52 protein-coding genes and 1 pseudogene (2 of these 53 cut by a window edge) are annotated in these 57671 nt (G+C 71.5%); 10 read left to right on the top strand and 43 right to left on the bottom strand.

Annotated elements, in window-relative coordinates; translation table 11 throughout:
- The 5 genes from ACZ6BB_RS29635 to rpsB all read right to left on the bottom strand — a co-directional run.
- Positions 1-1112, bottom strand: the 5' portion of a protein-coding gene (locus ACZ6BB_RS29635; RefSeq protein WP_471618206.1) for a phosphatidate cytidylyltransferase. Its footprint begins 16 nt before the window's first position; only the first 1112 of its 1128 coding nucleotides appear in the window; it begins with the start codon at positions 1110-1112; the stop codon falls past the left edge of the window.
- A complete protein-coding gene (gene frr, locus ACZ6BB_RS29640) occupies positions 1112-1669 on the bottom strand; it encodes a ribosome recycling factor (protein WP_033526942.1) in 558 nt (185 codons plus the stop codon). The genes ACZ6BB_RS29635 and frr overlap by 1 nt, the downstream gene beginning before the upstream one ends.
- 155 nt (positions 1670-1824) lie before the next feature.
- Positions 1825-2586: a UMP kinase gene (gene pyrH, locus ACZ6BB_RS29645; RefSeq protein ID WP_013000392.1), complete on the bottom strand. Its 762-nt coding sequence runs from the start codon at positions 2584-2586 to the stop codon at positions 1825-1827.
- Positions 2587-2781: 195 nt separating this feature from the next.
- A complete protein-coding gene (gene tsf / locus ACZ6BB_RS29650) occupies positions 2782-3618 on the bottom strand; it encodes a translation elongation factor Ts (protein WP_471618207.1) in 837 nt (278 codons plus the stop codon).
- Positions 3619-3777: 159 nt separating this feature from the next.
- On the bottom strand, positions 3778-4701 hold the full coding sequence (gene rpsB, locus ACZ6BB_RS29655; RefSeq protein WP_471618208.1) for a 30S ribosomal protein S2: 924 nt from the start codon (positions 4699-4701) through the stop codon (positions 3778-3780).
- Positions 4702-4984: 283 nt separating this feature from the next.
- Between rpsB and ACZ6BB_RS29660 the strand changes: the two genes are divergently transcribed.
- Complete coding sequence (locus tag ACZ6BB_RS29660) at positions 4985-5593, top strand: peptidoglycan DD-metalloendopeptidase family protein (RefSeq protein WP_471618209.1); 609 nt, start codon at positions 4985-4987, stop codon at positions 5591-5593.
- A gap of 375 nt (positions 5594-5968) precedes the next feature.
- Here ACZ6BB_RS29660 and ACZ6BB_RS29665 read toward each other — a convergent pair whose 3' ends face one another.
- From ACZ6BB_RS29665 to proS, 18 genes are all read right to left on the bottom strand, one after another.
- Entirely contained in the window at positions 5969-6526 is a 558-nt protein-coding gene (locus ACZ6BB_RS29665) for a TetR/AcrR family transcriptional regulator (protein WP_471618319.1), read from the bottom strand.
- A gap of 174 nt (positions 6527-6700) precedes the next feature.
- Positions 6701-7537 (bottom strand): RNA polymerase sigma factor WhiG, encoded by an 837-nt coding sequence (gene whiG / locus ACZ6BB_RS29670; RefSeq protein WP_471618210.1) that lies wholly within the window; start codon positions 7535-7537, stop codon positions 6701-6703.
- A gap of 273 nt (positions 7538-7810) precedes the next feature.
- Complete coding sequence (gene dprA, locus ACZ6BB_RS29675; protein ID WP_471618211.1) at positions 7811-8968, bottom strand: DNA-processing protein DprA; 1158 nt, start codon at positions 8966-8968, stop codon at positions 7811-7813.
- 34 nt (positions 8969-9002) lie between these two features.
- Complete coding sequence (locus ACZ6BB_RS29680; RefSeq protein ID WP_471618212.1) at positions 9003-10625, bottom strand: YifB family Mg chelatase-like AAA ATPase; 1623 nt, start codon at positions 10623-10625, stop codon at positions 9003-9005.
- Entirely contained in the window at positions 10625-10990 is a 366-nt protein-coding gene (locus tag ACZ6BB_RS29685; RefSeq protein ID WP_471618213.1) for a YraN family protein, read from the bottom strand. The genes ACZ6BB_RS29680 and ACZ6BB_RS29685 overlap by 1 nt, the downstream gene beginning before the upstream one ends.
- A gap of 271 nt (positions 10991-11261) precedes the next feature.
- Entirely contained in the window at positions 11262-11570 is a 309-nt protein-coding gene (locus ACZ6BB_RS29690; protein ID WP_005311352.1) for a DUF2469 domain-containing protein, read from the bottom strand.
- Between the two features lie 56 nt (positions 11571-11626).
- On the bottom strand, positions 11627-12142 hold the full coding sequence (locus ACZ6BB_RS29695) for an NUDIX hydrolase (RefSeq protein WP_275455886.1): 516 nt from the start codon (positions 12140-12142) through the stop codon (positions 11627-11629).
- Entirely contained in the window at positions 12132-12878 is a 747-nt protein-coding gene (gene lepB, locus ACZ6BB_RS29700; RefSeq protein WP_471618214.1) for a signal peptidase I, read from the bottom strand. The genes ACZ6BB_RS29695 and lepB (ACZ6BB_RS29700) overlap by 11 nt, the downstream gene beginning before the upstream one ends.
- A 78-nt stretch (positions 12879-12956) precedes the next feature.
- Positions 12957-13847, bottom strand: a complete 891-nt coding sequence (gene lepB / locus ACZ6BB_RS29705) for a signal peptidase I (RefSeq protein WP_471618215.1) — start codon at positions 13845-13847, stop codon at positions 12957-12959.
- Positions 13813-14943, bottom strand: coding sequence for a signal peptidase I (gene lepB / locus ACZ6BB_RS29710; RefSeq protein WP_471618216.1), 1131 nt, complete (start codon positions 14941-14943; stop codon positions 13813-13815). The genes lepB (ACZ6BB_RS29705) and lepB (ACZ6BB_RS29710) overlap by 35 nt, the downstream gene beginning before the upstream one ends.
- Entirely contained in the window at positions 14936-15664 is a 729-nt protein-coding gene (gene lepB / locus ACZ6BB_RS29715) for a signal peptidase I (RefSeq protein WP_471618217.1), read from the bottom strand. The genes lepB (ACZ6BB_RS29710) and lepB (ACZ6BB_RS29715) overlap by 8 nt, the downstream gene beginning before the upstream one ends.
- Positions 15665-15721: 57 nt before the next feature.
- Positions 15722-16072 carry a 50S ribosomal protein L19 gene (gene rplS, locus ACZ6BB_RS29720; protein ID WP_013000407.1) on the bottom strand — a complete coding sequence of 117 codons (351 nt, stop codon included), beginning with the start codon at positions 16070-16072 and terminating at the stop codon, positions 15722-15724.
- A gap of 132 nt (positions 16073-16204) precedes the next feature.
- Positions 16205-17038: a tRNA (guanosine(37)-N1)-methyltransferase TrmD gene (trmD, locus tag ACZ6BB_RS29725; RefSeq protein WP_471618218.1), complete on the bottom strand. Its 834-nt coding sequence runs from the start codon at positions 17036-17038 to the stop codon at positions 16205-16207.
- Entirely contained in the window at positions 17038-17634 is a 597-nt protein-coding gene (gene rimM / locus ACZ6BB_RS29730) for a ribosome maturation factor RimM (RefSeq protein WP_471618219.1), read from the bottom strand. The genes trmD and rimM overlap by 1 nt, the downstream gene beginning before the upstream one ends.
- 84 nt (positions 17635-17718) lie before the next feature.
- Entirely contained in the window at positions 17719-17958 is a 240-nt protein-coding gene (locus tag ACZ6BB_RS29735) for an RNA-binding protein (protein WP_033526925.1), read from the bottom strand.
- Positions 17959-17960: 2 nt separating this feature from the next.
- Positions 17961-18380 carry a 30S ribosomal protein S16 gene (gene rpsP, locus ACZ6BB_RS29740; RefSeq protein ID WP_471618220.1) on the bottom strand — a complete coding sequence of 140 codons (420 nt, stop codon included), beginning with the start codon at positions 18378-18380 and terminating at the stop codon, positions 17961-17963.
- 379 nt (positions 18381-18759) lie between these two features.
- A complete protein-coding gene (locus ACZ6BB_RS29745; protein WP_013000412.1) occupies positions 18760-19356 on the bottom strand; it encodes a hypothetical protein in 597 nt (198 codons plus the stop codon).
- 260 nt (positions 19357-19616) lie between these two features.
- Positions 19617-21032, bottom strand: coding sequence for a proline--tRNA ligase (gene proS / locus ACZ6BB_RS29750; RefSeq protein ID WP_471618221.1), 1416 nt, complete (start codon positions 21030-21032; stop codon positions 19617-19619).
- 304 nt (positions 21033-21336) lie between these two features.
- On the opposite strand from proS, the gene ACZ6BB_RS29755 reads away from it, so the two are divergent.
- A complete protein-coding gene (locus ACZ6BB_RS29755; protein ID WP_471618222.1) occupies positions 21337-22095 on the top strand; it encodes an SAM-dependent methyltransferase in 759 nt (252 codons plus the stop codon).
- Positions 22096-22374: 279 nt separating this feature from the next.
- Here ACZ6BB_RS29755 and ffh read toward each other — a convergent pair whose 3' ends face one another.
- From ffh to nsdA, 5 genes are all read right to left on the bottom strand, one after another.
- Positions 22375-23925, bottom strand: a complete 1551-nt coding sequence (ffh, locus tag ACZ6BB_RS29760; RefSeq protein ID WP_471618223.1) for a signal recognition particle protein — start codon at positions 23923-23925, stop codon at positions 22375-22377.
- Positions 23926-24076: 151 nt separating this feature from the next.
- The gene (locus tag ACZ6BB_RS29765) at positions 24077-26527 is read right to left on the bottom strand and encodes a [protein-PII] uridylyltransferase (protein ID WP_471618224.1); all 2451 of its coding nucleotides are present in this window, start codon (positions 26525-26527) and stop codon (positions 24077-24079) included.
- Between the two features lie 26 nt (positions 26528-26553).
- Positions 26554-26892: a P-II family nitrogen regulator gene (locus ACZ6BB_RS29770; protein WP_003997576.1), complete on the bottom strand. Its 339-nt coding sequence runs from the start codon at positions 26890-26892 to the stop codon at positions 26554-26556.
- The gene (locus tag ACZ6BB_RS29775; protein WP_471618320.1) at positions 26889-28133 is read right to left on the bottom strand and encodes an ammonium transporter; all 1245 of its coding nucleotides are present in this window, start codon (positions 28131-28133) and stop codon (positions 26889-26891) included. The genes ACZ6BB_RS29770 and ACZ6BB_RS29775 overlap by 4 nt, the downstream gene beginning before the upstream one ends.
- 431 nt (positions 28134-28564) lie before the next feature.
- Positions 28565-30040, bottom strand: coding sequence for a transcriptional repressor NsdA (nsdA, locus tag ACZ6BB_RS29780; RefSeq protein ID WP_471618225.1), 1476 nt, complete (start codon positions 30038-30040; stop codon positions 28565-28567).
- 426 nt (positions 30041-30466) lie between these two features.
- Between nsdA and ACZ6BB_RS29785 the strand changes: the two genes are divergently transcribed.
- A complete protein-coding gene (locus tag ACZ6BB_RS29785; protein ID WP_471618226.1) occupies positions 30467-31123 on the top strand; it encodes a bifunctional DNA primase/polymerase in 657 nt (218 codons plus the stop codon).
- A gap of 106 nt (positions 31124-31229) precedes the next feature.
- Here ACZ6BB_RS29785 and ftsY read toward each other — a convergent pair whose 3' ends face one another.
- A complete protein-coding gene (ftsY, locus tag ACZ6BB_RS29790) occupies positions 31230-32429 on the bottom strand; it encodes a signal recognition particle-docking protein FtsY (protein WP_471618227.1) in 1200 nt (399 codons plus the stop codon).
- 134 nt (positions 32430-32563) lie between these two features.
- On the opposite strand from ftsY, the gene ACZ6BB_RS29795 reads away from it, so the two are divergent.
- Positions 32564-33535, top strand: a complete 972-nt coding sequence (locus tag ACZ6BB_RS29795; RefSeq protein ID WP_471618228.1) for an LLM class flavin-dependent oxidoreductase — start codon at positions 32564-32566, stop codon at positions 33533-33535.
- A 174-nt stretch (positions 33536-33709) separates the two neighbouring features.
- Entirely contained in the window at positions 33710-33961 is a 252-nt protein-coding gene (locus ACZ6BB_RS29800) for a hypothetical protein (protein ID WP_471618229.1), read from the top strand.
- Between the two features lie 116 nt (positions 33962-34077).
- On the opposite strand, the gene ACZ6BB_RS29805 is transcribed toward ACZ6BB_RS29800, so the two are convergent.
- The 4 genes from ACZ6BB_RS29805 to ACZ6BB_RS29820 all read right to left on the bottom strand — a co-directional run bounded on the left by ACZ6BB_RS29805 (position 34078) and on the right by ACZ6BB_RS29820 (position 40467).
- Entirely contained in the window at positions 34078-35496 is a 1419-nt protein-coding gene (locus ACZ6BB_RS29805; RefSeq protein WP_471618230.1) for a sugar porter family MFS transporter, read from the bottom strand.
- A gap of 212 nt (positions 35497-35708) precedes the next feature.
- Entirely contained in the window at positions 35709-39341 is a 3633-nt protein-coding gene (gene smc, locus ACZ6BB_RS29810) for a chromosome segregation protein SMC (RefSeq protein ID WP_471618231.1), read from the bottom strand.
- Positions 39342-39583: 242 nt separating this feature from the next.
- Positions 39584-39784: a hypothetical protein gene (locus ACZ6BB_RS29815; protein ID WP_005479841.1), complete on the bottom strand. Its 201-nt coding sequence runs from the start codon at positions 39782-39784 to the stop codon at positions 39584-39586.
- A 401-nt stretch (positions 39785-40185) separates the two neighbouring features.
- Positions 40186-40467, bottom strand: a complete 282-nt coding sequence (locus ACZ6BB_RS29820) for an acylphosphatase (protein WP_013000425.1) — start codon at positions 40465-40467, stop codon at positions 40186-40188.
- Positions 40468-40656: 189 nt separating this feature from the next.
- Between ACZ6BB_RS29820 and ACZ6BB_RS29825 the strand changes: the two genes are divergently transcribed.
- Together ACZ6BB_RS29825 and ACZ6BB_RS29830 are read left to right on the top strand one after the other, a co-directional pair.
- On the top strand, positions 40657-41655 hold the full coding sequence (locus ACZ6BB_RS29825) for a CAP domain-containing protein (RefSeq protein ID WP_471618232.1): 999 nt from the start codon (positions 40657-40659) through the stop codon (positions 41653-41655).
- A gap of 79 nt (positions 41656-41734) precedes the next feature.
- Entirely contained in the window at positions 41735-42175 is a 441-nt protein-coding gene (locus ACZ6BB_RS29830; RefSeq protein ID WP_471618233.1) for a winged helix-turn-helix transcriptional regulator, read from the top strand.
- On the opposite strand, the gene mutM is transcribed toward ACZ6BB_RS29830, so the two are convergent.
- From mutM to recG, 8 genes and pseudogenes are all read right to left on the bottom strand, one after another.
- Positions 42148-43008 carry a bifunctional DNA-formamidopyrimidine glycosylase/DNA-(apurinic or apyrimidinic site) lyase gene (gene mutM, locus ACZ6BB_RS29835; protein WP_471618234.1) on the bottom strand — a complete coding sequence of 287 codons (861 nt, stop codon included), beginning with the start codon at positions 43006-43008 and terminating at the stop codon, positions 42148-42150. The genes ACZ6BB_RS29830 and mutM overlap by 28 nt on opposite strands.
- Positions 43009-43208: 200 nt before the next feature.
- Positions 43209-44021 carry a ribonuclease III gene (gene rnc, locus ACZ6BB_RS29840; RefSeq protein WP_471618235.1) on the bottom strand — a complete coding sequence of 271 codons (813 nt, stop codon included), beginning with the start codon at positions 44019-44021 and terminating at the stop codon, positions 43209-43211.
- 19 nt (positions 44022-44040) lie between these two features.
- Positions 44041-44214, bottom strand: a complete 174-nt coding sequence (gene rpmF, locus ACZ6BB_RS29845) for a 50S ribosomal protein L32 (RefSeq protein ID WP_007493396.1) — start codon at positions 44212-44214, stop codon at positions 44041-44043.
- A gap of 2 nt (positions 44215-44216) precedes the next feature.
- Positions 44217-44861, bottom strand: a complete 645-nt coding sequence (locus ACZ6BB_RS29850; RefSeq protein WP_471618236.1) for a YceD family protein — start codon at positions 44859-44861, stop codon at positions 44217-44219.
- Between the two features lie 153 nt (positions 44862-45014).
- Positions 45015-46088 carry a cell division initiation protein gene (locus ACZ6BB_RS29855; RefSeq protein WP_471618321.1) on the bottom strand — a complete coding sequence of 358 codons (1074 nt, stop codon included), beginning with the start codon at positions 46086-46088 and terminating at the stop codon, positions 45015-45017.
- 89 nt (positions 46089-46177) lie between these two features.
- Positions 46178-46657, bottom strand: coding sequence for a pantetheine-phosphate adenylyltransferase (gene coaD, locus ACZ6BB_RS29860; protein WP_013000432.1), 480 nt, complete (start codon positions 46655-46657; stop codon positions 46178-46180).
- A gap of 26 nt (positions 46658-46683) precedes the next feature.
- Positions 46684-47274, bottom strand: a pseudogene (gene rsmD, locus ACZ6BB_RS29865) (16S rRNA (guanine(966)-N(2))-methyltransferase RsmD); the annotation flags it as partial.
- 190 nt (positions 47275-47464) lie between these two features.
- Entirely contained in the window at positions 47465-49702 is a 2238-nt protein-coding gene (recG, locus tag ACZ6BB_RS29870) for an ATP-dependent DNA helicase RecG (RefSeq protein ID WP_471618237.1), read from the bottom strand.
- Between the two features lie 195 nt (positions 49703-49897).
- Here recG and ACZ6BB_RS29875 point away from each other — a divergent pair, with 195 nt between their 5' ends.
- Positions 49898-51751 (top strand): HSP90 family protein, encoded by a 1854-nt coding sequence (locus ACZ6BB_RS29875; RefSeq protein WP_471618238.1) that lies wholly within the window; start codon positions 49898-49900, stop codon positions 51749-51751.
- An 8-nt stretch (positions 51752-51759) separates the two neighbouring features.
- Positions 51760-54693, top strand: coding sequence for a tetratricopeptide repeat protein (locus tag ACZ6BB_RS29880; protein WP_471618322.1), 2934 nt, complete (start codon positions 51760-51762; stop codon positions 54691-54693).
- Positions 54694-54792: 99 nt separating this feature from the next.
- On the opposite strand, the gene ACZ6BB_RS29885 is transcribed toward ACZ6BB_RS29880, so the two are convergent.
- Positions 54793-56475 carry a DAK2 domain-containing protein gene (locus ACZ6BB_RS29885; protein ID WP_471618239.1) on the bottom strand — a complete coding sequence of 561 codons (1683 nt, stop codon included), beginning with the start codon at positions 56473-56475 and terminating at the stop codon, positions 54793-54795.
- A gap of 301 nt (positions 56476-56776) precedes the next feature.
- Here ACZ6BB_RS29885 and rpmB point away from each other — a divergent pair, with 301 nt between their 5' ends.
- The gene (rpmB, locus tag ACZ6BB_RS29890) at positions 56777-56962 is read left to right on the top strand and encodes a 50S ribosomal protein L28 (protein ID WP_013000438.1); all 186 of its coding nucleotides are present in this window, start codon (positions 56777-56779) and stop codon (positions 56960-56962) included.
- A 143-nt stretch (positions 56963-57105) separates the two neighbouring features.
- On the opposite strand, the gene thiD is transcribed toward rpmB, so the two are convergent.
- On the bottom strand, positions 57106-57671 hold the 3' portion of the coding sequence (thiD, locus tag ACZ6BB_RS29895; protein WP_471618240.1) for a bifunctional hydroxymethylpyrimidine kinase/phosphomethylpyrimidine kinase. It continues 256 nt past the right edge of the window; the window shows 566 of its 822 coding nt (coding positions 257-822); its start codon lies beyond the right edge, outside the window; it ends in the stop codon at positions 57106-57108.

The raw sequence follows: 57671 nt of genomic DNA on the forward strand, positions 1-57671 counted from the left end.
AACAGCACCAGCAGCAGCCACACCACCGGAGCCGTCGGCAGGAGGGAGTCAAGGCGGTCCATGATGCCGCCGTGGCCCGGCAGCAGCGTGCCCATGTCCTTGATGCCGAGGTCCCGCTTGATCATGGACTCGCCGAGGTCGCCCAGCGTGGCGCTGGCCGCGACGGCGAGGCCGAGGAGCAGGCCCTGCCACCAGGCTCCGCCGTCGATGACGAACTCCATGAGCAGCGCGCCCGCCACCATCGCGAAGGCGACGGCGCCGAGCAGCCCCTCGCGGGTCTTGCCGGGGCTGATGCGCGGCGCCAGCTTGTGCGTGCCGAAGCGCCAGCCGACGGCGTACGCGCCCGTGTCGCTGACGACGGTCAGCAGCAGGAACACCATGACCCGCTGCGCCCCGTCGTCGGCCGTGAGCATGAGCGCGACGAACGTGGCCAGGAACGGCACGTAGAAGGCAGCGAAGACCCCTGCCGTGACGTCCTTGAGGTAGTTCTCCGGCGGCTCCGTCATCCGCCAGACGAGGACGGCGAGCGCGGTGAGCGCCATGGCCACCCAGGCGCCCTCGGGCCCGCGGACGTACCCGGCGACGACCATGGCGGCCCCGCCGACCGCGAGCGGCACGAGGGGCGCCTTGATGCCCTTGCGTTCCTGCAGACGTGAGGTGAGCTCCCACAGCCCCACCACGACGGCGACCGTTACCACGCCGACGAAGGCCGCCTTGACGATGAACAGCGACGCGACGATGACCACGCCGAGGCCGACGCCGACTCCTATGGCGGCGCCCAGGTCTCGGCCCGCGCTCTTCTTCGGCGGGGCGGGCTGCGGGGCGTCGGGCATGGGCTCCGGCTTCTGCGGCGCCTCCCCGTAGGGGTGCGCCGACGGCGTCTCGTCACGGAACGGGGGGCCGGCCTGCCGAGCCGCCCCCCGGTCGTCGTCCTGGTTCCCGCCCTGCGCGGGTACGTCGGGCACGATGGGCATGGGCTGAGTCTGCATCGGATGCCGGCTCTCGGCCGCATCGTACGGGGGACCCGCCGGGGCATGCCCCTGGACAGGTCCCCGGTCGGTCGGCGCCCAGTACCCGGCTTGTGGCGGCGCTCCCCAGGAAGAGTCGTTCATCAGACCTCGAGGAGCTCCGCTTCCTTGTGCTTGAGCAGCTCGTCCACCTGGGCGACGTACTTCGCCGTGGTGTCGTCGAGCTCCTTCTCCGCACGACGGCCCTCGTCCTCGCCGACCTCGCCGTCCTTGACGAGCTTGTCGATCGCGTCCTTGGCCTTGCGCCGGACCGAGCGGATGGACACCTTGGAGTCCTCCGCCTTGCTCTTGGCGACCTTGATGTACTCGCGGCGGCGCTCCTCGGTCAGCTCGGGGAACACCACCCGGATGATGTTGCCGTCGTTGCTCGGGTTGACGCCGAGGTCGGAGTCGCGGATCGCCTGTTCGATGTTGCGCAGAGCGGTCTTGTCGAACGGGGTCACCACGGCCATGCGCGGCTCCGGCACCGAGAACGAGGCCAGCTGGTTGATCGGCGTCAGCGCACCGTAGTAGTCGGCCACGATCTTGTTGAACATCGCCGGGTGCGCACGACCGGTGCGGATCGCGGCGAAGTCGTCCTTGGCGACGACGACGGCCTTCTCCATCTTCTCCTCGGCCTCGAGGAGGGTCTCTTCGATCACCACTTGCTCCTGCGTGTCTTGAGTAGGCCCGGCAGCTGTACTTGGTCTGGTCGGCGGCCGGCTGCGTCGCGTCTTGTTCCTGCACGGTTCCCGACCGGCAGGACATTGTCCATCCCCCGGTCAGGCTCCGCCCCCCGGGCAGGGGAAGGACCCGGTCAGGCCCGGCTTCCCTGATCACCCACGAGAGTGCCGATCTTCTCACCCTTGACGGCCCGCGCGATATTGCCCTCCTTGAGAAGCTCGAACACGAGGATCGGGAGCTTGTTGTCTCGGCAGAGCGTGATCGCGGTGGCGTCGGCGACCTTCAGTTCGCGGGTGATGACCTCGCCGTAGCCGAGGGAGTCGAACTTGACCGCGTCCGGGTTGGTCTTGGGGTCGGAGTCGTAGACCCCGTCCACGCCGTTCTTGCCCATCAGCAGCGCCTCGGCGTCGATCTCCAGGGCGCGCTGAGCGGCGGTGGTGTCGGTGGAGAAGTAGGGCATGCCCATACCGGCGCCGAAGATGACCACACGGCCCTTCTCCAGGTGGCGCACGGCGCGCAGCGGGATGTACGGCTCGGCGACCTGGCCCATGGTGATGGCGGTCTGGACGCGGCTGTCGATGCCCTCCTTCTCCAGGAAGTCCTGGAGGGCGAGGCAGTTCATGACCGTGCCGAGCATGCCCATGTAGTCGGAGCGGGCCCGGTCCATGCCGCGCTGCTGCAGTTCGGCGCCGCGGAAGAAGTTTCCGCCGCCGATCACGACCGCGATCTCCGCGCCGTCGCGGACGACGGCCGCGATCTCACGGGCGATCGCGTGCACCACGTCGGGGTCGACGCCGAGGCCACCGCCCCCGGAGAACGCCTCTCCGGACAGCTTCAGCATGAACCGTCCGCGGTCCGCTTTGCGTACGTCGCTCTTCTCGGGCTTGGTGGTCATGGAGATCTCGCCTCTTCACGTGTCGCACATACGAAGAAGGCCACTGCCGGTGGGGTGGTGTTCGCATCCCATGCTCGGCAATGGCCTCCTCGTCAGATCTGCTGTCGTCCGTATCGCGTCACGCGCGCACGGGGCGGCGTACGCGAACGACTGCACTCGACCCTATCGGGGCCGGGTGCCCGTCGCGCAACGGACTCAGATGCCGACCTTGATGCGCGTGAAGCGCTTCAGGGTGACACCGGCCTCGTCCAGGACCTTCTGGACCGACTTCTTGTTGTCCAGCGCGTACGGCTGGCCGAGCAGCGTGGCGTCCTTGAAGAAGCCGTTGAGGCGACCCTCGACGATCTTCGGCAGGGCGGCCTCGGGCTTGCCCTCGGCGCGGGTGGTCTCCTCGGCGACGCGGCGCTCGGACTCGACGACCTCGGCCGGCACGTCCTCCTTGGAGAGGTACTTCGGCGCGAAGGCGGCGATGTGCTGGGCGACACCCTTGGCGACGGCGGCGTCGGCCTTGTCCAGCTCGACCAGGACACCGATCTGCGGGGGCAGGTCGGGCATGGTGCGGTGCATGTAGGCGAAGACGAAACCGTCGGCGTACTGCGCGAAGCGGTCGAGGACGATCTTCTCGCCGAGGTTGGCGTTGGCCTCGTCGACGTACGCCTGGACGGTCTTGCCGGCCTCGATCTCGGAGGCGAGCAGGGTCTCCAGGTCGGCCGGGGAGGTCTTGGCGACGTGCTCGGCGATCGCGGAGGCGGCGGCCTGGAACTTCTCGCCCTTGGCGACGAAGTCCGTCTCGCACTTCAGCTCGACCAGGACACCGGAGGTGTTGTCGTCGGCGATGAGGGAGACCACGGCGCCGTTCTCGGCGGAGCGGCCCTCGCGCTTGGCGACGCCCTTCTGGCCCTTGATGCGCAGAGCCTCGACGGCCTTGTCGACGCTGCCATCGGCCTCGTCCAGGGCCTTCTTGCAGTCCATCATGCCGGCGCCGGTGAGCTCACGGAGCTTCTTGACGTCGGCGGCGGTGTAGTTCGCCATGATCTGTGAATCTCTTCTCGGAGTTCGAAGTCTCGAAGTCGGCGTCCGCCGCCGCTCGTAGGGCGGGCGCCCGCCGAAGATCTACGGGCTGTGGGTGAACGGCGGGTGGCGCGCTCGGCGCCACCCGCCGTCGTCCCTACAGCGCTACGACCGTGAAGGTCAGGCCTGCTCGGCGTCCGCGGCGGGAGCCTCGGCGGCGGCCGGGGCCTCCTCGGCGGCGGGAGCCTCGGCGGCGGCCTCGGCCGGAGCCTCGGCAGGGGCCTCGGCGGCAGCCGGAGCCTCAGCAGCGGCCGGAGCCTCGTCGGCCTTCTTCTCGCCCTCGAGCAGGTCGCGCTCCCACGCGGCCAGCGGCTCGGCGGCGGCCTTGTCGCCCTTGCCCTCGGTGGCGACCCGGGAGCGGGAGATGAGGCCCTCGGCGACCGCGTCGGCGATCACACGGGTGAGCAGCGTGACGGAGCGGATCGCGTCGTCGTTGCCCGGGATCTTGTAGTCGACCTCGTCGGGGTCGCAGTTGGTGTCGAGGATGGCGACGACCGGGATGTTGAGCTTCCGGGCCTCGCCGACCGCGATGTGCTCCTTCTTGGTGTCCACGATCCAGACGGCGCTGGGCACCTTCTGCATCTCGCGGATACCACCGAGGGTCTTCTCCAGCTTGGCCTTCTCGCGCGAGAGCACGAGAAGCTCCTTCTTGGTGAGACCCGACGCGGCGACGTCCTCGAAGTCGATCTGCTCGAGCTCCTTGAGGCGCTGCAGACGCTTGTAGACGGTCGAGAAGTTGGTGAGCATGCCGCCCAGCCAGCGCTGGTTGACGTAGGGCATGCCGACGCGGGTCGCCTGCTCGGCGATCGCCTCCTGCGCCTGCTTCTTCGTGCCGACGAACATGACCGTGCCGCCGTGGGCGACGGTCTCCTTGACGAACTCGTAGGCGCGGTCGATGTACGACAGCGACTGGAGCAGGTCGATGATGTAGATGCCGTTGCGCTCGGTGAAGATGAAGCGCTTCATCTTCGGGTTCCAGCGACGGGTCTGGTGACCGAAGTGGACGCCGCTCTCCAGCAGCTCCCGCATCGTGACGACGGCCATGGCCGTTCTCCTTGATTTGCTCGGTTGTGCCGCGGGAACCGGACGGCTCCCGCGCCTGACGCCCGCGTTGCGCCGTTGCCACGAAGGACCGAGGGGCGCTGATACGGACCGTCCGACGAATCTGACGGACCTCGTACCGGGGCGTGCGAAGTCGACCCGGTGACCCGGATCGCCACCAGAAGTGTACGGGACCCGCGAGGCCCCGGGTGACGCCGATATCCACAACCGGCCGGTACTCCACAGATCCCGGCCATGATCACCCGCCGCACGGGACGCTTCCCCCATGTCCGACGAGATGACCCACGAGACGACCCGCGCGCGAACGGTCTTCCGGCCCACGCGTGTGTGGGCCGCCCTGCTGCTGTGTCTGACGACGGCCCTCCTGGCCACGGCCTGGACGACGGCACCGCGCGCCGCCCCGGCGCCGCCGGTTCCCGGGGAGTCCGTCCCCGTGGTCGGCCGCGCCTGGCCGGTGGGCCTGCGCCCCCCGGTGGTCCGCGCCTGGGAGCCGCCGCCCACCCCCTACGCGCGGGGCCATCGAGGCGTCGACCTGTCCGCCCCGACGGGCTCCCCGGTCCGGGCGGTGGCGGCGGGCCGCGTCGCATTCGCGGGGCGGGTGGCGGGCCGGGGCGTCGTCACGGTCGAACTGACCGGCACCGGCGACCCGCCTCTGCGCACGACCTACGAACCGGTCCTGACCGCGGTGAGGAAGGGCGACGAGGTGACCGCGGGCGCCCTCCTCGGGACCCTGGAACCGGCTCCCTCCCACTGCCCGACGGCCTGCCTCCACTGGGGCCTGCGCAGAGGCGAGACCTACCTGGACCCCTTGTCACTGCTGCCACCGTGGCTGCTGCGCCGGGGCCCGTCCCGCCTCCTGCCGGTGTCCCGGTAGGGCCGCCCTGCCGCCGTCTCCAGAGGCGCGCGGTCGGTGACGGCGGGACAGCGGGACGCGAGACGGCGGGACGGCAGGGCCTGTAACCGCCCTCGGCTCCAGGGATCCGTGCGCCGCCATACCCGCGAAGCACGCGCACCGCCGCCCATGGCTACGGGAAGCGATGCGCCACGCCCGACTGCCCGGTGCTGCCCGACTGCCCGGTGCTGCCAGACCGCCCGACCGCCCAACGATCATGGCCGCCGAAGCGGGCGCACAGGCGGGCGCCGACCGGCCAGGCGGCACCCCGCAGACGCCGCCCCCGCGAACCGATCGCCCGCGGCGCCCGACGCGATGGTCGGGTCGGCGCCGGAGGGCGCGCCGCACCACGGGGGTTCAGCCCCGCACACCCCGCAGAGCCATCCCCACGGCCGCCTCGGTGATCGCGGAGGGGTCCTCGGCAGCCCCCAGTTCGATACGCCGCACAGCCGCGTCCACGACCCCCTGCAACAGCATCGCGGCCAGCCGGGGCTCCTGCTGCCCGAGCGCCGCCAGCGCCTCCACGATCATCGCGACGAGCCCGCCGTGCGCGGCCCGGATCTTCTCCCGTGCCCCGGCGTCCAGTTCGCTCGCCGAGATCGCGACCACCGCGCGGTGCCGCCGGTCCCCGACCAGCTCCAACTGCTTGCGGACGTACGCCTCGACCTTGCCCTCGGGCCGCTCGACCGCGGCCATCGCCGCCTCGACCTCCGCCGCCCAGACGGGAAAGTCTGCCTCGCACAGTTCCTCGACCACGGCGGCCCGTGACCGGAAGTACTCGTACACGGACGACCGCGCCAGTCCCGTGCGCTCGGCGAGCGCCGGGAACGTCAGCGCTTCCGTCCCGCCCTCGGACAGCAGGCAGCGCGCCGCGTCCAGCAGGGCGGCTCGCTGCATCGACCGGTGCTCGGCCACGGAGGCCGCTCGAATCCTTGGCACATCGACCACTCTACGGACGGACCGCCGCGCACGGGAGTGTCTTCCCCCGGCCCGGCCCGCCGCGGTACCGGCCACCCCCACCCGCGGCTGCGGGCCGCCGGCATCGGCCGGCGGTGGCGGGCCGGCGGTGGCGGGCCGGGCCCGCCCGGGTCAACGGCCGAAACTCGCCAGCTTCGCCCTCAGCTGCAGCACCGACTTCGTGTGGATCTGGCTCACCCGGCTCTCGGTGACCCCCAGCACGTTCCCGATCTCGGCGAGGGTGAGTCCCTCGTAGTAGTACAGCGTGACGACGGTCTTCTCCCGCTCCGGCAGCGTGTTGATGGCCCGTGCCAGGAAGCGGCGCAGCTCGCGGTCCTCGGCGACCTCGACCGGGTTGTCCGCGGCGGTGTCCTCCAGCGTGTCCATCAGGCTCAGCCGGTCACCGCCCTCGCCCCCGGCATGCAGCAGCTCCTCCAGCGCCACCACGTTGGCCAGCGACAACTGACTGAACACCGAGTGCAGTTCGTCGACCGCGATCCCCATCTCGGCGGCGACCTCCCCCTCGCTCGGGGTGCGTCTGAGCCGGGACTCCAGAGTGGCGTAGGCCCGCTCGACGTTGCGCGCCTTCTGCCGCACCGACCGCGGGATCCAGTCCAGCGCGCGCAGCTCGTCGATCATGGCGCCACGGATCCGGGTGATCGCGTACGTCTCGAACTTGATCTCTCGGTCGATGTCGAACTTCTCGATCGCGTCGATGAGCCCGAAGACCCCGGAGGAGACGAAGTCGGCCTGCTCGACGTTGGCCGGCAGCCCGACGCTCACCCGTCCCGCGACGTACTTCACCAGCGGCGAGTAGTGCAGGATCAACTGCTCGCGCAGCCGCTCGTCGCCGCTCGTCTTGTACGTCCGCCACAGCTCGTCGAGTGTCGAGGGGGCGGGCGGGCGCACGGTGCCGCGAGCGGCGGCGGGTACCGCCGCCCGGTCAGACCCGGAGGTGTGCTGGGGCATTCGTCGCCTTGTGCCGTTCTGCCGTGAACTGGGGATGTCTGGGTGAGCTGTCGGTCCGATGCCGAGTTGCCTGTCCTGAGTCGGAATCCTCGTGAGCGTAGCGTGACTGGGGAGTCGCAGTGTGCGAAGGACGGGTGATCACCGATGCGCAGATACGTTTTGCTGGACGACGTGCCGAGCCCGGGCGATCGCGCTGCGTGACCGGAGAGGCCCGCCAACTGCCGGAAACCGCAAGGCTGTCGGCGTTCCCCCGGACGGCCGAACCCCCCTCGGTCAACTCCGCCTCCGATCCGGTGAGACGGAGATCATCGCCTGGCGTGTCAACTTCCAGCCGTCGCCGTGTCGTTCGACGTATCCGAGTGCGCGGAGTTCGTACAGTCTCCCGACCGTGTCGTCCACGGTCGTGCCCGCGTCCCGGGCGATCTCGTCGGCGGCAGCGGGACCTCGTCCCGGCAGTGCGGCGAGCACCTGCCGCGCGCCGGGTTCCAGCAGGTCCCGGGGGAGCACGGGCCCCCGCCGGTCGGGCGCCAGCTCTCCCATGTCACCCACCAGCTCGACGACTTCGGCGGCGTCGGACACGAGCACCGCGTCGCTCCTCAGCAGTTCGTGCACTCCTGTGGACAGGGCCGAGGTCGCGGGGCCCGGCACCCCCATCGTGAACCGGCCCAACCGCTGCGCCGCCCGCGCCGTGACCAGGGCACCGCTGCGACAGGCCGCCTCCACCACCACGGTCCCCCGGGTGAGGGCGGCGATGACGCGATTGCGCAGGATGAACCGGCTCGGCGTCGGATGTGCACCCGGCGGCAACTCCCCCACCACCAGGCCCTGTTCGGCGATCCTGGTGATCAGCTGCACATGCCCCCTGGGGTAGGGCCGGTCCACCCCGCAGGCCAGCACGGCGACCGTCGCACCGCCGGCCCCGAGCGCCCCTCGGTGCGCGGCCCCGTCCACGCCGTACGCGCCGCCGGACACCACCACCCACCCGCGCTCGGCCAGCCCGGCCCCCAGCGCGGCCGCCATGTGGGCCCCGTACTCCGTACACGCCCGCGCCCCGACCACGGCCACGGACCGCAGCGCCCACATCCGCACATGGGCCCTGCCCCGCACCCACAGCCCCACGGGACGCCCGTCCCCGAGGTCGTCGAGCTGGCCGGGCCACTCGGCGTCCCCGGGCACGAGGAACCGGACTCCGCACTCCCGCGCGGTGACCAGGTCCCCCTCGGGGTCGGCGCGGCCGGAGCGGGCGCACAGTCCCGCCCACCGCTTCTCCGAGGCGTCCGGCAGCGGTCGCCCGCCGGCCGAGATCCTGCGGGCCACCTCACTCGCCCCGAACTCCCGCAGCCATCGCCCACCGAGTTCGTCCCCGGGTTCGAGGACGCGGGCCAGGAAGGCCCGGTCGCGCCGCTCGGCGTCCGACGCGCCCATGCTCATGACTCCCCCGCCGACGAGGCCCGCTGCGCGGCCCTCATGCCAGTGCCCCGATCGCCATCGGCACACCGCGCGGGACTCCGGTGCGCAGTTGCAGGGCCAGGTTGACGTCCGTCGCGTCCGGGCGGTCGTGGCCGACGAGGTCGGCGACGGTCCAGGCGACACGGAGCACCCGGTCCAGGCCCCGCGCGGTCAGCACCCCACGCTCCAGGCAGCGCTCGGCCTCGTCCATCGCGCCCGGGGTGGCGTGCCACCGGCTGCGCAGTTCACGCCCCGGTACCTCGCTGTTCGTGCGCCAGGGCGTCCCGAGCAGACGTGCGGCCGCCCGTTCCCTGGCCGCGCGCACGCGATCGGCCACGGTCGCCGTCGACTCGCCCCGGGCCCCGCGTCGCGTGAGTTCGGACCGGGTGACCCGGTCGATCTCGACCCGCAGGTCGACCCGGTCCAACAGCGGGCCGGAGAGCCGTGCCTGGTAGCGGCGGATCGACGCGGGCGGACACTCGCACAGGTCGTCCGTCTTGGAGAAGCGGCCACAGGGACAGGGGTTCGCGGCCAGGACCATCAGGAACTTCGCCGGGAAGCGGACCACTCCGGCGCTCCGTGCGATCACGACCTGCCCCGCCTCCAGCGGCTGGCGCAGGGCGTCCAGGGCCTGGCTGCCGAACTCGGGGGTCTCGTCGAGGAAGAGGACGCCACGGTGGGCCAGGGAGACCGCACCCGGCCGTGCGATGCCCTGGCCACCACCCACGAGGGCCTGCATCGTGGCCGAGTGGTGCGGGGCGCAGTACGGCGCCACGTCCACCAGCGGCTTCCCCACCGGCAGCAGACCGGCGATCGAGTGGACGGCCGTGACCTCCAGCGACTCCGCCCTGGCCAGCTTGGGCAGGATCGCCGGCAGGCGCTCGGCGAGCATCGTCTTGCCCGCGCCCGGCGGGCCCTCCAGGAAGAGGTGGTGCCCGCCCGCCGCCGACACCTCCACGGCGGTCCGCGCCGCGAGCTGGCCGACGACGTCGGCAAGGTCATGGCCCAGGTCCTGCTGCGCGGCTCCCGTGGTGTGCATCCCGGTGGCAGCCCCGGTGCCGGGCAGCCGGAGGCCCGCCAGGAGGGGGTCCGGGCGGCCCTCGTCGGGTTCCTCGTCCGGCACCGGCTCGTCCGCCAGCACGGCGATCAGCTGCCGCAGGGTGCGCACGCCCAGGACCGAGACGCCGGGCACCAGCGAGGCTTCCGGGGCGGCGCACTCCGGCACCACCACCTGCTCGTATCCGGCCTCGGCGGCGGCCAGCACGGCGGGCAGGATGCCCCGGACCGGCCTGACCCGGCCGTCGAGCCCCAGCTCTCCGATCATCACGATGTCGGAGAGCACCCGCGGGTCGATCCGCTCGGAGGCTCCGAGGACCGCGCAGGCGACGGCGAGGTCGAACCCGCTGCCGGCCTTCGGGACGGAGGCGGGACTGAGTCCCACCGTCAGCTTCTTCTGCGGCCACTCGGCGCCCGAGTTGACCACCGCGGCCCTGACCCGGTCCCTGCTCTCCGTCAGGCTCTTGTCCGGCAGCCCCACCAGCGTGAAGGCCGCCACGCCCGGTTCCAGGTCGGCCTGCACCTCGACGACGACGCCCTCGACCCCCACGAGGGCCACGGAGCAGGTGCGGGCGAATCCCATCACGCCACCCCCCGCACGTGTTCCACGACGGCGGCGCCGCGGTCGGGGAGGACGACACCGACGACGTCGATGCGGACGCCGCCCGGTGGGCTCCCTCCGTGCTCCTGGAGCCAGCGTTCGGCGAGGCCGCGCAGCCGGCGCGCCTTGGCGGCCGTGACGGCCGCCATCGGGTGCTCGAAGGGGCCGGCCCTGCGGGTCTTCACCTCGCAGACGACCAGCGCGTCCCCGTCGCGGGCCACGATGTCGATCTCACCGGTCCTGCCGCAGCGCCAGTTGCGCTCCAGGACCGTCATCCCGGCCTCGGCCAGCCGCCGCGCGGCCAGCTCCTCGCCGTACCTGCCGAGTGCACCCCGTGCCCTGTTCATGTCGGCACCACCTCCGGCGCCAACACTGAGGGCAGCTCAGCCCGCTAGTTGATCTTGGTGGACAGACGACCGATTGTGGATAACTCCATCACCCACACGAATGACGACCCCCGCCTCCGTGCCACATCTCGACCACCGCGCCGCAGAGCCGTCGTCGCCCCGCAGACCCGTCGCCCCGCAGACCACCGCCCACGGACCGCCACCGACGTACCCGAAGCCGCCGGCCCGTCGCCCCGCCGACCGTCCCACAGGCCGCCACCCCGAGCACCCATCAGCTGCCCGGCAGCTCCAGATCGCTCTTGTTCAGCTCCTCGATGTTCACGTCCTTGAACGTGAGCACGCGTACCTGCTTCACGAACCGGGCCGGCCGGTACATGTCCCACACCCAGGCGTCCGCCATCGACACCTCGAAGAACACCTCACCCTGGACCGAGTGCACCTGCATCTCGTAGTCATTGGTCAGGTAGAAACGCCGCTCGGTCTCGATCACGTATTTGAACAGACCGACGACATCGCGGTACTCCCGGTAGAGCTTCAGCTCCATCTCGGTCTCGTACTTCTCGAGGTCCTCGGCGCTCATGGCATGTTCCCCTTCAGCCGTGCGATCCCACCATTGTGCGCCAGTCCCGCGAGCCTCTAGACGATTTCGGTGTCGAGGACCACGGGTCTGGCCGGGGGACCCTCGTCGAGCAGTGTGCGAAGCAGTTCGGCGAGTCTGGTCGGGTACACCGTCTCATGCGCCCGGGCCAGTTCCCCGCACGTCCACCAGCGCGCTCCGGCGACACTGCGTCGTTCCAGCTCCGTGAGGCCCGCGTCGAGGGGCACCACCGGGCGCGTATCGGTGGTCCTGGCCAGGTAGTACCACTCGTCCTGGTCCCAGCGCCGTCCGGCGAAGGGGAAGGAGCACCGGCGCCGCCAGAGCACGGGCCCCAGCTCCACGTCCGTGATCCCGGTCTCCTCCACGAGTTCCCGCAGAGCGGCCTCCTCGCGGGTCTCCGTGCCCTCCACGCCGCCACCGGGCGTGAACCACCAGTCGTCGGCCGGATCGTCCGGCTCGTGCCCGTGCAGCAGCAGGATGCGCTCCCGGGGGTCCAGCAGGATCACCCGGGCCACCCGGCGCAGCCCGCCCTCGTACGTGTCCTCAGCCGACAACGGCCGGCTCCGACTGCGCCTGGCGGCGGCGGCCGCCGAGCCGCTTGGCGACGGGCCCGTAGGCCCCGCCGCCCAGGACCAGCGCCATACCCACCACCAGCGCGGCGGTGATCAGCCGCAGCGGGCCGGGAGAGGAGAGCGCGCCGAGCTTCTCGAAGCCCGTGGGGCGGGCCAGCATGCCCTCCATGGGCCACACGACGGCGTCCACGCGCGCGTCCACATGGTCGCGCGGCACGGTGCCGTTGCCGGCCTCCGTGAGGTGGGCGGTGGAGTCCAGGGAGCCGCTGCGCTCGTCGCCGAGGAGGAACAGCCGGCCCTTGGGGACGGCGATCTCGGGGATGCCGGTCAGCTCGGCGTCCTCGCCCGGGGGCAGATAGCCCTCGTCGATCTTCTTGCCGTTGACGGTCAGCTTGCCGTCGGTGCAGCAGGCGACCGTGTCCCCGCCGACCGCGACGACCCGCTTGACCATGGGGGTGTTGCCCCAGGTCTCCTGTCGGAAGACGACCACGTCTCCGCGCTTGATCTCGGCGCCGTCCACCCGCTCGGCGAGGATGCGGTCCCCGGAGGTGATGGTGGGAGACATGGAGTCGGTGGGCACGGTGTAGGGCGCGTAGAGGATCGCTCCCCAGACGAAGCCGCCCATGAAGAGCACACAGCCGAGGGCCACGGCCAGTCCCGACAGCTTGCTGCCGAGCCGTCCGTGGCCCTCGTCCGTACGACGTGCCGTCCCGCTCATCCCAGTGCTCCCAGGTCGGAGAATCGACCGTCCGGGCCCCTCGCGGGCCGTGGAAGATCGGCGATCTGGGACGGCACCCTACCCGGCGGTACCCGTGCCGGTAACCCTCGGGCTTTCGGTGGCCAGAAGGCGGCGCCGGCGCCACAGCACCAGCGGCACCGCGCCCGCGAGGCCCAGCGCGCCGGGAGCGGCGGCGCTCAGGTTCTGGTCGAAGGTGTCGGGGACCGGCAGCGTGGACCAGCGGGTGGGCGGCCAGGCGACCACGATGGCGCGGCCCACGACCTGACTCACGGGGACCATGCCCTTGTTGCTGTCGTTCTGGTGGTAGCGGGAGTCCAGCGAGTTCTGCCGGTGGTCACCCATGACCCAGATTTTGCCCTCGGGTACCTTCACCTTGAACTGGCCGCCGGTGTCGTCGACGGTGCAGGGGGTGTTGCCCGGGTACACGTAGGGCTCGTTGAGCGCCTTGCCGTTGACCTTGAGCGGGCCCGTGCCGTTGCACTCGACCGTGTCGCCGGCGACGCCGATGACCCGCTTGATGAGGTCCTTCTCCTCGGCGGACGGCATCAGGCCGATCCAGCCGAGGACGCGCTGCACGGCGTTGGGCTCCAGGGTGGGCTCGCCGTTCAGCCAGCCGTCCGGGTCGTGGAAGACGACGACCTCACCCCGCTCGGGCTCGGAGCCGAACCACGGGGTGAGCTTGTCGACCAGGACCCGGTCGCCCTCCTGCAGCGTGTTCTGCATCGAGTCGGACGGGATGGAGAACGCCTGCACCAGGAAGGTCTTGATCAGCAGGGCGAGCACCAGGGCGATGCCGACCAGGATCGGCAGTTCCTTCCAGAAGGAACGCTGCTTCTTCCTGGGCCTCGCCGGCTGGTCTCCGTCGTCGGCCGAGGTGCGGGCGCCTTCTCCGCCGTCCGCCGCGCCCGGGGAGTCATTCCCGGCGTCGGCGGAACCCTCGGAATTCACGGCGCCCTCCACGTTCTCCGCGGCCGGGGAAGCCGCCTCGTCGGATCGCTCCGGCCGATCCTCGGAACCACCGTGTCCGGACCGTGCGCCGACCGCCAAATCCCCCACATCCACTCCTCACTCCGTACCGCCGCCCGCGCCACAGCCGGTGCAGGCCCACCACTCCCATAACGAGCGGGAGTTCCGCAGGGGTCGGGAGAGGGATCGATCCGTTTCGATCCGCGGACGCCACCCTATGCGAAGCGCCGAGGGCGGTGGTCGATGCGCCCGGCACGGCGGAGAACGTGTCCGGCTCCTCCAACTGGCCCCAGTGGCCCACCGGCCAGGCGATGACCACGGCACGGCCCACGACGGCGTCCTGGGGGACCGTACCGCCGAACTGCGCCGTTTTCGAATCGTCGTTCTGGTGCGCGCGCGAGTCCGCGGAGTTCTCCCGGTGGTCGCCCATCACCCACAGACGGCCCTGGGGCACGGTGACCTGGAACTGCTGCGTCGAGGGCTGGTTGCCGGGGTGGATGTAGGCCGTCTCGTCCAGCGGCATCCCGTTGACGGTGACGCGCCCCTGGGTGTCGCAGCACTTGACGGTGTCGCCGCCGACCGCGACGACCCGCTTGATCAGGTCCTGCTCGTCGTCGGACGGAAGGAGGCCGATGAACTGCAGGCCCTCCTTTATCTGTTTGATGACGACGGGGTCCTCGCCGGCGGCCGTCGTCTGCTCGTCCTCCAGCCAGCCGCCCGGGTCCTTGAAGACGACGACGTCGCCGCGGGTGGGCTCGGAGCCGAACCAGGGCGTGAGCTTGTCGACCAGGACGCGGTCGCCGATCTGGATCGTCTGCTCCATGGACCCCGACGGGATCACGAACGCCTGGACGAGGAAGGTCTTGAGGACCAGGGCTATGAGGACGGCGACCCCGACGAGGAGCGGGATCTCCTTGACCGCGGAACGACGCCTGCGCCGCTTGATCTTGCGGGCGAGCCTGCGCCGCTCGACCCGGCTCGGCCGGGCGGCCCCGCCGGACCGCCGCAGGCCGGTGGGCAGCAGGTTCTCGGCGGCGGTGCTGGGAGCGGCACCGCGCGGCCTGCCGCGGTTACCCATGCGCACCGCCGGCGGCCGGGACCCGGGCGTAGGCGTCCGGACGGTCCAGACGCGCCCGGTGACCGGCGGGCCAGGCGATCCAGTCGGCCCTGCCGATCACGGAGTCGAGGGGGACCATGCCGCCGCCGGGCGCCCCCAGACGGTCGCGGGAGTCACTGGAGTCACTGCGGTGGTCGCCGAGGAGGAACAGTCTGCCCTCGGGGACGACCACGTCGAAGGGCACGTTCGACGGACTGTCGCCCGGGTACAGAAACGACGACTCGTCGACCCACCGGCCGTTCACCTCAAGCCTCCCCTCCTGGTCGCAGCAGACCACCCGGTCTCCCCCCACGCCGACAACGCGCTTGACGTAGTCGGCGTTCCCGAAATAGCCGGTGCCGTCGAACACGACGACGTCACCGCGCTGCGGATCAGATCCGAAACGGTACGCCAACTTATTTACGAGAACGCGGTCCCCGATCCTCAATGAGTCGGCCATGGAGCTGCTGGGAATCTGGAACGGCTGCATCACGAAGTTGCTGAACAGCGCCAGAAAAAGCAGGCAGATCAGCACGGTCAGGGTGTATCCCCCACCTGGTACCCACGCGGTGGCCCGGTCCACCCACGCGAAACGCGACCGCTCCTCACGCCCTCCTGTGCCGGAGATCTCCTCGGAGACCTCGTCGCCGGAAGGGCGGGGGGAACGGTCGCGCTCCATGTGCTGCCGTGCTTCGGTGTCCATCGGGGCCAGATCGTATCCGGCCCCGCTGTGACGACCTTGTGTGACTCGTGCGCGCGATCAGTTGTCGCGCTTCTCCTTGATCTTCGCGGCCTTGCCGCGCAGCTCGCGCAGGTAGTACAGCTTCGCGCGACGCACGTCACCACGGGTGACGAGCTCGATCTTCTCGACGATCGGGGTGTGCACCGGGAAGGTGCGCTCGACGCCGACGGAGAACGAGACCTTGCGGACCGTGAAGGTCTCACGGACACCGGCGCCCTGGCGACGGATCACCACGCCCTTGAACTGCTGCACACGGGAGCGGTTGCCCTCGATGACGCGCACGTGGACGTTGACGGTGTCACCCGGGCGGAAGGCCGGGATGTCGCTGCGCAGCGACGCGGAGTCGACGGAGTCGAGCAGGTGAGACATTTCGTCTGCTTTCTTCGCCCATGCCACAGGTCATAGGCGGGAGCTAGGTTTCGTGAGGATGCTGTCCGTGTCGGGGCGGGCGTCGTGTCCCCCTGCGGCAGGGGCGCGCGCCGGACGACGCACAACAGGGGCCTATTGTTCCACGCCGTCGGGCCGCCGCCAAAATCGGCCGTGCGGCTCCCCCGCCGGATCCGGGGCCCAGCCCAGGATGGAGAGCATCTCGCGGTCCTTCTTGTCGAAGGCCTTGGGGTCGCAACGCTCGATCAGGTCGGGCCGGTTGGCCGCCGTACGCTTCAGGGCCTCGTCGCGTCGCCAGCGCGCGATCTTGCCGTGGTGGCCGCTGAGCAGCACCTCGGGGATGTCGCGACCGCGCCACTCGGGGGGCTTCGTGTAGACCGGCCCCTCCAGGAGGTTGGCCATGGCACCGGGCGCGAAGGAGTCGTCCCGGTGGGACTCGGCGTTGCCGAGGACGCCGGGCAGCAGACGCGCCACGGCCTCGGTGACGACGAGCACGGCCGCTTCGCCGCCGGCGAGCACGTAGTCGCCGATGGACACCTCGTACACGGGCATCCGGGTCGCGTACTCGTCGATCACGCGCCGGTCGATGCCCTCGTAGCGCGCCGGCGTGAAGACCAGCCAGGGGCGCTCGGAGAGTTCGACGGCGAGCGCCTGGTCGAACGGGCGGCCGCTGGGGGTGGGGACGATGAGCGCGGGCTCACGGGCCCCGGCCTCGTAGCCGTCGACGAGGACCGAGTCCAGGGCCTCGCCCCAGGGGTCGGTCTTCATGACCATGCCGGGGCCGCCGCCGTAGGGAGTGTCGTCGACCGTGTTGTGCCGGTCGTACGTCCATGCCCTCAGGTCGTGGACGTGCACATCGAGCTGCCCACGCGCGCGTGCCTTGCCGACGAGCGAGACGTTCAGGGGTTCGAGGTACCCGGGGAAGATCGTGACGACGTCGAGCCGCATCAGATCTCGTCCCCGGCCGGTCCGGCGGAGTCCGCGGCCCCGTCCGTGGCGGACTGCTCGGCGTCCCGGGCGGACGCGATCTCCGCCCGGTCGTCGATCAGTCCCGGCGGCGGGTCGATGACCGCCCGCTGTTCGGTCAGGTCGATCTCGGTGACGATGCTCTCCACGAACGGGATCATCACCTCGCTGCCGTCCGGCCGCTCGACGATGAAGAGGTCCTGGGAGGGCAGGTGCGAGATCTCCGTGATCCGGCCGACCTCGACCCCGTCCCGGGTGACCACGTCCAGGTCCATCAACTGGTGGTCGTAGTACTCGTCCTCTTCCTCGGGCAGCTCCTCCGGGTCCACCTCCGCGATCAGCAGGGTGTTGCGGAGGGCCTCGGCGGCGGTGCGGTCGCGGACGCCCTCGAAGCGCAGAAGCAGCCGGCCGCTGTGGACCCGGCCGGTCTCGATGGTGAGCGGGCCCGTCGAGGCGGGGTCCGTGAGCAGGACGGCACCGGGGCCGAGCCGGAGTTCCGGCTCGTCGGTGCGAACCTCGACGGTGACCTCGCCCTTGATGCCGTGGGCGCGGCCGATCCGTGCGACTACGAGCTGCACTGTGCTTGATCTCCTGTCATACGACTACGGGCCGGGGACGGCCCAGTGGCCCTCCCCGGCCCGAGCCGGTGCTGCGAATGTTCGTCAGCGGACGTGATCCACGTCGACCAGGTCGACACGGACACCGCGGCCGCCGATGGCACCCACGACGGTACGCAGGGCGCGGGCGGTACGGCCGTTACGGCCGATCACCTTGCCGAGGTCGTCGGGGTGGACCCGGACCTCGAGTACGCGCCCGCGGCGCAGGTTGCGGGAAGCGACCTGCACGTCGTCGGGGTAGTCGACGATGCCCTTGACGAGGTGCTCGAGAGCCTCCTCGAGCATGCTCAGGCCTCGGTCGACTCGGACTCGGCGGCGGCCTCGTCCTTCTTGTCGGCCTTCTTCTTCTGGGTGATCGCCTCACCCTTGCCCTCGTCGTCGCCGCCCAGGGCCTCGAACGACGGGCGCGCGGACTTCGGCTGAGCCACGAGGAGCGGCGCCGGAGCGGGCTCGCCCTTGAACTTCTGCCAGTCGCCGGTCTTCTTCAGGATGGCGAGCACGGGCTCGGTCGGCTGCGCGCCGACACCCAGCCAGTACGCGACGCGGTCCCCGTCGACCTCGATGACCGACGGGTTGTACGTCGGGTGGTACTTGCCGATCTCCTCGATCGCACGGCCGTCACGGCGCGTGCGGGAGTCGGCGACGACGATGCGGTAGTGAGGCGAACGGATCTTGCCCAGACGCTTCAGCTTGATCTTGACTGCCACGGGAGTGGGTTCTCCTGGATTTGACGTGATTGGGCACGGCGAGAAAGGCCGCGTGGGGTTGCGGTACCCGAGTGCCCGATGGACGCGTCAGCCGGAGGAGAGAGGGGTCCTGTGCGACTGTCGAGTACAGCTAGCCATTGTGCCACACGCTGCGGTTCGCCTCCGACCCGGCCTGCGCGAACCCATGCCGAAGCGGCACCCGGCGCCGGGGGGCCTTCGCCCACCGGTGCTCACCGGGTGCCGCCTGCGCCCGCCGTTCCCCGTCGCCCCGGCGGCACGACTGCCCTCGGCGAGGGCGGACCCGTCGACCACGAACCGGATACGGCTGCCACGAGCAGCCGTCCGTGTCGGCTCGCCGTCTTCTCGGCTCGCCCTCGTCTCACGCCGCGCCCATGACCTCCGGGATCCGGAAGGGCTTGCCGCAGCCGCCGCAGACGATGGGAGCCTGGGCGAGGACGGACGGGACGACCCGGACGTTGCGGCCGCAGTCACAGACGGCCTTGACGCGGACGCCGCCGCCGGAGGAGCCGTGACGGGCTGCCGGGCCCCGGAAGCTGCGGGCCGTGTCCGCGGAGGTCGCCGCGGTGTGCGCCTTGAGAGCGCGTTGCAGTCTCTCGATGGTCGGGCGGTAGCGACGCTTGGCCTCGGGATTGAGCGTGACCAGCGAGAAACCGCTGCTGGGGTGAGGTTCCTCCGGGTGATCGAGGCCGAGTTCCTCGGCGATCGCGAGGAATCGGCGGTTGTGGTACCGGCCGGCCCGGGAGGTGTCGCGGACTCCGCGGGCGGCGGCGATGCCATGGACTGCCTCATGGAGCAGTCGCTCGAAGGAGAGTTCGTGCCCGCAGGCGGACGAGGACTCCCCGATCAGGGACTCGGGAGCGGCAAGATCCGGCAACTCGGGGTGGTGCCGTTGGATGTCGGCCCACGCCTGTGCCAGCTCTGCGGCGAGAACGGGTGGTGTCTGTGTCGTGCTCACGTAATGACAACGAGCCGGAGTGCCCGTGTGTTCCGATTCCGGGCCATCCCAAATAATTTGCACGTACCCGTCAGTTGCCACTAGTGCGTCCTGACGAGGGCGGGTGCGCTGATCTGCGGAGAAGCCTCGCAGCTCACCACAAGGCGGTACGTAGTAACACGTACGCTCCGGCGCGTAGACAAGGTCCGCGCGCCGGGGCAACTGTGATCCTCGGATGCGCAAGGGACCTTTCGGTCGCGCTCCCGGCGGAACCGGGTGCTCTAGTAAGCGCGCGCCACGACTGCGACGTTACCGGGTGCGTCATAGGAGTCGGGCACCGACCCGTCCTCGCCGACCAGACACCGTACGGTCACGGCGTGCTCGCCGAGCCGGGCCTCGCCCTCCTCTCCCAGCGTCGACCAGGGGATACGCGCCCAGCCGCCGGCCGCGGCGGCCTCGATCGCCTCCTCGGTCGTCGACACCTCGCTCGTCCGGGACTCACGGCGCTCACGGGACTGCTCCAGAAGGAGCGCCTGGTCCTCCTCGAGCAGCGTGGGCAGCAGGGGGACGAGTGAGTCGAGCGCGACGGATTCCTTGCCGCCGCGGATGCGTCGGACCAGCATCGCGGTGCCGTTCTCCAGGTCACGGGGGCCGACCTCGACGCGCACGGGGACGCCCTTGAGTTCCCAGTCGACGGCCCGGCGGCCGAACGGGACGTCCGTGCGGTCGTCCACCCGAACCCGGATGCCCGCGGCCTTCAGCCGGTCGCCCAGTTCGCGGACCTTGGCCAGAACCGCCTCGTCGCCCTTGATCGCGAGGACGACCACCTGGATCTGGGCCAGCCGGGGCGGAACCCTCAGCCCGTGGTCGTCGCCGTGCATCATCACCAGCGCCCCGATCATGCGGGTGGTGGAGCCCCAGGAGGTCTGCCAGACGAGTTCCTGGCTGCCGTCCTTCGACAGGTACCGGGTGTTGAAGGCCCTGGCGAAGTTCTGGCCCAGTTCGTGGCTGGTGGCCATCTGGAGGGCCTTGCCGTCGCCCATCATGCCTTCGAGGGTGAGGGTGTTGACGGCGCCCGCGAAGCGCTCCTTCACGGTCTTGCGGCCGGGGACGACGTCCATCGCGAGGACGTTCACCATGAAGTCCTCGTAGACCTTCCGGTGGATGTGCGCGGCGAAGTCGCGCGCCTCGTCGTAGGTCGCGTGCGCCGTGTGACCCTCCTGCCAGAGGAACTCGGAGGTGCGCAGGAACAGCCGGGGGCGCAGCTCCCAGCGGACCACGTTCGCCCACTGGTTGATCAGCAGCGGCAGATCGCGGTAGCTCTGCACCCATTTCGAGAAGTAATCGTTGATGATCATCTCGGAGGTGGGGCGGACGACGGCGGGCTCCTCGAGTTCCTTGCCGCCACCGTGCGTCACCACGGCCAGCTCGGGCGCGAAGCCCTCGACGTGCTCGGCCTCGCGCGCGAGGTACGACTGCGGGATCAGGAGCGGAAAGTACGCGTTCTGCGTGCCCGTCTCCTTGATCCGGGCGTCCATCTCCTGCTGCATCCGCTCCCACAGCCCGTACCCGTACGGTCGGATCACCATGGTGCCGCGCACCGGGCCGTTGTCGGCCAGCTCGGCCTTGGTGATCAGATCCTGGTACCAGCGGGGGAAATCGTCCGCCCGGGGGGTGAGTACGGGTGCCTTTGCCATGGCGCGATAGTACGGGGGCATATTGCAACGATGTGAATTCTTTTCGCCGGGCGTGACAGTCCGCAAAACCGATGTCCGAGACCCCTGGACGACGCGCCGGACGCGGAGTTACCTGGCATACGGGGGGTGTGCGAGCGCGCACTGCCACGGGGGCCAGGAAATCCGGCAACGGCAACTCACGGCGGATTGGGGCGCTTTCGATATGACACCTACGCTCGTGCGGCAGCAACTGCCTCGCGCGGGGGCCTTACCCCGTGTGGACCGGTGTGCACGCGCGCGTGACTGGGCCGAGATCCAGGAACGGATGCTGGTACCGCTGTACGAGGCCGTCCACCGGCGGCTCGACGTCGGCACCGGCACGCGACTGCTCGGGCTCGGCTGCGGCTCGGGGCTCGCGCTGCTGATGGCGGCGTCGCGGGGCGCCGCGGTCACCGGCGTGGACTCGGGGGAGCCCGAGAGAGCGGCACTCGCGCGGGAGCGGCTACGGCCGGAGGCGTGGGGCACACCCACGCGCGCCGGCGCCCGTATCGTCGAAGGGGCTCCCGCGGATGCGGCGCGCGCTCCCGGCGACCCGCTGTACAACCTCGTGACCGCCTTCGAGCCGATCGGCTGTCTGGACGGGGACTCGGAGGGCCTCGGCGACCTCCTCGCCTCGGCGACCCCGCTCGCGGAACGCGGCGCCCCCGTGGTCCTCGTCGGCTGGGGCCCGCCCGAGCGCTGCGCCACGTCCGCCGTGCTCCGCGTGGCCGCGAAGCTGGCCGATCCCCTGCGCGGCGGGGGCAGCTGGCGCCCGGCACTCCGGGACGACCTGGAGGACGTCGCCCAGCGGGCCGGGCTGCGGCCGGACGGCTCCGGCCGCGTGGCCTGCCCCTTCGGGTACGCCAACGTGGACAACGCGGTCCGGGGGCTGCTGTCGACCGGGCTGTTCGACGCTGCGATCAGGGCCACCGATCAGGTACAGGTGGACAAGGAACTCACCGAGGCCCTGCACCCGCACCGCCGCCGGGACGGCACGGTGTGGATGCCGAACGTGTTCCGCTACCTGATCGCGCGGACGCCCTGAGCGTCGGGGGGGAAGACCTGGGAAGGTCTTCGAGGCATCTTCCGACATGGGTGTGAATGGTGTGAAGAAAGCGGGTCGGTAGCGCATCGGCCTTGGCCAAGTGCCGCACCGCACCCATAGCCTGACGCATCGTCCAGGGGAACAACACATCCGCGTACGGGGGTTGCCACCGAGAAGCACCACGAGCGACACCACACCACGCCGTTTCACGCACGGCACCCGGCGCCGCGCGCCCGGCCACACCCCCCGGCCGGCACGCGGCGTCCGCCGTGCGGCGCGTCAGCCCATGAACTTCTTGAACTCGTCCGGCAGCTCGAAGTCCTGAGGAGTCTGCTGGCCCGGCAGCCCGAGGGCACCGCCCTGCGCGGCGGCGGCCCGGCGGGCGGCCTCCTCCTGCTCCTGCTGCTTGCGCTTCATGGGGTTGCCGGAGCGCTGCTTGCCCTTGGCCTGCTTGGGCTGCTTCTTGCTCCGGCCGGGGCCGCCACCCATGCCCGGCATCCCCGGCATCCCGGGCATGCCGCCGCCCTGGGCCATCCGGGACATCATCTTGCGGGCCTCGAAGAACCGCTCCACGAGGTTCTTCACCGCGCTGACCTCGACACCGGAACCCTTGGCGATACGGGCGCGGCGCGAGCCGTTGATGATCGTCGGCTCCTGGCGCTCGGCCGGGGTCATCGACTTGATGATCGCGGCCGTGCGGTCGACGTCACGCTCGTCGATGTTGTTGATCTGGTCCTTGATCTGGCCCATGCCGGGCAGCATGCCGAGCAGCTTGCTGATGCTGCCCATCTTCCTGACCTGCTCCATCTGGGCCAGGAAGTCGTCGAGCGTGAAGTCCTGCCCCTTCTTGGACGCCAGCTTGGAGGCCATCTTGGCGGCCTCTTCCTGGCTGAAGGTCTTCTCCGCCTGCTCGATCAGGGTGAGCAGGTCACCCATGTCGAGGATGCGGGAGGCCATCCGGTCGGGGTGGAACGCGTCGAACTCGTCGAGCTTCTCGCCGTTCGACGCGAACATGATCGGCTTGCCGGTGACCGAGGCGATCGACAGGGCGGCACCACCGCGGGCGTCACCGTCGAGCTTGGAGAGGACCACGCCGTCGAAGCCGACGCCGTCCCGGAACGCCTCCGCCGTGTTGACGGCGTCCTGACCGATCATCGCGTCGACGACGAAGAGGATCTCGTCCGGGGAGACCGCGTCCCGGATGTCCGCCGCCTGCTGCATCATCTCCTGGTCGATGCCCAGGCGGCCCGCGGTGTCGACGACCACGATGTCGTGGACCTTCGACTTCGCGAACTCGATGGAGTCCTTGGCGACCTTGACCGGGTCACCCACGCCGTTGCCCGGCTCGGGGGCGTAGACCGCCACACCGGCGCGCTCGGCGACGACGCTGAGCTGGTTCACCGCGTTGGGGCGCTGGAGGTCGCAGGCGACGAGGAGCGGCGAGTGGCCCTGCTCCTTCAGCCAGCGGCCCAGCTTGCCCGCGAGAGTCGTCTTACCTGCGCCCTGCAGACCCGCGAGCATGATCACGGTCGGCGGGTTCTTGGCGAACCGCAGGCGACGGGTCTCGCCGCCCAGGATCCCGACCAGCTCCTCGTTGACGATCTTGAGGACCTGCTGGGCGGGGTTGAGCGCCTTGGAGACGTCGCTGCCGAGCGCCCTTTCCTTGACGTTCTTGATGAACGCCCGGACGACGGGCAGCGCGACGTCCGCTTCGAGGAGCGCGATACGGATCTCGCGCGCCGTGGCGTCGATGTCCGCCTCGGACAGGCGCCCCTTGCCGCGCAGGTTCTTGAACGTCGCTGAGAGGCGATCGGAGAGCGTATCGAACACGGCGGTGTCGGTCCTCGGAGTCGGGGGCAGGGTGGGCTGCCCTCCAGGGTATCTGTCTGGGTGTGGTCGGGTCTCCACCCCTGTGGATAGTCGTGGGCACAGCGGGCCCGGCGCGGGTACGGGGCCGCGTGGGCCCCGTACCCGTCGCCCGTCAGCCCCGCAGCGTCTCCTCCAGCTTGCGCGCCACCGAAGCCGCCTCGTCACCCGGCAGCGGCGCCCCGTCCGTTGCGGTCACGTAGAAGGCGTCCACGGCGTTGGCGCCCAGCGTGCTGACGTGCGCGCTGCGCACCCGCAGGTGCGCGTCCTCCAGGGCGCGCCCGATCCGGTGCAGCAGCCCGGGGGCGTCCTGGGCGCGGACCTCGATCACCGTGGCGTGCCGGGAGGCCGCCGCGGCCACCGTGACGCGCGGCGGCGGTGCGACCACGCCCCGCCGCCGGGGATAGGCCGCGTCCCGCTCGGCGAGCCGCGCGGTGATGTCCAGCGACCCGTCCAGGGCCCGCACGAGGTCCGCGCGGAGCCGGGCGGCCTGGGGCAGTGAGCCGTACTCGGCGGCCACCCGCCAGTTCAGCAGCAGCACCGAGCCCTCGACGCCGTCCGGGAGATCGAAAGTTCCCAGTTCGGCCGTGCGCACGGTCAGCCGGTGCATGGCGAGAACCCCGGCGACCGTGGCCAGGACACCCGCCTGGTCGGGTACGGCGATGAGGAGTTCCACGCCGAGCGGCTCGGGGTCGGCCTTCTCGTCCTTGTCGGCGGTGGGGGCCTCCGTCTGCGCGCGCAGCGACAGCACCGGCCCGCCCGTGCGGAACGCCTCGATGGCGAGCCGCTCCTGCTCGGCGCTGGTCTCCCCGGGCTCCGGCTCCAGCGGGGCGTCCCCGGCGAACAGCGCGTCGACCCGCTGCACCAGCTCGGACACGAGCGAGGCACGCCACGACGACCAGGCGGCGGGCCCGGTGGCCAGCGCGTCCGCCTCGGTCAGCGCGTGCAGCAGTTCGAGCGTGCCGGGCGATCCGACGGCGCCGGCCACGGACCGGACGGTGGCCGGATCCTCCAGGTCGCGCCGGGTGGCGGTGTCGACGAGCAGCAGATGGTGGCGTACGAGGGTGGAGAGCACCGCCACGTCCTCGCGGTCGAAGCCGATCCTGGCCGCCACGTCCTTGGCGATGATCTCGCCGGCCACGGAGTGGTCGCCGGGCCAGCCCTTGCCGATGTCGTGCAGCAGTGCGGCGACGAGCAGGAGGTCGGGCCGGTGGACCCGGCGGGTCATCTCGGACGCCTGGACCGCGGTCTCGATGAGGTGCCGGTCGACGGTCCAGATGTGCACGGCGTTGCGCTGCGGCCGGCAGCGCACCCGCTCCCAGTCGGGCAGCAGGTGCGTGATGAGGCCCTCGGCCTCCAGCGCCTCCCAGACGTCGACGGTCGGGCGCCCGGAACCCAGCAGGGTGACGAGCTGCTCGCGTGCCTCGGCGGGCCAGGGTGTCGGCAGCGGCCGGGCGGCGGCCGCCAGGCGCCGTACGGCGTGCAGGGAGAGCGGCAGTCCGGCCTGGGCGGCCGCGGCGGCCGCGCGCAGGGGCAGCACGGGGTCCCGGTCGGGCTTGGCGGCCCGGGCGAGTACGACCTCGCCGTCCTGCTCGACGACGCCCTCGGCCAGCGGCGACCGCTCGGGAGCGGGCTTCCCGCCGCCCAGCATGGCGCGCAGCCGAGGCCGCACGGCGCGCGACCGCAGCACGCGCCCCACTTCACGCCAGGTCACATCGCTGGCGTACGAGATCACACGGGCGGCCTCGTAGACCTGGCGCAGCAGGGTGTCGGCGTCCAGCAGCCCCAGCTCGGCGGCGACCTGGTCCTGCTCCTGGAGCGCAAGCCGGTCGGTCGCGCGCCCGGTGGTGAGATGCAGCGCGTCCCGCACGTCGAGGAGCCGGCGCCGGGCGTCCGCGAGCCCCTCGCGCGGGGCGTCGGCGAGCCAGGAGGCGGCGACGGCGCGCAGGGCGGTGGCGTCGCGCAGCCCGCCGCGCGCCTCCTTGAGGTCGGGTTCCAGCAGGTACTGCAGCTCCCCCTGCCGCTCGGCCCGTTCGACGCACAGCTCCTGGAGTTCCGGGAGGCGTTTGGGGGCCTGGTTGCGCCAGTCGGCCAGGACGGCGGTCCGCAGCCCGGCGGTCAGGCCCAGGTCACCGGCGATGTGGCGGGCGTCCAGCAGCCCGAGTTGCACCTTGAGGTCCTCGCCGGCCGTCCTGCGGGCTTCGGCGGGGGTGCGCACGGAGTGGTCGAGGGCCAGTCCCAGGTCCCAGACGGGGTACCAGATGCGGTCGGCCAGCGCGGCCACCGCCCGTTCGTCGGACCCGTCGTGCAGGAGCAGCAGGTCTAGATCGCTGCGGGGCGAGAGTTCACCGCGCCCGTATCCGCCGACGGCCACGAGGGAGACCCCGCGCGGCTCGGCGGCACCCGCTCCGAAGAGGCCCGCGAGCCAGTCGTCGGTCAGTTCCGCGAGGGCCGAACGGCGCGGCGGCCCGGACTGCGCCTCCTCCTGGAGGAGGCGCAGCCGGGCCGCCGCATAGCCGCTGGGTCCCGAGTCCTCTGCATCCGTACGTACGTCCGTACTCGTCACCCAGCGACTCCTGTTCTTCTCTTCGATCAGAGCGCGTCCGGGCCGCGCTCGCCGGTCCGGACCCGAACGGCCGTCTCGACCGGGAGGGACCAGACCTTGCCGTCACCGATCTTGCCGGTGCGAGCGGCCTTGACGATGACGTCGATCAGCTGCTCGGCGTCGTCGTCCTCGGCGAGCACCTCGATACGGATCTTGGGAACCAGGTCCACCGTGTACTCGGCACCCCGGTACACCTCCGTGTGGCCGCGCTGCCGACCGTACCCACTGGCCTCGGTCACCGTAAGGCCATGCACCCCGAAGGCCTGCAGGGCTTCCTTGATCTCGTCGAGCCGGTGCGGCTTGACGACGGCGGTGATCAGCTTCATGCCTCGACCTTCTTGCTCTCAGGGGCAGCGACGCTGCTCGTGGTGCTGCTGGAGATGTGCGAACCGGCGGCCGAGGAGAAGTCGTACGCGGTCTCCGCGTGCAGGGCCTGGTCGACACCGGTGACCTCGTCCTCCTCGGACGCCCGGAAGCCGATCGTCTTCTGGATGGCGAAGGCGATGAGCCAGGTCACCACGAAGGTGTAGCCCATGACCGAGAAGGCGCCGGTGGCCTGCTTGCCGAACTGGTCGAGGCCGCCGATCCCGTCGGTGGCCAGGAAGCCGACCATCAGGGTGCCGAGCACACCGCCCACCAGGTGGACACCGACGACGTCGAGGGAGTCGTCGTAGCCCAGCTTGTACTTGAGGCTGACGGCCCAGGAGCAGACCGCGCCGGCGACGATGCCGATCAGCATGGCGCCGAAGGCGTTGACGTGACCGCCGGAGGGGGTGATCGCCACGAGGCCGGCGACGGCGCCGGAGCAGGCACCGAGGGTGGTGAACGCGCCGTGACGGATGCGCTCGTAGATCAGCCAGCCGATGATGGCCGCGGCCGTCGCGATCTGCGTGTTGATGGCCATACGGGCGGTCGTGCCGTCGACACCGAGCCAGGAGCCGGCGTTGAAGCCGAACCAGCCGAACCACAGCAGGGCGGTGCCGATCAGGACCAGCGGCAGGCTGTGCGGCCGCATCGGGTCCTTCTTGAAGCCGATCCGCTTGCCGACGACGAGGACCGCGGCGAGCGCGCCGATACCGGCGTTGATGTGGACCGCGGTACCACCGGCGAAGTCGATGACGCCCATGTCGAAGAGCCAGCCGCCCGGCGCCCAGACCCAGTGCGCGACCGGGAAGTACGCGAGGGTGACCCAGAGCGCGACGAAGATCATCCAGGCGCTGAACTTGACGCGGTCGGCGAGCGCGCCGCTCATCAGGGCCGGGGTGATCACCGCGAACAGCATCTGGAAGAGGATGAACGAGAACGCGGCGATCTTGTGCGGTTCGCCCTTGGCGTTGGTGACGAAGCTGTCGGCCGTGCTCGTGACGTCGATGCCCTTGAGGCCGATGGCGTCGAGGTTGCCGATGACGTGGCCGACGTCACCGCTGAAGGCGAGCGAGTAGCCGAACAACACCCACAGGATGCTGACGATGCCCAGCGTGATGAAGGACATCATCAGCATGTTCAGCACGCTCTTGGCACGGACCATGCCGCCGTAGAAGAGCGCCAGGCCCGGCGTCATCACCATGACGAGCGCCGCACTGATCAATACGAATCCGGTATCTGTGCCGTTCAATGCCGGTATCTCCTCGTGGTCGGAACGGCCCGTGCGGATGCGGAAGCTGGGGAGCTATCGGGGAGGGCCGACTGTGCTGAGGAGACTGACGCAGCACCGTTTCGCCGGGAGTTTGGAAATGTTTCCCGGAGGTGACGAAGGCACCCATCACGTTACAGACAGGTGAAACGTGAATCCCGGAGGATGCATCCCGTCTGGGGCCCAGCCTCTGCGGGGCCCTCGGTGGATAACGGTTTCGTATCCGATGGAACTCCCGGTTGATCCGCCCCGAACGGACCGGCCACGGCAGACCATCCGATGACCTGGCATGGGGGAGCCGAGTCGGGCAGTCGGGATGGCCGGCCGCGGCCGGAGTACACGTGGCCCGCGGAACACGGGACCGGTCAGACCGCCTCGGCGGTCTCGGGGAGGTGGACGGCGAGCTGGTCGGTGAGGTCGACGACCTCGGCGAGACCGCCGAAATCGCGGACGGCCGTGTCCACGGTCTTACGGATACGGGTGTTGACGCGCTCGGAGCGCACCTTCTTCGCCGTCTCCATGGCCTGCTTGGCCATGTCCGCACCCTGCTCGGGCTCGCGCTGGAGCAGATGCACCGTGGCCATGCCGATGAGGTTCAGCGCGTACGAACGCTGGTGCTCGCTGTCCGTGGAGAACAGCTCGACGGCCCGGCGCATCACGGGCTCGGCGAGGGAGGCGTAGGCGGGGCTGCGGCCGGCGACGTAGGCGAGGTCGCGGTAGGAGTGGGAGTTCTCGCCGTGCAGTTCGGCCTCGTTGAAGAAGCGGATCCAGTCGGGGTCCGGGTCGTCCCACTCCTCGGCGTCGGCGAAGACGTCCTCGGCCATCCGCACGGCCCGTTTGCACTTGCCGGGCTGGCCCATGTTGGCGTAGGCACGGGCCTCCATCGCATACAGCATCGACTGGGTCCGCGGGCTCGCGCAGTCACGGCTGCCGTACTGGGCGAGGTGGATCAGTTCGAGGGCGTCGTCGGGGCGGCCGAGGTGGATCATCTGCCGGCTCATGCTGGACAGGACGTACGAGCCCAGCGGCTTGTCGCCCGCCTCCTTGGCCGCGTGGAGGGCGAGGACGAAGTACTTCTGCGCGGTGGGCTGGAGGCCGATGTCGTAGCTCATCCAGCCGGCCAGCTCGGCCAGCTCGGCGGCGACCTTGAACAGCCGCCGGGTGGTGGCCTCGGGCTGGGGCTCCTGGAGGAGGTCGGTCACCTCGTGCAGCTGGCCGACGACCGCCTTGCGGCGCAGACCGCCGCCGCACTGCGCGTCCCACTGCCGGAACATCACGGTGGTGGATTCGAGGAGGTCCAGCTCCGGCTGGGAGAGCCGGCCGGCGCGGCGCGCGGCGGACGAGGGCTCGGGTTCCGCGCGCGGGGCGGCGGGGGCGGGGACGAGCCAGCGCTGCATCGGCTCGATGAGGGCCGGGCCCGCGGAGAGGGCGAGCGAGCTCCCGAGGAAGCCGCGCCGCGCCAGCATCAGGTCGCTGCGCGAGAACTCGCTGATCAGCGCCACGGTCTGCGGGCCCGTCCAGGGCAGGTCGACCCCGGAGACGGAAGGGGACTGGTGCGCCGCGCGCAGCCCCAGGTCCTCCACGGCGACCACGCAGCCGAACCGCTCGGAGAACAGCTCGGACAGGATCCGCGGGATCGGCTCGCGCGGGTTCTCGCCGTCGAGCCAGCGCCGTACGCGCGAGGTGTCGGTGGAGATGTGGTTGGCGCCGAGCTGGCGCGCCCGGCGGTTCACCTGCCGGGCCAGCTCGCCCTTGGACCAGCCGCTGCGGACGAACCACGAGCCCAGGAGTTCGTTCGGGCGCTTCTCAGCGTTCGTGCCGCTTCCGCCGTTGCCGCCCACTGGAACGCCCCCATCCCTGAAACCACCGTGCGCTGTGTGCGCCAAGCCCTACCAGAATGCCGGTTACCACGCCGTACGTCCGACCCCCGTCACCCATCGAACGGAAAGACGACTTGCCTCCGGCATACCCACGAGCGCGGATGGTCCCAGGCGCCGTGCACTCAAAGTAATCCTACGATCACGCGTCCGGCCACGGCGATCCCGGAAACGCCACCATTCGCCACCCCTTCGAATGAACCTACGGTCGCCCGCACGCGATTGACTTGACATCAGACGGCCAGGAGTGGGCGGAGCGGAGCATTCAGGGGCGCGTGCCGTCGGTCGCGCCACCGGGAGCGCCGAAGTGCGCCGCCCCCCTTGGAAGCAGAGCGTCGCCTTCCGACTCCGTCGCGTAACCACCGGCGCGCTGGACCCGTTGGAGGGGGCATGGGCTTCACGATCGGCGGCATTCGGGAGATGCGATCCGGCACACGTCGGCGCGGCCGTTCCTCGGACTGCACGGCGGTGGCCGAGTTCACCGGCCTCTGGGGGTGGGACGTCGTCCCCGGCGCGCGGACGGCTTCCGGCGCGTGCTCGTGCGGCAGGACCACCTGCTCCGCGCCGGGCGCGCATCCCCTCGACTTCGCGCCTCCCGTCCGCGCCGGAGCGTCACTCGACGAGGTGACCGAGGCCTGGGCCGAGTTCCCCGGCGCCGCCGTGATGCTGCCGGTGGGCCGCTCCTTCGACGTGATCGAGGTCGCCGAGTCGGCGGGGCGGCACGCGCTCGTCCGGCTCGAACGCATGGGCCTCCCGGTCGGCCCCGTGATCGCCACCCCCGAGGGCCGCGCCCACTTCCTCGTCGCCCCCGGGGCCGCCGCCGAGCTGTCCGCCCTGCTCTACCGCATGGGCTGGGACGACCCCTCCGCCCTGGATCTGCGCGGCCTCGGCCCCGGCAGCCATGTCACCGCCCCGCCCTCCGACCGCGGCGGCCTCGGCCCGGTCAGCTGGCTCCGCTCCCCCGACCTCGACTCCGCGACCAAACCGCCGGCCGCGCGCCTGCTGCTGGGGACCCTGGCGTACGTGGCCCACCGGTCACGGGCCTGACCTCGACCGTCCCCCTGCGTACAAGGCGAAGCGCCCGTCCCCGACTGCAGCTCGGGGGCGGGCGCTTCTTCGCGCAGCTACGCGATGCCGTAAGTGGTCCACGGGGTCATTCGCCGATGAGCGCATCCACGAACGCCTCCGGCTCGAACGGCGCCAGGTCGTCCGCGCCCTCTCCCAGACCGATGAGCTTGACGGGCACGCCCAGCTCGCGCTGGACCGCGATGACGATGCCGCCCTTGGCGGTGCCGTCGAGCTTGGTGAGGACGATGCCGGTGATGTCGACGACCTCGGCGAAGACGCGGGCCTGGACGAGACCGTTCTGACCGGTGGTGGCGTCGAGGACGAGCAGGATCTCGTCCAGCGGCGCGTGCTTCTCGACGACGCGCTTGACCTTGCCCAGCTCGTCCATGAGACCGGTCTTGGTGTGCAGCCGGCCGGCGGTGTCGATGAGGACGACGTCGGCGCCCTCCTCGATGCCCTCCTTGACCGCGTCGAAGGCGATGGACGCCGGATCGCCGCCCTCCGGACCGCGTACGGTACGGGCGCCGACGCGCTCGCCCCAGGTCTGCAGCTGGTCGGCGGCGGCGGCGCGGAAGGTGTCGGCGGCGCCGAGGACGACGTTCTTGCCGTCGGCGACGAGGACGCGGGCGAGCTTGCCGGTGGTGGTGGTCTTGCCGGTGCCGTTGACCCCGACGACCATCACGATGCCGGGGGTGTCGAGGGGCGAGTCGGTGTTGACCGCGCGGTCGAACTCGGGAACGAGGATCGTCAGCAGTTCCTCGCGCAGCAGGGTGCGCAGCTCGGCCGGGGTGCGGGTGCCGAGCACCTTCACCCGCTCGCGCAGCCGTTCGACCAGCTCCTGGGTGGGCTGGACGCCGACGTCGGCCGTGAGGAGGGTGTCCTCGATCTCCTCCCAGGTGTCGTCGTCGAGGTGCTCGCGCGAGAGCAGCGTGAGCAGCCCCTTGCCGAGCGCGTTCTGCGAGCGGGAGAGCCGGGCGCGCAGCCGTACCAGACGGCCCGCCGTCGGTGCGGGGATCTCGATCTCGGGGGCGGCGGGCGGTTCCTCGACGGCCACGGGCGCCGACGCCGAGCCGTCCGGGAGGTCCACCTCCTCGATCGTCCGGCGCGGTTCGTCGCGCGGTGTCTCGGCCTCGTCGCCGACGTGCGGCTCGGCCGGAGGGGCGGTGATGTCGGGTGTCGTGGGGGGCGCCGGGGGCAGCGATTTCCTCTTGCGGCCGCCTACGACGAGCCCGCCCAGCACGCCGAGCACGACCACGGCGATGACTACAGCAAGGATGAGTTCCATAACGGGACCAGTATGCGGGACCACCCCGCGAGGCGTTCGATCGCCGTACGGGGCACGCGGCCCTTCCTCGCCTCTGGATACCTGACGAACCGTCAGCTAACGTCCTCCTCCACAGCCGCCCGAAGGGGGTCCCCATGCCCGTCACGGTCGTCCGTTTCAATCTGGTCGAGCCCGGCGCCACGCCCGCCTCGCTGCGGGCCCGCTACCGGGCCGCCGTCGAGATGGCCGCGTACGCCGATGAGCAGGGCGTCTCCACGGTGCAGACGGAGGAGCACCACGGGGTCGCGAACAACTGGCTGCCGTCACCGTTCGTCTTCGCGGGAGCCGTGTTCGGGGCCACCCGGCGGATCGCGGTCACGGTGTCGGCGATGATCGGCCCGCTGCACGACCCGCTGCGGCTGGCCGAGGACATCGCCGTACTGGATCTGGTGAGCGGCGGACGGCTGGTGACGGTCGCCGGGATCGGGTACCGGCCGGAGGAGTACGCGCAGTTCGACGTCGACTGGAAGAACCGCGGGAAGATCCAGGACGAGGTGCTGGAGACGCTGCTCCGGGCGTGGACGGGTGAGCCGTTCGAGTACCGAGGGCGCACGGTCCGGGTCACCCCGCGTCCGGGGACCGAGCCGCATCCGCTGCTGCTGGTCGGCGGCTCGTCGAAGGCCGCGGCACGCAGGGCGGCCCGGCTCGGGCTCCCCTTCTTCCCGAGCGCGCATCTGCCGGAGCTGGAGGCGTACTACAAGGAGCGGCTCGTGGAGTACGGCACCGAGGGGTGGACGATGATGCCCGCCGCCGAGACCCCGTTGCTGCACGTGGCGGAGGATCCGGACCGGGCGTGGGCCGAGTACGGCACGCACTTCCTGCACGAGGCGCGCACCTACGCCTCCTGGCAGTCGGCCGGCATCCGGTCGGCGGTGCGGTCGGGGGCGGCGACGGTGGCGGAGCTGCGGGCGGAGGGCGTGTACCGGATCGTCACGCCGGACGAGTGCGTGGACCTGGGACTCGACAACCTCGTCCTGCACCCCCTGGCGGGCGGGATGCCGGTGGCGGAGGGCTGGCGGAGTCTTCGACTGTTCGCGGAACGGGTCCTGCCGGCACTGGGCGGCTGAGCCGGGCGGATCCGCTCGCCGAGGCGACCTCGGCAATGCTCCGCTGAGCCATGAGCTTGCTGGTGGAGGTGCTGGTCCGGGAGCCGGACGGCAGGCGGCGCATCCTTGACGTGCCGACGACGTGTACCGGTCCGGCGGCTTCGAGTCGTGGCGTACGCCGGAGTGGGGATCGGCGTGCGTGCGTCGTTCGGCGCGCGCTTCCTGCCCGTGCCGGTCCAGGAGGACCTCCGCGGCGAGGCCGAGGACGTACCGGAGTTCCAGCGCGAGGTGGCGCTACCGCGTCCCCGTCTCGACGAGGTCGCCCACGGCACCCGGCGGCCGCGGAGCGTCGAGGAGCACCGGCACCAGATCGAGACCCCGCTGCGGATCATCGAGGAGGGCATGCGCAAGGCCCTGGAGATCGGCGGCGGTGTCCTCGTCCGGTGAGCCCGCCCACGGCTCCGCCGCCCCCGGCCAGGCGGTTGCCCGACCGGGGGCGGCGGACGGTTCGGGAAGAAGGGCGGCGGGGTGTCGGCCCCTCCCCCCGGGCTCGCCGGGGGCCGTCAGCCCATCTCCTCCAGCGACTTGCCCTTCGTCTCCTTCACGAACTTGAGGACGAAGGGGATGGAGAGCGCGGCGAAGACCGTGTAGATCACGTAGGTCACCGAGAGGTTCCAGTCGGCCAGGGACGGGAAGCTGGCGGTGATGGCCCAGTTGGCGATCCACTGCGCGGAGGCGGCCACGCCCAGGGCGGCGGCGCGGAGCCGGTTCGGGAACATCTCGCCGAGCATGACCCAGACGACCACACCCCAGGAGAGGGCGAAGAAGAGGACGAAGACATGGGCGGCGATCAGGGCGACCCAGCCCTGGGTGGCGGGGAGCTTGCCGTCGACGAGGTCGAAGGAGAAGGCCCATGCCTCCAGCGCGAGGCCGGCGACCATGCCGACGGAACCGATGAGCGCGAGCGGCTTGCGGCCGATCCGGTCCACGAAGATCATCGCGATCACGGTGCCGACGATGTTGATGATCGAGGTCGTGAAGGAGTAGAAGAACGACTCGCTCGGGTCGACGCCGACGGACTGCCAGAGCGTCGCGGAGTAGTAGAAGGCGACGTTGATGCCGACGAACTGCTGGAAGACCGACAGTCCGATGCCGATCCAGACGATCGGCTTGAAGAGGAAGCTGCCGCCGAGCAGGTCCTTGAAGGTCGACTTGTGCTCGCGGTGCATGGCCGACTCGATCTCGGCGATCCGGGCGTCCAGGTCGACGTCCTTGCCCTCGACCTCGGCGAGCACCTCGCGGGCGCGCTCGTCCCTGCCCACGGAGATCAGGAAGCGCGGGGACTCGGGGATCGCGAAGGAGAGCAGGCCGTACAGCACGGCCGGGACGACCATGACGCCGAGCATGATCTGCCAGGCTTCCAGGCCGAGCAGTTCACCGCGCTGGTCGCCGTCGGCGGCGTTCAGGATGCCCCAGTTGACCAGCTGGGAGATGGCGATACCGACGACGATCGCGGCCTGCTGGAACGAGCCGAGCCGTCCCCGGTAGGCGGGCGGGGCGACCTCGGCGATGTAGGCGGGGCCGATGACCGACGCCATGCCGATGGCGAAGCCGCCGACGATGCGCCAGAAGGCGAGGTCGTACAGCGCGAAGGGGAGCGCCGAGCCGACGGCACTGACCGTGAAGAGGGCGGCCGCTATCTGCATGCACCGGATACGGCCGATGCGGTCGGCTATCCGGCCGGCCGTGGCCGCGCCGACGGCGCAGCCGATGAGCGCGACGGCGATGACCTGGGCCAGGGCCGTGGAGCCGATGTCGTAGCGGTGCCGGATGGCTTCGACGGCGCCGTTGATGACGGCGCTGTCGTAGCCGAAGAGGAAACCGCCCATCGCGGCCGCCGCCGCGATGAAGATCACGTGGGAGAGATGGTCGGGCTGGCCTTCGCGCGCTCCTGACTGGGACGCCTGCGCAGTGCTGGTCACGTGGGGGGACCTTCCGCTTTGAAGGTAAGGGCAACGCTGGAGAGAATATGCCTTCAAGTTTCGAAGTCAAAAGAGGGGACGAGTGGCAATTACAGAAGCTCTCGGGGGAAAGTGAGGAGATTGAGTTCAAGTATTGAAGATGATGGTTTCGGCTTCGACGCAGGGCGCGGGGAACCTCGCGACCGCCCTCGTCTACCCTCCGACCGGAACGGCTAACGCAGCCGCTGGCTGATGACCTTCGAGACGCCGTCGCCCTGCATCGACACGCCGTACAGCGCGTCGGCGACCTCCATCGTCCGCTTCTGATGGGTGATCACGATCAGCTGCGACGCCTCCTGCAGCTCCTGCATGATCCGGATCAGCCGCTGCAGATTGGTGTCGTCGAGCGCCGCCTCGACCTCGTCCATCACGTAGAACGGGCTGGGACGGGCCTTGAAGATCGACACGAGCATCGCGACGGCGGTCAGCGACCGCTCACCGCCGGAGAGCAGCGACAGCCGCTTGACCTTCTTGCCCGGCGGCCTGGCCTCGACGTCCACCCCGGTGGTGAGCATGTTGTCCGGGTCGGTGAGGATCAGCCGCCCCTCCCCGCCGGGGAAGAGCCGGGAGAAGACGCCCTCGAACTCCCGTGCGGTGTCCCAGAACGCCTCGGTGAAGACCTGTTCCACCCGTTCGTCGACGTCCTTCACCACCTGGAGCAGATCGGCCCGGGTCTTCTTCAGGTCCTCCAGCTGCTCACTGAGGAACTTGTGCCGCTCCTCCAGCGCCGCGAACTCCTCCAGAGCCAGTGGATTGACCTTGCCCAGCTGCTGGTACGCGCGCTCGGCCGCCCTGAGCCGCTTCTCCTGCTCGGCCCGGTGGAACGTCCTCGGCCGGTTGCGGGGGTGCTCCGGGTCCTCCGGCATCTCCTCCCCCTCGGCGGGCGGCGACGGCGGTACGGGCTGGTCCGGCCCGTACTCCGCGATCAGCCCCTCCGGTTCGACGCCCAGCTCCTCCAGCGCCTTGGTCTCCAGCTGCTCGATCCGCATCCGCTTCTCGGCGCCGAGCACCTCGCCCCGGTGCACGGAGTCGGTCAGCTTGTCCATCTCGGCCTTGAGATCGCGTCCCTCGGCACGGGCCTGCGCGAGCTCCTGCTCCCGGCGCGCCTTGGCGGCGTCGGCGGCGGTGCGTTCCTCCTCCGCCCGGGCCAGGGAGACCTCGACGTGGCCGAGCAGTTGCCGGGCACCGGACGCGACGGCCTCGGCGACGGCCGCCTCGTGGCGCAGCCGCGCCCTGCGCTGTTCGGCGCGCGCCCGCGCCTCGCGCTCGGCGCGCGCGGCCCGGTCCAGCGAGTCCGCGCGTCCCGCGAGCCCCTTGACCCGCTCCTCGTGCGTCCGCACCTGGAGCCGGGCCTCCATCTCCGTCTGCCGCGCGTTGGCCCCGTCCGCCGCGAGCCGGTCCCGTACGGAGGTGTCCGGCTCCTCCTCGACGGGCATCTCCTCGGCCACCGCGAGCCGTTCGGCCAGCTCCTCCGCGTCCTCCATGGCCCTGTCGAGCGCGTCCTGGGCGCGTGCGGCGGCGGCCGTCGACCGCTCGGCCTCCCCGGCAGCGCCCCTCGCCTGACCGGCCAGCCGCCCGAGCTGCTGGGCGACCGCGGACTTCTCCCGCTCGGCCGCCCGGCGGCGCTCGCCCAGCTCCTCCACGAGCGCGGCGCGGTCCCGCCGCGACTCGACCGCGCCGCGCTGGACCTCGGCCAACTCCTCGCACCGTACGGCCAGTTCCTCCAGCTCGGCCGCCGCCTCGTCGACGGCGGCCTGCACCTCCAGCAGGCTCGGCGCCCCGGCCGAGCCGCCGTGGGCGAAGTGGGCCCCGAGCAGGTCGCCTTCGGCGGTGACCGCGATGAGGTCCGGGCGGGCATAGACGAGGGCCTCGGCGTCTTCGAGGGTGTCCACGACGACGATGCGGTGGAGGAGGCGGCGGACGGCGGGGGTGAGGTCGGAGGGGGCCCGGACCAGGTCGGCGGCAAAGTGTGCGGGAGAGGATCCCGGCAGGGGCCGTCGTTCGTCCGCGGGTCCGTCGTGGCTGGTCGCGCCGTTCCCCACGCCCCTCCGGGGCGCTGCCCCCTGGAGCGGTGTCGAGTCGTCCGGCGCCCCTGCCAGCAGCAGGGCCGCGCGGCCCGCGTCCTGTTTGCGCAGCAGGCGGATCGCCTCGGCGGCCGAGGCCGGACTGGTCACGGCGATCGCGTCGGCCGCCGCGCCGAAGGCCGCCGCCAGGGCGACCTCGTGGCCGGGGGTGACCGACAGCAGCTCGGCCGCCGGACCCAGCACCCCTGCCAACCGGTCCTTCGCGGCGAGCAGCGCGCCCGTGCCGTCCTTGCGGCGCAGGCCCAGCGCGAGGGCCTCGTGCCGGGCCTGGGTGGCGGCGCGGCGTCGTTCGGCGGCGGTGGTCGCCTCCCTGGCGGCGGTGAGGGCGGACTCGGACTCGGCCAGGGCGCGCTTCGCGGCGTCGTGCCGCCCGGCCAGTTCGGAGTCGTCGGCGTCGAGGCCGTCGACCTCGGCCTTCAACGCCTCGTACTCCTCCTGGGCGGTGACGGCACGCTCCTGTGCCTCGTCGCGGGCCGCGGCGAGCCGGTCGATCTCGGCCTGGGCGGAGGCCGCGCGGGAGCGGGCGGCGTTGACCTGGCCGTTCAGCCGGGCGAGGCTCTCGCGGCGGTCGGCGATGGACCGGGCGACGTCCTTCAGCCTGCGTTCCTCGACCGTCAGTTCACGTTCCAGTTCGGCACGGTGCTCGACCGTGTCCTCCAGGGCGCGCTCGGCCGCCTCCAGGGCCGCTTCGAGTTCGGCCTCCTGTTCGCGGACGCGGGCGGCCTCGCGCTCCATGTCCTCGGGGTCGCGGCCGCGCCGCTCCTCGGGAGGCACGGAGGTGGCGCTCTTGACCCGGGCGTCGGCGAGCAAGACCGTGCCGCGCACCCGTTCGGCGAGCTGCGACAGCTCGTACCAGGTCTCCTGGGCCCGCTGGAGGCGCGGGGCCAGCCGGCGCACCTCGCCCTCCAGATGCGCCTCCCGCTGGAGTGCCTTCTTCAGCTCGGTCTCGGCGGCCTCCTTGCGCTGCTTGAGCGCGGCCTCGTCGGCGACCTCGGTGCGCAGCGCCGCCCGGAGCCGTACGAGGTCGTCGGCCAGCAGCCGTAGCCGTGCGTCCCGCAGGTCCGCCTGGATGACGGCGGCCCGGCGGGCTACGGCGGCCTGTCGGCCGAGGGGCTTGAGCTGACGGCGGAGTTCGTCGGTGAGGTCCTGGACGCGGGCCAGGTTGGCCTGCATGGCGTCCAGTTTCCGCAGCGCCTTCTCCTTGCGCTTGCGGTGCTTGAGGACGCCGGCGGCCTCCTCGATGAAGGCGCGGCGGCCCATGGGGTCGGCGTGCAGGACGGAGTCGAGCCGGCCCTGGCCGACGATGACGTGCATCTCCCGGCCGATGCCGGAGTCGGAGAGCAGGTCCTGGATGTCGAGGAGGCGGCAGGTGTCACCGTTGATCTGGTACTCGCTGCCGCCGTTGCGGAACATGATCCGCGTGATCGTGACCTCGGAGTACTCGATGGGGAGGGCCCCGTCGGAGTTGTCGATGGTCAGGGACACCTCGGCGCGGCCGAGCGGCGGGCGCCCGGTGGTGCCGGCGAAGATGACGTCCTCCATCTTGCCGCCGCGCAGGGACTTCGCGCCCTGTTCGCCCATGACCCAGCTGAGCGCGTCGACGACGTTGGACTTGCCCGAGCCGTTCGGGCCGACGACGCACGTGATGCCCGGCTCGAACCGGAGCGTGGTCGCGGAGGCGAACGACTTGAACCCGCGGAGGGTCAGGGCCTTGAGGTGCACGCCGCCGGACTCTACCTTCCGGCCTTGTCCCACTCCATGAACGCGCGGTTTCACACATGAACGTGCAGGGCACATCAGACGTTAAGGAGTATGAGGAAGTACGGGGGTTCTCGGGGGTTCGGGGAGACGGGGGACAGAAAGAAGGGACGCCTCGAAGAGAAGGCGTCCCTTGCAGATCTGACAACTTAGCGGTTGATACGGGCCGCCCAACCACTGCTGTCTGTCGTGGTGCGATGCAGTGATCAGGTGAGCGCAGGCTCCGCCTGGCGTGCGTCGAGCTCCATGAGCGAATCGTGAGAAGCGGCAGCCGTCAGCGCGTCGTTCTCCGCCTGGATGCGTCCGAGTTCGGATTCCAGGTCCTGGACACGCTGCTGGAGCCGTCGCATCTCGGCGAGGAGTCGCGGGTCGGAGCCGCCGACGTAACCGAGAAGCGCCTTTGCCATGATGGATGGTCCTCCACACTGAGTGACCGACCGAAGCGGTGTGGGTCGTGAGGGAATCGCACCCGCGTTGCTTGGCACTGTTGAGTTTTTGCTGCCGTCTTCATGCCAAACAGCTAAGGTGCGCGGGGTTGCTTTTAGCGTCTCACCAAAAAGTTTGACGGTCAACACGATCACGCCCCGCATTGGCGGGCATCCCTCTGCCGCGCGGCCCTGAGCGGGCGACGCTGCGGCGGTTCGGGGACCTCTCCTGGCCGGCGGAGCGAGGGGATCATCGTCTCTTCGGAGACTGCCATGACAAAGCCACCTTGGCAATCACCTGCACATTTCTGGTTTGTGCATGCTCCTGGCATATGCCGGTGGCGCAGCCCTCACTCGCATCCCGCCGGCTCCGCGCGAGAGGGTCAGCGGATGGCGAAGCCGTCGTAGCCCCCGCGCGGTGTGTCCCAGATCTCGGTGACGCCGTCCACGCGTCCGGGCGTGTCGTCACCCAGGAGCCACCCCAGTAGCCCCTCACACGCCTCGCGGGGCCCCTCGGCGACCACCTGGACCCGTCCGTCGGCCAAATTGAGAGCAAAACCACTCAGGCCGCCGATCTCCAGCGCCCGAGCCCGCGTGAACCAGCGGAAACCCACCCCTTGCACCCGTCCACGCACCCAGGCGACCAGCCGTACATCCTCGCTCATGCCTGCACGCTAACGGGCCAATGTCCCACGGGTCTCTTCCTCCCCCGGCGCCATGCTGTACCGTCCCCACCCAATGAATCTCATATGAAACTCACTCCTTCGTGTGAGATTCGTGAAGGCGACGATCACAACGTTGACAACATCCCCAACGTTGACGCAGGACACAGCAAGGACGAGGAAGGCCAAGACATGGGACGCCACCGACGCTCCGCCGCCGGCCGCGCCGCCAGGGGGGGCCGCGCCGCCGGGGTCACCGACATGGGCTTCGCTTCCGAAGAGCCCCACTACGGTCCGGAGAACCTGTACGGGTTCGCCGCGGTCCTGGAGGCTGACGCCCAGGCCGCCTCGCGCTCCGGTGGCTCGCGCCGCCGCAAGAAGCGGACCGTGACCCCCGTGAAGTCCAGCCTGCTCGGCGTGTCCGCCGCTGTGGCCCTCGGTACCGTCGCGGTCGCCACCGGGGTGCTCCCCGGTGGCGACAAGTACTCGGTCAGCGAGGGCGCCGGCAACGAGACGGTGGTGCCCGCCGGTTCACCGACGGGTGCGGCGACCCAGCAGGGCGGTACGGACGGCGCCGCGCCGGAGCAGCGCGAGGACGAGTCCACCAGCCGCGACGCCGAGCGCGAGGCCTCACCGTCCGACGCCCCGGCGCCCTCGAAGACCCCCTCCGAGGAGACGCCTTCCGACGAGGCGGGCAAGGGCTCCGGTTCGGAGAAGACCGAGAAGCCGTCCGGCAGGCCCACCAAGGAGCAGGGCAAGGAGAAGGACAAGGACAAGGGCAAGGAGAAGACCTCCCCGGGGGAGATCTCCACCGAGACCCAGGCCGAGGCGGCGGTCCTCCTGCTCGTCAACGAGGAGCGGGCCAAGGCCGGCTGCAGCCCGGTCGCGGCCGACAGCGACCTGTCCCGACTGGCCGAGGCGTTCAGCGAGGACATGGCGCTGCGCGGCTTCTTCGACCACACGGACCCCGACGGCGCCGACCCCTGGGACCGTGCGGCCTCCCTCGGGATCACCGGCCTGGGCGGCGAGAACATCGCCCGCGGCCAGGCCACCGCCGAGGCGGTCATGGAGGCCTGGATGAACAGCCCCGGCCACCGGGCGAACATCCTGAACTGCGACTTCAAGACCCTCGGCGTCGGCGTCCACCTGGGCGACGGCGGACCGTGGTGGACCCAGGACTTCGGCTACTGAGACGTCACCCGGAAGGCACGCGCTAACCAATAGTTAGTGCAACCTTCTGGTGAGCGCTACCCCGGAGTATGCTCGACATATGGAACCAGCCGCGCAGACTGCCGTGACGCCCGCGCAGGCCGCCGCGGGCGCGGACGCCTGGAACGTCGACGAGCTGGCCTTCGACGTGTTCGCCAGGAACTGCCCCTCGCGGGGCACCCTGGAGCACGTCACGGGCCGCTGGGGCGGACTCACGCTGGGCGCGCTGCACGACAGCTCGCTCCGCTTCAACGAGCTGCGGCGCCGGGTCGACGGCGTCAGCGAGAAGATGCTCTCCCAGACCCTGCACGCCCTGGAGCGCGACGGCCTGGTGCACCGCGAGGCCCAGCCCACCAACCCGCCGCGCGTCGACTACTCCCTCACCCCGCTCGGTCGCGAGGTCTCCGAGCGGCTGCTGTCCCTCATCACCTTCGTGGAGGGCCGTATGGAGGACGTGCTCAGGGCCAGGGCGCGTTACGACGAGACGCGCGGGGCCCGCTGACACGTCGGGCAGAAGTAGCTGGACCGGTTCATCCAGGGCCGTCGCCGCATCGGCGTGGCACAGCGTCGGCAGGGCAGTCCCTCACGACCGTACGCGTCCAGCGAACGGTCGAAGTACCCCGACTCACCGTTGACGTTGACGTAGAGGCTGTCGAAGCTGGTGCCGCCCACCGCCAGCGCCGCGTTCATCACGTCCCGTACGTGGCCCAGCAGTTCGGTGGTGCGGGGGCGGGTGAAGCCGGCGGTGGGGCGCTCGTAGTGCAGCCTGGCCCGCCACAGCGCCTCGTCGGCGTAGATGTTGCCGACGCCGCTGATCAACGACTGGTCGAGCAGGGCCCGTTTGATGGTCGTCCGCTTCCGGCGCAGCGCCTGGTGGAACGCCTCCGCGTCGAACAGCGGGTCGAGCGGGTCGCGGGCGATGTGCGCGATGACGTCCGGCAGCCCGTCGGGGGTGGTGTCGTGCAACGACAGTCCGCCGAAGGTGCGTTGGTCGACGAAGCGGAGTTCGGTGAGCAGGTCGTCCGCGAACCGGACGCGGATCCTGAGGTGCTTCTCGTCGGCCGTCCCGTGCGGCTGCACGAGCAGTTGGCCGCTCATCCCGAGGTGGGCGAGGACGGCCGTGCCGGTGTCCTCGACGGGCAGCCACAGGTACTTGCCGCGTCGGCTGGGCTCACCGATGCGGTGGCCCTTCAGCCGGTGCGCGAAGTCCTCGGGGCCGGCCAGGTGCCGGCGGATCGCCCGGGGGTGGAGCACCTCGACGTCCGCGACGGTGCGGTGCGCCACCCAGCGCGCCAGGCCGCGCCGGACGACCTCGACCTCGGGGAGTTCTGGCACGGGATCCTCCGGAGGTTGGGCGCGGGGGGAGGTCGGGGATGGGTGCGGGCCCGGTGGGGGCTGGTCGCGCAGTTGCCCGCGCCCCTGAAAAGCAGGGGCTGCGCCCCGTGCTTCTCAGGCCCACCGGACCCGCACCCGACAACACACCGAAGCCGCCCCCGCGTCCCCTCGCGGGGGCCCGGGGGCGGCAGCCCTCGGTGTCAGGCCGGGGCGGTGTCCGAAGGTGCGTCCGCGGAGTCAGCGGCGGCCGCGGCCTCGGCCGCCGCCTTCGCCCGCTCGTCCGCCGCGGAGCGGATCGCACGCCAGGCGGACTCGGCCGCCTGCTGCTCCGCTTCCTTCTTGCTGCGGCCGGTGCCGGTGCCGTACGAGACGCCTCCGACGCGGGCGGCAGCTGTGAAGGTCTTCTCATGGTCGGGGCCGGTCTCCGTGACCAGGTACTCGGGCACACCGAGCCCCTCGGTCGCGGTGAGCTCCTGGAGACTGGTCTTCCAGTCCAGGCCGGCTCCGAGGTTCGAAGACTTCTCGATCAACGGGTCGAACAGGCGATGCACCAGCTCCGCCGCCGAGTCGAGCCCCTGGTCGAGATAGACCGCGCCGATCACCGCTTCGAGGGTGTCGGCGAGGATGGATGCCTTGTCCCGGCCACCCGTGCCCTCTTCACCGCGGCCGAGCCGGATGAAGGAGCCGAGGTCGAGCCCGCGGCCCACCTCCGCCAGCGCACGAGAGTTGACCACCGCGGCCCGCAGCTTGGCCAGTTGGCCTTCGGGCAGGTCGGGGTGGGTGCGGTACAGCGTGTCCGTGACCACCAGGCCGAGCACGGAGTCCCCGAGGAACTCCAGGCGCTCGTTGGTGGGCAGACCGCCGTTCTCGTACGCGTACGAACGGTGGGTCAGTGCACGCACCAGAAGGGCGGACTCGAGCTTGTAGCCGAGCCGCCCTTCCAGAAGCGTGTGGGACGAGGCTGTGTTCTCCGCCTTTTTCTTGGCGTTGGTCTCCGCCTTGGCGTCAGACATAGAGCCTCTCACCAGCCGCTCAGACCTCGAGGACCTGGCGCTTGTTGTAGGTGCCGCAAGACGGGCACGCGATGTGCTGCAGCTTGGGCTCGTGGCAGCGCTCGCACGCAACCAGGGTGGGGACCGCAGCCTTCCACTGCGACCGGCGGTGGCGCGTGTTGCTGCGCGACATCTTCCGCTTCGGAACAGCCACGGCTACTTCTCCTGCTTCTCGTCGACACCGGGTTCGGCGCCGCTCAACTCGTCCTTCTCGCCGTCTTCGAGTGAACCGGCGAGTCCCTGCAGTGCCGCCCAACGGATGTCGACGGCGTCATGGTGGTGGTCCGGGTCGTCCGCCAGCCGGGCTCCGCACTCGGAGCACAGGCCGGGGCAGTCGTCCTGGCACACCGGCTGCATCGGCAGTGCGAGCACCACCGCGTCGCGCAGCACGGGTTCGAGGTCGAACAGACCGTCCTCGAGGAAGAGCCTGTCCTCGTCGTCCTCGGCGTCGCTGTCGGGTTCCGCGGTGACGCGGCCCCGCTCATCGGCGTCGGGGTACGAGAACATCTCCTGGAAGTCCGCTTCGAGCTCCAGCTCGACCGGCTCCAGACACCTTACGCACTCCCCCTTGGCGTCGGCACGGGCGGTGCCTGTGACGAGCACCCCTTCCATGACCGACTCCAGACGGAGTCCGATCTCCACCGGGGCGCCTTCCGGCACTCCGACGACCCCCTTGATCCCGAGATCCCTGGGAGCGTCGACCGAGCGCGTCAGACGCTGTTGCGCACCGGGCCGCCGGCCCAGCTCGTGTGTGTCGAACACGAGGGGGTTGCGGTGGTCGAGGCGGGCGTTCAGAGCCATTTCTGCTTTCGGTCTTCGGGGAACTCGGAGGAGGGCGCCACCCCTGGTGTTCCGGGCAGCGCTCGATCGCGGGCGTCAGTTGCGGACAGCATGAACGCACGCACGACCGAAGAGACAGGATACTGGACCTTTCGCTCTCGGCCCAATCCGCGGTCAGCGGCCCTGCTCGTACCGGCGCAACTGCTCCGCCGTGATCATGGTGGTGTCGAAGAGGCTGGTCTCGTCGAGCACGTTCGCCTGCTGCGGCGCGTACCCCTGCTGCTCCTGCGACGCCTGGTCCTGGTGCCCCTGGTGCGGGTCGTACGCGGGCTGCTGGGCGTAGCCGGCCGCGTACGGGTCGGCCTGCTGGTAGCCGTAGGGGTCCGCGGCCTGCTGGGGCTGGGTGTACTGCTGCTGGTAGCCGCCGTACGGATCCTGCTGGTACGCCGTCGCCTGGTACGCGTCCTGCTGGCCGCCGTAGGGCTGCTGCTCCGGCGTCTGGCGGGACTGCTGGGCGGGGGTGTCGGAGAGGGCGGCGAGATCGGCCAGGTAGTCGGCGTCGCTGGTGGGTCGCGGGGAGGTGCCGTCGTCGCCCAGGGCGAGGGCGCCGAGGTCGTCGGTGGCGATCCGGCCGTGGAGCTTCTGGCGGCCCCGGCCCACCGCCTCCAGGGTCTTGGCGAGCACCGCCTCGAAGGCGCCGAGCTTGGCGTCCACGTAGGCGTCGGCGTCCTTGCGCAGGGTCTCGGGGTCCTGGCTTCGCTCGGGGGCGTCCTCGTCCGCGTAGCCCTGCTCGTCGAGGCCGGGGCCCGTGCCGAGGAGCTTCTCGCGGCCGCGGCCCACGGAGCCGAGGGTCTTGGTGAGGACGACCTCGAAGTTGGCGAGCTTGGAGTCGACGTAGTCGTCGGCCTCGGCGCGGACGTCCTCGGCCTCCTGGCGGGCCTCGCCCAGGATGCGGTCGGCCTCGTTCTGGGACCGGCGGGCGACCTCGGTGTCGGAGATCAGGGAGCCGCGCTCGGCGTGCGCGTTCGCCACGATCCGCTCGGCCTCCTGGCGGGCCCGCTCGACCATGTGGTCACGGTCGCCGATCAGCTCCCTCGCCTGGGCGAGGGAGTCGGGCAGGGCCGCGCGCAGTTCGTCGAGCAGGGCGAGCAGTTCGGCGCGATTGACCACGCACGAGGCCGACATGGGCATGGATCGGGCGCCGGAGACCACCGAGACGATCTCGTCGAGCTTCTTCTGCACGTCCACCGTGTGGTCCACCGTGTGCTCGCCACTCTCTACGACTGTGTTGGAGACGGTCGGGTCGACTGTACGGCCAGCGGGGGAGGTTCGTCCGCTCAGTCCCGCTTCAGGCGTTCGCCGAGGGCTTCGAGGACGAGCGGGGGAACCAGGTGGGAGACGTCGCCGCCCCAGGTCGCGACCTCCTTGACCAGGGAGGACGACAGGAAGCTGTAGGTGGGGTTGGTGGGGACGAAGAGGGTCTCCACGCCCGACAGGCCGATGTTCATCTGGGCCATCTGCAGCTCGTAGTCGAAGTCGCTGACCGCGCGCAGGCCCTTGACGATGGCCGGGATGTCGCGCTGCTTGCAGAAGTCCACGAGCAGGCCGTGGAAGGCCTCCACCCGTACGTTCGCGTACTCGGCGGTGACCTCGCGGATCAGTTCCATCCGCTCCTCGACCTCGAAGAGGCCCTTCTTGGACTTGTTGATCATCACCGCGACATAGACCTCGTCGTACAACTTGGAGGCGCGGCCAATGATGTCGAGGTGCCCGTTGGTGATGGGGTCGAACGACCCGGGACAGACGGCACGGCGCACTTGGGATTCCTCGCTCTCCGGTCCGGTCATCGTGCGTCTTCGCACGTAGCGGCGGCGCGACCGTACCAAAACGTTCCCTCGCCGTAGCGACGGGCCCTGATGGCGTCGAAACCGGTCGGCCAGGCGAATTCACCGCCTCTGGTGCTGCGCTCCACGGTGACGAGGGCTTCGTCGGCTAGCCAGCCCTCCGTACGGAGTGTGAGCAGGATCTCCCGAAGATCGTCGTCCGAGACGGCGTACGGGGGGTCCAGGAAGACGAGGTCGTACGGCTCGTCCGGCACCGGGCCCTGGATGATCTGCTCCGCTTTGCCCGCTCTCACCTCGGCGCCGGGGAGTCCGAGCGACCGGACGTTGTCGCGGACCGTGCGGGCCGCTCGCGCGTCGGCCTCGACGAGGAGGGTGTGGCCGGCGCCTCGGGAGAGGGCCTCCAGACCGACGGCGCCCGAGCCGGCGTACAGGTCGAGGACCCGTTCGCCGTCGAGGGGGCCGCCGAGGAGGGACTCCCAGGTGGAGAAGAGGCCCTCGCGCGCGCGGTCGGAGGTGGGGCGGGTGCCTGTGCCGGGCGGCACGGAGAGGCGCCGTCCGCCGGCGGCGCCGGCGATCACGCGGGTCATCTTCGGGTCCTTGCGGCAGGGGGCGGCTACAGGTCCAGTCTGGCAGGTGGGAGGGGGAGGGGGCGCCTGGCGGGTGCCCGCCCGATCGCCATGGGCGACCGCGGGTCCCCGGGGTGTTCGCGCGGTTCTCCGCGCTCCTCACGGGACGCGCCGCCCTCGGCCCTTGCTGCCCGGTGCGGGCGCGGCCGCCCCCTCAGCCCTTGTCCAGGTACTGCTCCCGCTCCTCGTCCAGCAAGGCGTCCAGGGCTGTACGCAGCGCCGGGAGCCGGTCCAGGTCCGGGTCGGCCGCCACCACCGCGGCCGCCTCCTCCCTCGCCTCCGCGATGATCTCCTCGTCGTCGATGACGGTCAGCATGCGCAGGCTGGTGCGGGCGCCGGACTGGGCCTGGCCGAGGACGTCGCCCTCGCGGCGCTGTTCGAGGTCGATGCGGGAGAGTTCGAAGCCGTCGAGGGTGGCGGCGACGGCGCCGAGGCGCTGGCGGGCCGGGCTCGCCTCGGGCATCTCGGTGACCAGGAGGCAGAGACCGGCGGCGGATCCCCGGCCCACCCGGCCGCGCAGCTGGTGGAGCTGGGAGACGCCGAAGCGGTCGGCGTCCATGATCACCATGGCGGTGGCGTTCGGGACGTTCACCCCGACCTCGATGACCGTGGTGGCGACCAGGACATGCGTCTCGCCGGCGGCGAAGCGCCGCATGACCGCGTCCTTGTCGTCGGGGTGCATCCTGCCGTGCAGGACCTCGACCCGCAGACCCTGGAGGGGGCCCTTGGCGAGCTGGTCCGCGACGTCGAGGACGGCGAGGGGCGGGCGCTTCTCGGCCTCGTCCTCGGGGGACTTCCCGCCGGTCTTCTTCGGGCCGGTCCTGTTCGGGTCGGTGGGTTCGTCGATGTCGTCCCCGATGCGGGGGCAGACGACGTACGCCTGGTGGCCGTTCTCCACCTCCTCGCGCACGCGCTCCCAGGCGCGGGCGAGGAAGTGTGGTTTGTCGGCGGCGGGGACGACATGGCTGGCGATGGGCGAGCGGCCGGCGGGGAGCTGGTCGAGGACCGAGGTGTCCAGGTCGCCGAAGACGGTCATCGCGACCGTACGCGGGATGGGGGTGGCCGTCATGACCAGGAGGTGGGGCGGCTGTTTGCCCTTGCCGCGCAGGGCGTCGCGCTGCTCGACGCCGAAGCGGTGCTGCTCGTCCACGACGACCAGGCCCAGGTCGTGGAACTGCACCTTGTCCTCGATCAGCGCGTGCGTGCCGATGACGATCCCGGCCTCGCCGGTGACCAGGTCAAGCAGGGCCTGCCGGCGGCCCGCGGCACCCGTCGACCCGGTGAGGAGCACCACCTTGGTGGCGTGCTCCGATCCGCCGAGCATGCCGCCCTCGGCCAGCTCGCCCATCATCTCGGTCACCGACCGGTGGTGCTGCTGGGCGAGCACCTCGGTGGGCGCGAGCATGGCCGCCTGACCGCCCGCGTCGACGACGGCGAGCATGGCGCGCAGGGCCACCAGCGTCTTGCCGGAACCGACCTCGCCCTGGAGCAGCCGGTGCATCGGGTGCTCGGTGGCCAGGTCGTCGAAGATCTCCCGGGAGACCTTCCGCTGCCCGTCGGTGAGGGTGAAGGGGAGGCGGGCGTCGAAGGCGGTGAGGAGGCCCTCGGGCGAGGGGCGGCGGGCGACGGCGGGGAGCTGGGAGTCGGCGTGGCGGCGGCGCGCGAGGGCGACTTGCAGCACGAATGCCTCGTCCCACTTGAGGCGGTCGCGGGCACTGTCCCGGTCCGCCTTGGTGTGGGGGCGGTGGATCTTCAGGAGGGCCTCGGGCAGCGAGACCAGACCCCGGCCCTCCCGCAGCGACTCGGGCAGGGGATCCCGGGCCTCCTGGGCGCTCGGCAGGACCGTCTGGACGGCCTTGGCGATCTTCCAGGACTCCAGTTTGGCGGTGGCCGGGTAGATCGGGATGAGGGCGCCGGCCCAGGTGTCGACGGTCTCGGTGTCGCCGTCGCCCTCTCCGCGCAGCAGCTCGTAGGCCGGGTGGGCGAGCTGGAGGCGGCGGTTGAAGACGGAGACCTTTCCGGCGAACAGCGCGCGGGTGCCGGGGAGGAGGTCCTTGTGGGGCTTGTGGACGCCGTGGCCGAAGAAGACGAGCTGGAGGCGGCCGCTGCCGTCCGTGATGGTCACTTCGAGGCGCTGGCCCTTGCCCCGGGGGGCCTTGGCGGAGGCGAAGGTGTGCAGGCGGGCGTCGGCGACCTGGGCGACCACCGTGACGTGCTCGTCCATGGGCAGGTCGGCGAGACGGGTGAGCCGGCCGCGCTCCTCGTACCTGCGGGGGTAGTGGTGCAGCAGGTCCCCGACGGTGTGCAGGCCGAGGTGCTCGGCCATCACCTTCGCGGTGGCGGCGCCGAGCGAGTTCTTGAGCGGTTCTTCGAGCGCGGGCACGAGATCCATTGCACACCACGGCACTGACAATCCCGTAGACGTCCTTGAAATCCGCTGGTCAGGCGGGTCGTTCGCGCCTAGGATGACGCTCTCCCGGACCCAGCCGTGTCAGGGCCCGTACCGCCTCCCGTCCGCGGTCACCGTCTCCCGGGACCGCCCGACCCCGCCGCCGTCGCCAGAATCCCCTCCACCGGCGCTGCGACGATGGATTCAATGACCTCACAGTCATCCCAGGCACCCCAAAATTCTCCGGCGCCTCAGTCGCCTCATACGTTCCAGGTCGATCTGCGTGGCCTGGTGGATCTGCTCTCGCACCACCTCTATTCGAGTCCCAAGGTCTACCTGCGCGAACTGCTGCAGAACGCCGTGGACGCGATCACCGCCCGCCGTGCCGAACAGCCGGGCGCGCCCGCCCGGGTGCGGCTGTTCACCGAGGGCGGCGCACTGCGCGTGGAGGATTCGGGCATCGGGCTCACCGAGGCCGACGTGCACGACCTGCTCGCCACGATCGGGCGCAGCTCCAAGCGCGGCGACGGCGGCATCCAGGAGGTCCGCTCGGACTTCCTGGGGCAGTTCGGCATCGGGCTGCTGGCGTGCTTCGTGGTCGCCGAGCGCATCCGCGTGGTCAGCCGCAGCGCCCGCACGCCGGACGCCCCGCCGGTGGAGTGGACGGCCACCGACGACGGCTCGTACACCGTGCGGACCCTGCCCGACGAGGCGCGGCCCGAGCCGGGCACGACCGTGCATCTGGTCGCGCGGCCCGGAGCCGCCGAATGGCTCGCCCCCGCGCGCGTGCTGACCCTGGCGCGGGACTTCGGATCGCTGCTGCCGTACGACGTCCGGGTGGGCGAGGAGGCGGTCACCGATCTGCCGGCCCCCTGGGACCGCGCGTACCCCTCCCCCGCCGGCCGGCGGGTGGCCCTGGCCCGGCACTGTCACGACCTGTTCGGGTTCACCCCGCTGGACTCCATCGAGCTGAACGTGCCGCTGGCCGGGATCCGGGGCGTGGCGTACGTGCTGCCGGCCGCCGTCAGCCCGGCCCAGCGGGCGAGTCACCGGGTGCACCTGAAGGGCATGCTGCTCACCGAGCGGGCCGAACAGCTCCTGCCCGACTGGGCGTTCTTCGTGCGGTGCGTGCTCGACACGGACAGTCTGCGGCCCACGGCGTCGCGGGAGTCGCTGTACGAGGACGAGACCCTGGCGGCCGTGCGGGAGGCGCTGGGCGAGCGGATCCGCGGCTGGCTCACGGGGCTCGCCGCCGGTGATCCGGAGCGGCTGGCGGCCTTCCTGTCGGTGCACCACCTGGGTGTGAAGTCGCTGGCCCGGCACGACCGGGAGATGCTGCGCACGATGCTGCCGTGGCTCCCGTTCGAGACGACCGACGGGCGGCTGTCCCTGGAGGAGTTCGCGCAGCGGCACCCGGTGGTGCACTTCACGCGGACGGTCGAGGAGTACCGCCAGGTGGCGCCGATCGCGTCCGCGCAGGGCGTCGGGGTCGTCAACGGCGGCTACACGTACGACAGCGAGCTGGTCGAGGCGCTGCCGTCGGTGCGGCCTGGGACGGTGGTCGCCGAGCTGGACGCCGAGACGGTGACGGCGCACCTGGACGCGCCAGACCCGGACGAGGAACTCGCGCTGGCGGACTTCCTGTCGGCGGCGCGGGCCAGGCTCGACCCCCTGGGCTGTGATGTCGTGCTGCGGGCCTTCCATCCGCTGTCGGTGCCCGCGCTGCACCTGGACGACCGCTCCGCCCGGCACGAGCAGGCGCGCGCGGAGGCGGAGGAGCGGGCGGACGACCTGTGGGCGGGCATCCTCGGCTCGCTGCGGGGCGGTGCTCCGCGCGCGAAGCTGGTGCTCAACCACCTCAACCCACTGATCCGGCGGATCGGTTCGCTGTCCGACCGGGAGCTGATCGGCACGGCCACGGAGTCCCTGTACGGGCAGGCCCTGCTGATGGCGCAGCGGCCGCTCAGGCCCGCGGACTCGGCGCTGCTGAACCGCGCCTTCATCGGCCTGCTGGAGTGGGCCACGCACGCCGAGGGGGACGGCCGCCCGTGAGAGACGTCATGGACTTCGACGAACTGCGCCGGGCCATGGCGGAGAACTACGGGCAGCCGGAGGGCCCCGCGCGCAACGCGCGCGCGGAGCTGCTGCTCGCGGAGGCGGAGCGGCTGAACGTGCCGCTCGCCGTGATCGAGGCGCTCGGGCACCAGCTGAAGGTCTACAACTACAGCTCCGAGAAGGACAAGATGTTCGTCCCCTTCGCGCGCCTGCTGCGCATGTGGGACGAGCACCCGGAGGACTTCGACGAGTACGAGGTCCACTCCCTGCACTGGGTGTTCAAGTGGATGTCGGCCGGCATGCTGAACCAGCCGCACGTCCCGCTCGCCTCCATCGAGAAGTGGCTCGGCGAGATGGAGCACCGCTACCGGCTCGCCGGGCACTCGGAACGGGCGGTGCGCGACGCCGAGTTCAGCGTGGCCGCGCACGTGGGCGACCTGGCGAGGGCCGAGCGGGCGTACGACGCGTGGCTGGCCGCCGACCGGGACGCGATGGCCGACTGTCACGCGTGCGAGCTGCACGGCCAGGGCTGGTGGCGGGCCCTGCGGCGCGAGGACGCCGAGGCGCTGGAGCTGTGGGCGCCGGTACTGGACGGCACGTACTCGTGCGCCCATGAGCCGCACACCGTCCTGGCATCCTCCCTGCTGCCGCTGCTGCGGCTGGGGCGCCCCGAGGAGGCCCGGGCCCACCACCTGCGGGGTTTCCGGCTGGTGCGGGCGATGGAGAGCATGCGGGGCGCGTACGCGGACCATGTGGAGTTCTGTGCCCTGACCGGCAACGAGGCGCGTGGTCTGGAGCTGCTGGCGGAGCGTCCGGCGTATTTCACGGACTCCGGCGATCCGCGCAGCAAGCTGGACTTCCTGAGCGTGGTGGCGCTGCTCATGGACCGGCTCGCCGCGCGCGGGTTCGCCGGTCGGACGGTTCCCGGCCCCGCCGGGCGCACCTGGACCGCCCGTGAACTGGCCGCCCACGCGCGCGAGGAGGCCCTCTCCCTGGCCGCCCGCTTCGACGAGCGCAACGGCACGTCGTACGTCGGCGGCCTCGTCCGGGAGCGGATGGACCAGGCACCGCTGCTGGACCGGCTGCCGCTGGGCGTGCGCACGGCACGGCCGGTGGCCGCGGTGCCGGCGCCCCGGCCGCCGGCCGCCGTGGAGCGGACGGAGGACCGCGCCGTGCCGGAGGGCCTGCCCGGTCTCCTCGCGGAGGCGCGGCGGCTCTCCGCGGGCCTGCATCCCGGTTCCGTCGATGCCTGGGCGGCCGTGGCGCGGGCCGCCGCGGCCGAGGGCGCGGAGCTGGACGCCTGGGACCGCGCGGAGATCGTCGACCACGAGGCGATCGGCCTCGGGCCGGAGGGCCGCACGCTCTTCGAACGGGCGGCCGAGCTGTACGAGGAGGCCGGAGACCCGGGCGAGGCGCTGGCGGCACGCGCGCGCGGGGCGAGCGTGCACGCCCTGGCGGGCGAGTCGGACAGGGCCCTGGACCTGATGTCCGAGCCGTACGAGAGGATCCTCGCCCTCTGGGCGGAGGGCGGGACGGGTCCGCGGCAGACGGCGTCCGTGCTGGTGGGACGGGCCCGGATACTCGTGCAGCGGATGCACGAGACCGAGGACGCCGACGCGGTCCCCCCTGCCGAGGCCGCCGTGCGCGAGCTGGTGACCTTCGTCGAGCCGCGCCGCGAGGAGGATCTGCGGCTGGCCTCGCGGGCCGCGGAGGCGCGGGCGATGCTCGGGGAGCTGGCCGCGCGGGGCGGGGACGCGGCGGCGGCCGCCGATCTGTTCGCGGAGGCCGCCGAGCGGTACGTGGCGGCCGGGCTGCCGTGGTTCGCGGTGCAGTACGAGGCGCGGCTCGCCGGGGTCGCTCAGCAACTCGGGGACCTGGCGAGGGCCGAGCGGGCGGCGCTGGCGGCGCTGGAGCACGGCGGGCCGGACCTGGAGCCGGTGGGCCACGCCCAGCTGCGTCTCCAGCTGGCCGAACTCCTCGGCGCCGACGACCGGGTGGAGGCGGCCCTCGCGCACGCCCTGGAGGCGGCGCACTGGGCGGACGAGGCGGGCGAGGGGCCGACGCTCGGCGCCTGGGCCCGGCATCTGCTCGGCGGGTTCCTGCTGCGGCTGGGACGGTGGGCGGAGGCGGCAGAGGTTCTGGAGTCCGCCCTTGCCGATCTCACCGCCGAGACGCACGGGGACGGAGCCCTCGCCCAGACCCTGTGGTGGCTCGGCGACTGCCACACCGAGCTGGGTGAGCACCGCGAGGCGGCCGAACGGTGGCTGCGGGCCGCCGACATCGCCCGGCACTGGCCCGAGCAGCACGACCACGCCATGCTCGCCCATCTCACCGCGGAAGCGCTCGCACGCGCGGGGCTGCCCGCCGATGCCGACCGGGCGTACGCCCGTGCCGTCGACCTCTGGGGCGAGCTGGGGAACGTCCACGGGTACGTCCGCGCGCTGCGCGCGCGTGCCTGGTACGCGGCGCGGGAGCGCCGCGAGGGGGCGGAGGGCTCCGCCCCGGACGAGGCCCGGGAGCTGATGGGCGACGCGGTGGCGGGCTGCGAGGCGGCCCTGTCGGACGTGAGCGGTGAGGAGAACCGGCGGCGGATCGTCGCGGAACTGGGTGAGACCTACCGGCAGTTCGGTGATCTGCTGGCCCGCTCCGTGGCCGAGGACGCGGAACTCGTCTCCTTCGGGCCGGTGTTCGAGGAGGCCCTCGGGTTCGTCGAGCGGGCGGTGGCCGTGTACGACTCCCTGGGCGAAGAGTTCCTCGACGCGTGGTCCGCGGCCGAACTCGCCGCGGGGTGGCTGGAGGTCGATCTGCAGCGGGCGGGGGCGGCGGCGGTCCGGGCGCGGGGGGTGCTGGCGGCGTTCGGTGACCGTGCGGACGAGACCGCGGGCGCACGGCGGGCGGAGGCGGAGCGGTTGGTCGTGGCGGCTGAGGCGCGGGGCTGAGCCGGTGGGTGGGGGTGCCTCCGGGGATTGCGCCCCCGCCGCCCCCCTCTCTCTCCCCCTCCGAAGGAGCACCGGGCCCGGCGCCCCCGGGTGGCCGGGCTACTCCACGCCGATCAGCAGCAGGGCACCCTGCCGGCCGCCCCGGTACACCACCGTGTCCACGGCCAGGTACTCCCGTACCCGGGTCTCCACGTGGTCGACGACCTCGGCGGGGGCCTCGTCGCCCAGGACCAGGGTGACCATCTCGCCGCCGGCGGCCAGCATCCGGTCGACCACCGCGGCCGCGGTCAGTGTGACGTCGGAGCCGATGACGGCGACATCGCCGTCGATGAGGCCGAGGACGTCGCCGGCCTGGCAGATGCCGGCCATGGTCCAGGACTGGCGTTCGGCGATGACGACCTCGGCGTAGCGAGTGGCGCCGGCGGCGGACGTCATGGAGACCACGTCCTCGTCGAAGCGGCGGCCGGGCTCGTGGACGGCGAGGGCGGCGATGCCCTGCACCGCCGAGCGGGTCGGGATGAGGGCGACTCGGACGCCCTCCGCGCGGGCCTGTTCGGCGGCGGCCGCCGCGGTGTGCCGCAGGTCCGCGTCGTTGGGCAGCAGCACCACCTCGCGCGCGTGGGCACGCCGTACGGCATCCACCAGTTCGCCGCTGGCGGGCGGCTCCCCGGGGCGGGCCAGGACCGTGGTCGCGCCCGCCTCGGCGTAGAGCCCGGCCAGCCCCTCGCCCGGGACGACGGCCACGACGGCCCGCTGGGCGCGCTCGCGCGGCGGCCGCCCGGCCTCGCCGGTCACATGGGCGTCCCCGGCCCCGAAGTGCGTGATCCGGATGCGGTACGGCCGCCCGGCTTCGACGCCCGCCTCCACGGCGGCGCCGGCGTCGTCGACGTGCACGTGCACGTTCCACAGCCCGTCGCCGCCGACCACGACGAGCGAGTCGCCGAGGGCGTCCAGCCGGCTCCGCAGACGGGCCACGGCCGCGTCCTGCGCCTCCAGGAGGTAGATCACCTCGAACGCGGGGCCGCCCGCGCCGGGCTGGTCGTCCGCGCACACCTCCGCGGTCTCCGCGGCCCGGGCCACGGGCGCCTGCCCCCCGGCACCGGCCACCTCCCTCGGCGCCTCACCCGTGAACGTCTCCACCAGCGCCGCCAGCACCGCCACCAGACCTCGTCCGCCCGCGTCCACGACGCCGGCGCGGGCCAGGGCCGCCAGCTGGCCCGGCGTCCCCGCCAGGGCCGTACCGGCGCCCTCGTAGGCGGCGCGGGCGACCGTGCCGCAGTCGCCCTCGGTACCGGTGGCCGCGTCGGCCGCCGCGGAGGCGACCGTGAGGACGGTGCCCTCGACGGGGTGGGCGACCGCGTCCCTGGCGGAGTCGGCGGCGTGCCGCAGCGCGAGCCGCAGGCCCGGGCCGTCGGTGTGAACCGCGTCACCGTCGTCGGCGAGCACCTGGGCCATGCCCCGCAGGAGCTGGGCGAGGATCGTTCCGGAGTTGCCCCGGGCCCCGATCAGGGCCCCGTGCGCCATGGCCCGCGCCGCCTCGGCGAGGGTGGGCCTGCCCGCTCCCACCGGAGCGCCGGTCTCGTGGCCCGCGAAGACCGCCTCCACGGCCGCCGCCGCCGACTCCATCGTCAGGTAGAGGTTCGTGCCGGTGTCGCCGTCGGCCACCGGGTACACGTTGATGGCGTCGATCTCCTCGCGCGCGCGTCCCAGCGCCGCCAGCGCGAGTCCGCACCAGGTGCGTACCGCGAGAGCATCGAAGAATGTCTGCGGCACCTGCGGCACCTGCGCCTCCTTGAGCTGCTTGGCTGCTGGACGTGGGACCCGGGGGGACGCCGCACGCCGCACGCAGCGTAGACCGGCGGTGGTGACCGCCGGTAAGAGGGCCGGGACGAGGCCCCGACCAGCCATGGTAGTTTCGTTGTGCGGACGCAGTCGTTGTATGCTGCTCCGGTTGTCCGATTCGGATCGATGATCCAGACCGGACTCTCCCCCTGGCAACGCCACTCGGATCCCAGTCGATGAGATCGTGATTCCGGCATGCCGGGATCAACCGTAAGCGCATCTGAAGTCTTTGGAGTGACCCGTGGCTGCCAACTGCGACGTCTGTGGCAAGGGGCCGAGCTTCGGCAACAACATCTCGCACTCGCACCGCCGTACGTCCCGTCGCTGGAACCCGAACATCCAGCGCGTGCGTACCGTGGTCGGCGGGACGCCGAAGCGCGTGAACGCCTGCACCTCGTGCATCAAGGCCGGCAAGGTCTCGCGCTGACGCTCAGCCAGCGCGCGGCCACTGCTGGTTCGCTGCTCAGAGCCGGTCCACCGTGAGGTGGGCCGGCTTTTTGCCGTACCCGTACTCGGATCCGCGTACAGCCCCTGATCCGGGACGTGGCCACGGCCTGCCCGCGAGGGGCCTCAGGCGGTCGGAGCACCCCGTGTGAGAGCCCAGCCGTGGTCCACGGGCCCGATCCCGCCGCCGAGGGCGAACCCGCCGGCGATCGCCCCGGACACATACGCCTTGGCCGCCGTCACGGCCTCCGGCACGGTACGCCCCCGCGCGAGGTGCGCGGCGATCGCGGAGGCGAGGGTGCAGCCCGTGCCGTGCGTGTGCCGGTTGTCGTACCGGGGGGCCCGCAGCCAGTGCTCCTCGGCACCGTCGGTCAGCAGGTCGACGGCGTCCCCCGGGAGATGTCCGCCCTTGATCAGCGCCCACCGGGGCCCGTGGGCCAGCAGGGCCTCGGCCGCCTCCCGCATCCCGGCCTCCGACCGGACCCGTACGCCGGTGAGTTGGGTCACCTCGTCGAGGTTCGGGGTCGCGACGGTGGCCACCGGCAGCAGCCGCGTCCGTACGGAGTCCAGGGCGGACGCGGCGAGGAGCGGGTCGCCGTGCTTGGAGACGCCGACCGGGTCGACGACGACCGGCGCGTCCGTGGCCGCCAGCAACTCGGCGACGGCCTCGACGAGTTCGGCCGAGGCGAGCA

It is taken from the genome of Streptomyces sp. NPDC041108, from assembly GCF_055592645.1.

Excerpts from the sequence above, each read along its gene's own strand:
- pyrH (WP_013000392.1), bottom strand. The coding sequence starts at position 2,586 with ATGACCACCAAGCCCGAGAAGAGCGACGTACGCAAAGCGGACCGCGGA.
- tsf (WP_471618207.1), bottom strand. The coding sequence starts at position 3,618 with ATGGCGAACTACACCGCCGCCGACGTCAAGAAGCTCCGTGAGCTCACC.
- rpsB (WP_471618208.1), bottom strand. The coding sequence starts at position 4,701 with ATGGCCGTCGTCACGATGCGGGAGCTGCTGGAGAGCGGCGTCCACTTC.
- ACZ6BB_RS29660 (WP_471618209.1), top strand. The coding sequence starts at position 4,985 with ATGTCCGACGAGATGACCCACGAGACGACCCGCGCGCGAACGGTCTTC.
- whiG (WP_471618210.1), bottom strand. The coding sequence starts at position 7,537 with ATGCCCCAGCACACCTCCGGGTCTGACCGGGCGGCGGTACCCGCCGCC.
- dprA (WP_471618211.1), bottom strand. The coding sequence starts at position 8,968 with ATGAGCATGGGCGCGTCGGACGCCGAGCGGCGCGACCGGGCCTTCCTG.
- ACZ6BB_RS29680 (WP_471618212.1), bottom strand. The coding sequence starts at position 10,625 with ATGGGATTCGCCCGCACCTGCTCCGTGGCCCTCGTGGGGGTCGAGGGC.
- ACZ6BB_RS29685 (WP_471618213.1), bottom strand. The coding sequence starts at position 10,990 with ATGAACAGGGCACGGGGTGCACTCGGCAGGTACGGCGAGGAGCTGGCC.
- ACZ6BB_RS29690 (WP_005311352.1), bottom strand. The coding sequence starts at position 11,570 with ATGAGCGCCGAGGACCTCGAGAAGTACGAGACCGAGATGGAGCTGAAG.
- lepB (WP_471618214.1), bottom strand. The coding sequence starts at position 12,878 with ATGAGCGGGACGGCACGTCGTACGGACGAGGGCCACGGACGGCTCGGC.
- lepB (WP_471618216.1), bottom strand. The coding sequence starts at position 14,943 with ATGGGTAACCGCGGCAGGCCGCGCGGTGCCGCTCCCAGCACCGCCGCC.
- lepB (WP_471618217.1), bottom strand. The coding sequence starts at position 15,664 with ATGGACACCGAAGCACGGCAGCACATGGAGCGCGACCGTTCCCCCCGC.
- rplS (WP_013000407.1), bottom strand. The coding sequence starts at position 16,072 with ATGTCTCACCTGCTCGACTCCGTCGACTCCGCGTCGCTGCGCAGCGAC.
- trmD (WP_471618218.1), bottom strand. The coding sequence starts at position 17,038 with ATGCGGCTCGACGTCGTCACGATCTTCCCCGGGTACCTCGAACCCCTG.
- ACZ6BB_RS29735 (WP_033526925.1), bottom strand. The coding sequence starts at position 17,958 with ATGCTCGAGGAGGCTCTCGAGCACCTCGTCAAGGGCATCGTCGACTAC.
- proS (WP_471618221.1), bottom strand. The coding sequence starts at position 21,032 with ATGGCAAAGGCACCCGTACTCACCCCCCGGGCGGACGATTTCCCCCGC.
- ACZ6BB_RS29755 (WP_471618222.1), top strand. The coding sequence starts at position 21,337 with ATGCTGGTACCGCTGTACGAGGCCGTCCACCGGCGGCTCGACGTCGGC.
- ACZ6BB_RS29770 (WP_003997576.1), bottom strand. The coding sequence starts at position 26,892 with ATGAAGCTGATCACCGCCGTCGTCAAGCCGCACCGGCTCGACGAGATC.
- ACZ6BB_RS29775 (WP_471618320.1), bottom strand. The coding sequence starts at position 28,133 with ATGGTGATGACGCCGGGCCTGGCGCTCTTCTACGGCGGCATGGTCCGT.
- ACZ6BB_RS29785 (WP_471618226.1), top strand. The coding sequence starts at position 30,467 with ATGGGCTTCACGATCGGCGGCATTCGGGAGATGCGATCCGGCACACGT.
- ftsY (WP_471618227.1), bottom strand. The coding sequence starts at position 32,429 with ATGGAACTCATCCTTGCTGTAGTCATCGCCGTGGTCGTGCTCGGCGTG.
- ACZ6BB_RS29795 (WP_471618228.1), top strand. The coding sequence starts at position 32,564 with ATGCCCGTCACGGTCGTCCGTTTCAATCTGGTCGAGCCCGGCGCCACG.
- ACZ6BB_RS29815 (WP_005479841.1), bottom strand. The coding sequence starts at position 39,784 with ATGGCAAAGGCGCTTCTCGGTTACGTCGGCGGCTCCGACCCGCGACTC.
- ACZ6BB_RS29820 (WP_013000425.1), bottom strand. The coding sequence starts at position 40,467 with ATGAGCGAGGATGTACGGCTGGTCGCCTGGGTGCGTGGACGGGTGCAA.
- ACZ6BB_RS29825 (WP_471618232.1), top strand. The coding sequence starts at position 40,657 with ATGGGACGCCACCGACGCTCCGCCGCCGGCCGCGCCGCCAGGGGGGGC.
- ACZ6BB_RS29830 (WP_471618233.1), top strand. The coding sequence starts at position 41,735 with ATGGAACCAGCCGCGCAGACTGCCGTGACGCCCGCGCAGGCCGCCGCG.
- rnc (WP_471618235.1), bottom strand. The coding sequence starts at position 44,021 with ATGTCTGACGCCAAGGCGGAGACCAACGCCAAGAAAAAGGCGGAGAAC.
- ACZ6BB_RS29850 (WP_471618236.1), bottom strand. The coding sequence starts at position 44,861 with ATGGCTCTGAACGCCCGCCTCGACCACCGCAACCCCCTCGTGTTCGAC.
- recG (WP_471618237.1), bottom strand. The coding sequence starts at position 49,702 with ATGGATCTCGTGCCCGCGCTCGAAGAACCGCTCAAGAACTCGCTCGGC.
- ACZ6BB_RS29875 (WP_471618238.1), top strand. The coding sequence starts at position 49,898 with ATGGATTCAATGACCTCACAGTCATCCCAGGCACCCCAAAATTCTCCG.
- ACZ6BB_RS29880 (WP_471618322.1), top strand. The coding sequence starts at position 51,760 with ATGGACTTCGACGAACTGCGCCGGGCCATGGCGGAGAACTACGGGCAG.